The sequence below is a fragment of the Corynebacterium nasorum genome (assembly GCF_022345765.1).
GTDB classification, from domain to species: domain Bacteria; phylum Actinomycetota; class Actinomycetes; order Mycobacteriales; family Mycobacteriaceae; genus Corynebacterium; species Corynebacterium kefirresidentii.
In genome coordinates, this window is the sequence record NZ_JAKRDR010000002.1 from 112,376 (window position 1) to 169,687 (window position 57,312).

The 57,312-nt window shown below is 58.2% G+C and carries 53 protein-coding genes and 1 pseudogene (2 of these 54 only partly in view); 19 read left to right on the forward strand and 35 right to left on the reverse strand.

What is annotated here, in order from left to right; translation table 11 throughout:
* Positions 1-57, reverse strand: the 5' end (the start) of a protein-coding gene (locus MHK04_RS02460; RefSeq protein ID WP_200288399.1) for a hypothetical protein. It extends 408 nt beyond the left edge of the window; only the first 57 of its 465 coding nucleotides appear in the window; the start codon lies at positions 55-57; its stop codon lies off the left edge, out of view.
* A 34-nt stretch (positions 58-91) separates the two neighbouring features.
* Here MHK04_RS02460 and MHK04_RS02465 point away from each other — a divergent pair, with 34 nt between their 5' ends.
* The 5 genes from MHK04_RS02465 (at position 92) to MHK04_RS02485 (ending at position 8,398) form a co-directional block, all read left to right on the forward strand.
* Positions 92-367, forward strand: coding sequence for a hypothetical protein (locus MHK04_RS02465; protein WP_200288400.1), 276 nt, complete (start codon positions 92-94; stop codon positions 365-367).
* 126 nt (positions 368-493) lie between these two features.
* Positions 494-1,909, forward strand: a complete 1,416-nt coding sequence (dprE1, locus tag MHK04_RS02470; RefSeq protein ID WP_239207808.1) for a decaprenylphosphoryl-beta-D-ribose oxidase — start codon at positions 494-496, stop codon at positions 1,907-1,909.
* 37 nt (positions 1,910-1,946) lie between these two features.
* Complete coding sequence (dprE2, locus tag MHK04_RS02475) at positions 1,947-2,705, forward strand: decaprenylphospho-beta-D-erythro-pentofuranosid-2-ulose 2-reductase (RefSeq protein WP_239207807.1); 759 nt, start codon at positions 1,947-1,949, stop codon at positions 2,703-2,705.
* A 180-nt stretch (positions 2,706-2,885) separates the two neighbouring features.
* The gene (locus tag MHK04_RS02480; protein ID WP_239207806.1) at positions 2,886-4,862 is read left to right on the forward strand and encodes a galactan 5-O-arabinofuranosyltransferase; all 1,977 of its coding nucleotides are present in this window, start codon (positions 2,886-2,888) and stop codon (positions 4,860-4,862) included.
* 74 nt (positions 4,863-4,936) lie between these two features.
* Positions 4,937-8,398, forward strand: a complete 3,462-nt coding sequence (locus MHK04_RS02485; RefSeq protein ID WP_239207805.1) for an arabinosyltransferase domain-containing protein — start codon at positions 4,937-4,939, stop codon at positions 8,396-8,398.
* On the opposite strand, the gene MHK04_RS02490 is transcribed toward MHK04_RS02485, so the two are convergent.
* The 3 genes from MHK04_RS02490 to MHK04_RS02500 all read right to left on the reverse strand — a co-directional run bounded on the left by MHK04_RS02490 (position 8,337) and on the right by MHK04_RS02500 (position 12,653).
* Positions 8,337-9,722 (reverse strand): PepSY-associated TM helix domain-containing protein, encoded by a 1,386-nt coding sequence (locus MHK04_RS02490; protein WP_239207804.1) that lies wholly within the window; start codon positions 9,720-9,722, stop codon positions 8,337-8,339. The genes MHK04_RS02485 and MHK04_RS02490 overlap by 62 nt on opposite strands.
* Before the next feature lie 63 nt (positions 9,723-9,785).
* Entirely contained in the window at positions 9,786-10,679 is an 894-nt protein-coding gene (locus MHK04_RS02495; RefSeq protein ID WP_239207803.1) for an alpha/beta hydrolase, read from the reverse strand.
* Between the two features lie 39 nt (positions 10,680-10,718).
* Positions 10,719-12,653 carry a M13 family metallopeptidase gene (locus MHK04_RS02500; RefSeq protein ID WP_239207802.1) on the reverse strand — a complete coding sequence of 645 codons (1,935 nt, stop codon included), beginning with the start codon at positions 12,651-12,653 and terminating at the stop codon, positions 10,719-10,721.
* Positions 12,654-12,695: 42 nt separating this feature from the next.
* On the opposite strand from MHK04_RS02500, the gene MHK04_RS02505 reads away from it, so the two are divergent.
* Both MHK04_RS02505 and MHK04_RS02510 read left to right on the forward strand, forming a co-directional pair.
* Positions 12,696-13,277, forward strand: a complete 582-nt coding sequence (locus MHK04_RS02505) for a hypothetical protein (RefSeq protein WP_239207801.1) — start codon at positions 12,696-12,698, stop codon at positions 13,275-13,277.
* Positions 13,278-14,129, forward strand: coding sequence for a PrsW family intramembrane metalloprotease (locus tag MHK04_RS02510; RefSeq protein ID WP_239226981.1), 852 nt, complete (start codon positions 13,278-13,280; stop codon positions 14,127-14,129).
* A gap of 72 nt (positions 14,130-14,201) precedes the next feature.
* On the opposite strand, the gene MHK04_RS02515 is transcribed toward MHK04_RS02510, so the two are convergent.
* Positions 14,202-15,101, reverse strand: coding sequence for a LysR family transcriptional regulator (locus tag MHK04_RS02515; protein WP_239207799.1), 900 nt, complete (start codon positions 15,099-15,101; stop codon positions 14,202-14,204).
* A gap of 131 nt (positions 15,102-15,232) precedes the next feature.
* Between MHK04_RS02515 and MHK04_RS02520 the strand changes: the two genes are divergently transcribed.
* Positions 15,233-16,903 (forward strand): thiamine pyrophosphate-dependent enzyme, encoded by a 1,671-nt coding sequence (locus MHK04_RS02520; protein ID WP_239207798.1) that lies wholly within the window; start codon positions 15,233-15,235, stop codon positions 16,901-16,903.
* Here the strand turns inward: MHK04_RS02520 and MHK04_RS02525 are convergent.
* On the reverse strand, positions 16,896-18,155 hold the full coding sequence (locus MHK04_RS02525; protein WP_239207797.1) for an RsbRD N-terminal domain-containing protein: 1,260 nt from the start codon (positions 18,153-18,155) through the stop codon (positions 16,896-16,898). The two genes, MHK04_RS02520 and MHK04_RS02525, sit on opposite strands and share 8 nt — an antisense overlap.
* Before the next feature lie 167 nt (positions 18,156-18,322).
* On the opposite strand from MHK04_RS02525, the gene MHK04_RS02530 reads away from it, so the two are divergent.
* The 3 genes from MHK04_RS02530 (at position 18,323) to MHK04_RS02540 (ending at position 22,113) form a co-directional block, all read left to right on the forward strand.
* The gene (locus MHK04_RS02530; RefSeq protein ID WP_239207796.1) at positions 18,323-19,576 is read left to right on the forward strand and encodes a M20 family metallo-hydrolase; all 1,254 of its coding nucleotides are present in this window, start codon (positions 18,323-18,325) and stop codon (positions 19,574-19,576) included.
* Between the two features lie 72 nt (positions 19,577-19,648).
* Positions 19,649-20,974, forward strand: coding sequence for an SLC5/6 family protein (locus MHK04_RS02535; RefSeq protein WP_023020331.1), 1,326 nt, complete (start codon positions 19,649-19,651; stop codon positions 20,972-20,974).
* A gap of 98 nt (positions 20,975-21,072) precedes the next feature.
* The gene (locus tag MHK04_RS02540) at positions 21,073-22,113 is read left to right on the forward strand and encodes a histidinol-phosphate transaminase (RefSeq protein ID WP_023020330.1); all 1,041 of its coding nucleotides are present in this window, start codon (positions 21,073-21,075) and stop codon (positions 22,111-22,113) included.
* Between the two features lie 71 nt (positions 22,114-22,184).
* Here MHK04_RS02540 and gabT read toward each other — a convergent pair whose 3' ends face one another.
* Positions 22,185-23,513 carry a 4-aminobutyrate--2-oxoglutarate transaminase gene (gene gabT / locus MHK04_RS02545; RefSeq protein ID WP_023020329.1) on the reverse strand — a complete coding sequence of 443 codons (1,329 nt, stop codon included), beginning with the start codon at positions 23,511-23,513 and terminating at the stop codon, positions 22,185-22,187.
* A gap of 151 nt (positions 23,514-23,664) precedes the next feature.
* On the opposite strand from gabT, the gene MHK04_RS02550 reads away from it, so the two are divergent.
* A complete protein-coding gene (locus tag MHK04_RS02550; RefSeq protein ID WP_239207795.1) occupies positions 23,665-25,158 on the forward strand; it encodes a PucR family transcriptional regulator in 1,494 nt (497 codons plus the stop codon).
* Between the two features lie 108 nt (positions 25,159-25,266).
* On the opposite strand, the gene MHK04_RS02555 is transcribed toward MHK04_RS02550, so the two are convergent.
* The 12 genes and pseudogenes from MHK04_RS02555 to MHK04_RS02610 form a co-directional block, all read right to left on the reverse strand.
* A complete protein-coding gene (locus tag MHK04_RS02555) occupies positions 25,267-26,133 on the reverse strand; it encodes a hypothetical protein (protein WP_239207794.1) in 867 nt (288 codons plus the stop codon).
* 27 nt (positions 26,134-26,160) lie between these two features.
* Positions 26,161-26,478, reverse strand: coding sequence for a DMT family transporter (locus MHK04_RS02560; RefSeq protein WP_239207793.1), 318 nt, complete (start codon positions 26,476-26,478; stop codon positions 26,161-26,163).
* On the reverse strand, positions 26,475-26,834 hold the full coding sequence (locus MHK04_RS02565) for a DMT family transporter (RefSeq protein ID WP_239207792.1): 360 nt from the start codon (positions 26,832-26,834) through the stop codon (positions 26,475-26,477). Before MHK04_RS02565 ends, MHK04_RS02560 begins: the two co-directional genes overlap by 4 nt.
* Positions 26,831-27,136 (reverse strand): MGMT family protein, encoded by a 306-nt coding sequence (locus MHK04_RS02570; protein ID WP_239207791.1) that lies wholly within the window; start codon positions 27,134-27,136, stop codon positions 26,831-26,833. The genes MHK04_RS02565 and MHK04_RS02570 overlap by 4 nt, the downstream gene beginning before the upstream one ends.
* A 5-nt stretch (positions 27,137-27,141) precedes the next feature.
* A complete protein-coding gene (locus MHK04_RS02575) occupies positions 27,142-27,969 on the reverse strand; it encodes a VOC family protein (RefSeq protein WP_239207790.1) in 828 nt (275 codons plus the stop codon).
* Positions 27,970-28,254: an RNA-binding S4 domain-containing protein gene (locus MHK04_RS02580; protein ID WP_150851437.1), complete on the reverse strand. Its 285-nt coding sequence runs from the start codon at positions 28,252-28,254 to the stop codon at positions 27,970-27,972.
* Between the two features lie 35 nt (positions 28,255-28,289).
* On the reverse strand, positions 28,290-29,225 hold the full coding sequence (locus MHK04_RS02585) for a CE1 family esterase (RefSeq protein WP_239207789.1): 936 nt from the start codon (positions 29,223-29,225) through the stop codon (positions 28,290-28,292).
* Positions 29,218-29,547 (reverse strand): YbjQ family protein, encoded by a 330-nt coding sequence (locus MHK04_RS02590; RefSeq protein WP_023020321.1) that lies wholly within the window; start codon positions 29,545-29,547, stop codon positions 29,218-29,220. Before MHK04_RS02590 ends, MHK04_RS02585 begins: the two co-directional genes overlap by 8 nt.
* A gap of 9 nt (positions 29,548-29,556) precedes the next feature.
* The gene (locus MHK04_RS02595; RefSeq protein WP_239207788.1) at positions 29,557-30,231 is read right to left on the reverse strand and encodes a LysE family translocator; all 675 of its coding nucleotides are present in this window, start codon (positions 30,229-30,231) and stop codon (positions 29,557-29,559) included.
* A gap of 136 nt (positions 30,232-30,367) precedes the next feature.
* The gene (locus tag MHK04_RS02600) at positions 30,368-30,514 is read right to left on the reverse strand and encodes a hypothetical protein (RefSeq protein ID WP_023020319.1); all 147 of its coding nucleotides are present in this window, start codon (positions 30,512-30,514) and stop codon (positions 30,368-30,370) included.
* 20 nt (positions 30,515-30,534) lie between these two features.
* Positions 30,535-30,645 (reverse strand): annotated as a pseudogene (locus MHK04_RS12170) (LysE family translocator); the annotation flags it as partial.
* A 341-nt stretch (positions 30,646-30,986) separates the two neighbouring features.
* Positions 30,987-31,337: a VOC family protein gene (locus MHK04_RS02610; protein WP_034656146.1), complete on the reverse strand. Its 351-nt coding sequence runs from the start codon at positions 31,335-31,337 to the stop codon at positions 30,987-30,989.
* A 113-nt stretch (positions 31,338-31,450) separates the two neighbouring features.
* Between MHK04_RS02610 and MHK04_RS02615 the strand changes: the two genes are divergently transcribed.
* Positions 31,451-32,176 carry a TIGR02391 family protein gene (locus tag MHK04_RS02615; RefSeq protein WP_239207787.1) on the forward strand — a complete coding sequence of 242 codons (726 nt, stop codon included), beginning with the start codon at positions 31,451-31,453 and terminating at the stop codon, positions 32,174-32,176.
* A gap of 918 nt (positions 32,177-33,094) precedes the next feature.
* Here the strand turns inward: MHK04_RS02615 and MHK04_RS02620 are convergent.
* The 5 genes from MHK04_RS02620 to betA all read right to left on the reverse strand — a co-directional run bounded on the left by MHK04_RS02620 (position 33,095) and on the right by betA (position 37,997).
* Positions 33,095-34,987: a heavy metal translocating P-type ATPase gene (locus tag MHK04_RS02620; protein WP_239207786.1), complete on the reverse strand. Its 1,893-nt coding sequence runs from the start codon at positions 34,985-34,987 to the stop codon at positions 33,095-33,097.
* Positions 34,984-35,343: a Cd(II)/Pb(II)-sensing metalloregulatory transcriptional regulator CmtR gene (gene cmtR, locus MHK04_RS02625; protein ID WP_150851294.1), complete on the reverse strand. Its 360-nt coding sequence runs from the start codon at positions 35,341-35,343 to the stop codon at positions 34,984-34,986. The genes MHK04_RS02620 and cmtR overlap by 4 nt, the downstream gene beginning before the upstream one ends.
* An 82-nt stretch (positions 35,344-35,425) precedes the next feature.
* Positions 35,426-35,578 carry an alkane 1-monooxygenase gene (locus tag MHK04_RS02630; protein ID WP_200288407.1) on the reverse strand — a complete coding sequence of 51 codons (153 nt, stop codon included), beginning with the start codon at positions 35,576-35,578 and terminating at the stop codon, positions 35,426-35,428.
* Positions 35,579-35,922: 344 nt separating this feature from the next.
* Complete coding sequence (locus MHK04_RS02635; protein WP_200288408.1) at positions 35,923-36,042, reverse strand: chemotaxis protein; 120 nt, start codon at positions 36,040-36,042, stop codon at positions 35,923-35,925.
* A 179-nt stretch (positions 36,043-36,221) separates the two neighbouring features.
* Complete coding sequence (gene betA, locus MHK04_RS02640; protein ID WP_239207785.1) at positions 36,222-37,997, reverse strand: choline dehydrogenase; 1,776 nt, start codon at positions 37,995-37,997, stop codon at positions 36,222-36,224.
* A 333-nt stretch (positions 37,998-38,330) separates the two neighbouring features.
* Here betA and MHK04_RS02645 point away from each other — a divergent pair, with 333 nt between their 5' ends.
* Together MHK04_RS02645 and MHK04_RS02650 are read left to right on the forward strand one after the other, a co-directional pair.
* Entirely contained in the window at positions 38,331-40,580 is a 2,250-nt protein-coding gene (locus MHK04_RS02645) for a choline BCCT transporter BetT (RefSeq protein ID WP_239207784.1), read from the forward strand.
* Between the two features lie 45 nt (positions 40,581-40,625).
* On the forward strand, positions 40,626-42,203 hold the full coding sequence (locus MHK04_RS02650; RefSeq protein WP_239207783.1) for an aldehyde dehydrogenase family protein: 1,578 nt from the start codon (positions 40,626-40,628) through the stop codon (positions 42,201-42,203).
* A gap of 141 nt (positions 42,204-42,344) precedes the next feature.
* On the opposite strand, the gene MHK04_RS02655 is transcribed toward MHK04_RS02650, so the two are convergent.
* The 5 genes from MHK04_RS02655 to MHK04_RS02675 form a co-directional block, all read right to left on the reverse strand.
* Positions 42,345-42,890, reverse strand: coding sequence for an NADPH-dependent FMN reductase (locus MHK04_RS02655; protein ID WP_239207782.1), 546 nt, complete (start codon positions 42,888-42,890; stop codon positions 42,345-42,347).
* 38 nt (positions 42,891-42,928) lie between these two features.
* Positions 42,929-43,618, reverse strand: coding sequence for an alpha-ketoglutarate-dependent dioxygenase AlkB (locus tag MHK04_RS02660; protein WP_239207781.1), 690 nt, complete (start codon positions 43,616-43,618; stop codon positions 42,929-42,931).
* Positions 43,619-43,891: 273 nt separating this feature from the next.
* Positions 43,892-44,215, reverse strand: coding sequence for a hypothetical protein (locus MHK04_RS02665; RefSeq protein ID WP_239207780.1), 324 nt, complete (start codon positions 44,213-44,215; stop codon positions 43,892-43,894).
* A gap of 1,565 nt (positions 44,216-45,780) precedes the next feature.
* The gene (locus MHK04_RS02670; RefSeq protein WP_239207779.1) at positions 45,781-46,374 is read right to left on the reverse strand and encodes a Type 1 glutamine amidotransferase-like domain-containing protein; all 594 of its coding nucleotides are present in this window, start codon (positions 46,372-46,374) and stop codon (positions 45,781-45,783) included.
* Positions 46,375-46,708: 334 nt separating this feature from the next.
* A complete protein-coding gene (locus MHK04_RS02675) occupies positions 46,709-47,137 on the reverse strand; it encodes a hypothetical protein (RefSeq protein ID WP_239207778.1) in 429 nt (142 codons plus the stop codon).
* Between the two features lie 546 nt (positions 47,138-47,683).
* On the opposite strand from MHK04_RS02675, the gene MHK04_RS02680 reads away from it, so the two are divergent.
* Both MHK04_RS02680 and MHK04_RS02685 read left to right on the forward strand, forming a co-directional pair.
* Positions 47,684-48,349: a sugar O-acetyltransferase gene (locus tag MHK04_RS02680; RefSeq protein WP_411350900.1), complete on the forward strand. Its 666-nt coding sequence runs from the start codon at positions 47,684-47,686 to the stop codon at positions 48,347-48,349.
* Positions 48,350-50,617, forward strand: coding sequence for an ATP-dependent RNA helicase (locus MHK04_RS02685; protein ID WP_239207776.1), 2,268 nt, complete (start codon positions 48,350-48,352; stop codon positions 50,615-50,617). It begins immediately after the preceding gene.
* On the opposite strand, the gene MHK04_RS02690 is transcribed toward MHK04_RS02685, so the two are convergent.
* Positions 50,618-51,388, reverse strand: a complete 771-nt coding sequence (locus tag MHK04_RS02690) for a TSUP family transporter (protein ID WP_239207775.1) — start codon at positions 51,386-51,388, stop codon at positions 50,618-50,620.
* Positions 51,389-51,502: 114 nt separating this feature from the next.
* Here MHK04_RS02690 and MHK04_RS02695 point away from each other — a divergent pair, with 114 nt between their 5' ends.
* Positions 51,503-52,594, forward strand: a complete 1,092-nt coding sequence (locus MHK04_RS02695) for an AbrB family protein (protein WP_239207868.1) — start codon at positions 51,503-51,505, stop codon at positions 52,592-52,594.
* Here MHK04_RS02695 and MHK04_RS02700 read toward each other — a convergent pair.
* A complete protein-coding gene (locus tag MHK04_RS02700) occupies positions 52,591-54,261 on the reverse strand; it encodes a DUF885 domain-containing protein (protein ID WP_239207774.1) in 1,671 nt (556 codons plus the stop codon). The genes MHK04_RS02695 and MHK04_RS02700 overlap by 4 nt on opposite strands.
* A 69-nt stretch (positions 54,262-54,330) precedes the next feature.
* Positions 54,331-54,900, reverse strand: a complete 570-nt coding sequence (locus tag MHK04_RS02705; protein WP_034656137.1) for an LOG family protein — start codon at positions 54,898-54,900, stop codon at positions 54,331-54,333.
* A gap of 108 nt (positions 54,901-55,008) precedes the next feature.
* On the opposite strand from MHK04_RS02705, the gene MHK04_RS02710 reads away from it, so the two are divergent.
* The gene (locus tag MHK04_RS02710) at positions 55,009-56,142 is read left to right on the forward strand and encodes an ROK family transcriptional regulator (protein WP_239207773.1); all 1,134 of its coding nucleotides are present in this window, start codon (positions 55,009-55,011) and stop codon (positions 56,140-56,142) included.
* On the opposite strand, the gene MHK04_RS02715 is transcribed toward MHK04_RS02710, so the two are convergent.
* The 3 genes from MHK04_RS02715 to MHK04_RS02725 form a co-directional block, all read right to left on the reverse strand.
* On the reverse strand, positions 56,125-56,721 hold the full coding sequence (locus tag MHK04_RS02715; protein WP_239207772.1) for an HAD-IA family hydrolase: 597 nt from the start codon (positions 56,719-56,721) through the stop codon (positions 56,125-56,127). The genes MHK04_RS02710 and MHK04_RS02715 overlap by 18 nt on opposite strands.
* Before the next feature lie 13 nt (positions 56,722-56,734).
* The gene (locus MHK04_RS02720; RefSeq protein WP_239207771.1) at positions 56,735-57,088 is read right to left on the reverse strand and encodes a hypothetical protein; all 354 of its coding nucleotides are present in this window, start codon (positions 57,086-57,088) and stop codon (positions 56,735-56,737) included.
* Between the two features lie 82 nt (positions 57,089-57,170).
* On the reverse strand, positions 57,171-57,312 hold the 3' portion of the coding sequence (locus MHK04_RS02725; protein ID WP_023020290.1) for a ferritin. 359 nt of this gene lie beyond the right edge of the window; only the last 142 of its 501 coding nucleotides appear in the window; the start codon falls outside the window, past its right edge — the gene reads right to left on this strand; its stop codon occupies positions 57,171-57,173.

Consider the following 57,312-nt stretch of genomic DNA (forward strand, 5'->3'; position numbering starts at 1 on the left):
GTCATCGAGGGCGTAGTTGTCTTGGCGCTGATCTTGTGTCTCGTGGTTGTTGGTCATAGCGACCACTTTAAGCGGCGGTAAGCTAATGCGCATGTACTCGGATAAGACAGAGCACATGACGCCAGCGCAGCAGGCGGCTCAGGATGTGCGTGCGGAAGACGATAAGCGCAACGGCCACTTCGAGGCCACGGAACACACCGATGTGCCGTTGAGTCCTTTCATGACTCGCCTAATGGCAGAGGAATTGCCCATGCTGGATTCCTCCTCGCGCGCTCGTGTCTATGACCTTTTGCGGGAGTACGATGGCCCGACTATTGAATCTCAGGAAGAGCTGCCGGAGGAAATCCGCGCGCTTATGGATCTATAAACGGACACATTCGGGCAGTACAAGCGTCCGTTTTGTTCTGAATATCACTCGCGTCACTCCGTCTACCCTCGTGTGAGCTAGGTAGGCTAGGGAGGCGACACAAATCCGTCGAGCAAAGAGTAAGAGATGGAATTACATACCACTGAAAAGTCCCTGCACGGCTGGGGCCGCACCGCCCCGACGACCGCCCATGTTCTCGCCACCGAAGACGTGGACGTGGTCAAGAAGGCCGTGGCCCAGGTTGCAGAAGATAACTCGGATAAGCCCGCCCACCTGCGCCGTGGCGTCATTGCCCGCGGCATGGGCCGCTCCTACGGTGACCCCGCCCAAAATGGCGGCGGCTTGGTCATCGACATGCAAAAGCTCAATAAGATCCACTCCATCGACCCGGAGTCCGCTCTGGTGGACGTCGATGGTGGCGTCACCCTAGACCAGCTGATGAAGGCTGCCCTGCCTTATGGCCTGTGGGTTCCGGTTCTGCCGGGTACCCGCCAGGTCACCATCGGTGGCGCAATCGGCCCGGATATTCACGGCAAGAACCACCACTCCGCCGGCTCCTTTGGTAACCACGTGGTCTCCATGGAGCTGCTCGTGGCCGATGGCCGCGTGCTGCACCTGACCCCGGAAGGCTCCGAGGATGACCCCAGCGGCGACCTCTTCTGGGCCACCGTTGGCGGCATGGGCCTAACCGGCATCATCCTGCGCGCCACCATCCGCATGACCAAGACGGAAACCGCTTATTTCATCGCGGATACGGACCGCACCGATAACTTGGATGAAACCATCGCCTTCCACTCCGATGGTTCCGAGCACAACTACACTTATTCTTCCGCCTGGTTCGATGTCATTTCCCCAGAACCAAAGCTGGGTCGCTCCACCATTTCCCGCGGTTCGCTGGCCACCTTGGCACAGCTGGAAGAGCTAGCCCCGAAGCTGGCTAAGGATCCGTTGAAGTTCAATGCGCCGCAGCTGATGACGGTGCCGGATATCTTCCCGTCCTGGACCATGAATAAGCTTTCCCTCTCCGCTGTGGGCTTGGCATACTACACCATGGGTGCACCGGCCAAGAACCAGGTCAAGAACCTGACGCAGTTCTACCAGCCGTTGGATCTCATCGGCGAGTGGAACCGCGGCTACGGTTCCAAGGGCTTCTTGCAGTACCAGTTCGTGGTACCGACCGAGGCCGTGGAGCCGTTCAAGGAGATCATCCGCGATATGCAACGCTCCGGCCACTACTCGGCCCTCAACGTGTTCAAGCTCTTCGGTGAAGGCAACCGCGCGCCGCTGTCCTATCCAATGCCGGGTTGGAACGTCTGCGTGGACTTCCCCATCCGTCCGGGCCTGGGCAAGTTCCTGGATGACTTGGACCGCCGCGTGATGGAATTCGGCGGCCGCCTCTACTTGGCCAAGGAGTCCCGCACTTCCGCGGAGAACTTCCACAAGATGTACCCGGGCATGGAGGGCTGGCTGAAGACCCGCAATGAGATCGACCCGACCGGCGTCTTCGCCTCCGATATGTCCCGCCGCCTCGAGCTGCACTAATCACTGGAAATAACACCTTTAAGGAGATTTACTGACCATGCTTAATGCAGTAGGCCAAGCACAACACATCCTGCTTCTGGGCGGCACCTCTGAGATCGGCCTCGGCGTCGTCTCCGAATTCCTGCAGCGCAGCCCCGCCAAGGTCACCCTGGCTGCCCGACCGGAGTCCCCGCGCATCGCCCAGGCCAAGGCAGACCTGGAATCTCGTGGCGCTGACGTGGAGGTTTTGGACTTCGACGCCACTGACTTTGACTCCCACCCAGAGGTAATCAATAAAGCCTGGGCACGCGGCGATGTAGACGTGGCCATCGTTGCCTTCGGCACCCTGGGTGACCAGGAGGAGCTGTGGCAAAACCACGACAAGGCCGTCGCCTCCGCGCAGACCAACTACACCGCCCCGGTTTCCGTGGGCGTGCTTCTGGGCGAGAAGTTCAAGCACCAGGGCCACGGCACCATCGTCGCCATGTCCTCCATGGCTGGCATGCGCGTGCGCCGTTCCAACTTTGTCTACGGTGCTTCCAAGGCAGGCGTGGACGGCTTCTACATCAACCTGGGAGAGGCTCTGCGCGGCACCGGCGCCAACGTGCTGGTTGTCCGCCCAGGCCAGGTTCGCACCAAGATGTCCGCCGAGGCTGGCGACGCCCCGTTGACCGTCAACGTCTCCGATGTTGCCGAAGCCACCGTGAAGGCCGTGCTCGATGGCAAGCAGTCCATCTTCGTGCACCCGCTGTTTGAATACGTTTCTTTGGCATTCAAGTTCATCCCGCAGGCCATTTTCCGCAAGCTGCCGTTCTAAATCACCGCGGTTTCTGCACTGGCGCCTGCCAGCCGCCTCGCCCCCGCTTCTCCTTCTCGCTGCACGCCCGCGGCGGGGAGGGGCGGGGGCGGTGGTGTATAAGGGGGCGTCGGAAAGCAAGTGTTTTCCTGCCCGCGCCAAATCTGGGTTGTGGCGCTTGGGTATGCGAAACTAATGGGCATGACAAGCACAGCTATACCCACCCAGTCAACGCCCGTGAGCGAAAATCCGCGCACCGAGGCCTACCGCGCCGATGCGCTGACTCATCGCGCGACCCTGCTGGGTATTGTGTTGACCGCGCTAGCCAGTGGTGTGGTCACGCTGCTGGGCTGGTTTGCCTTCAAGACGGTATCTCTGCCTTCTTTTAATACCTCCATGGTCACCCGCGCGCTGAGCACGGTGGGCGTGGTGGTCACGCTGGCTCTAGCCGGCGGGCTGTGCGTGTGGTGGCTTTATGACCACTACAAGGATTCCTTTACTCGGCCGCGCTGGCGGGTCTGGCTGACCTACGCGGTCACCTATCTCTCCCCCGCGCTGCTGACCTTGGCTGCCGTGGGTCTGCCGCTGTCCGCCTCCCGTTTGTGGCTCGACGGCGTGCAGGTGGATCAGGCTTTCCGCACCCAGTTCCTCACCCGCTCAGTGGATGAGATGGGCTATGCGGATATGAACTATCAGGATATGCCGTCCTTTTACCCCATTGGCTGGTTCTGGCTGGGCGGCCGCTTGGGCGCGCTATTGGGCATTCCGGGATGGGAGGTCTACCAGCCCTGGGCGCTTATCTCCATCGCTGTAGCCGGCTGCATTTTGGTGCCCCTCTGGCAGCGCCTCACCAGCTCCCTACCGGTCGCCACCGCCATCGCCCTAGTCACCACCGCGATTACGCTCACCATCGCGGCCGAGGAGCCCTACTCCGCGGTCATCGCCATGGGCCTGCCCACCGTCGCAGTGCTCAGCGCCCGCGCCTTCCGTGGCTCTTGGCTCTCCACCCTGGGTGTGACACTCTACCTGGGCAATTCCGCCACGTTCTACACGCTTTTCACCGGTGCGGCCGCGCTCACCGTGGTCAGCCTCATCGCGCTCTTTACCGCGCTATATGAGCATACGTGGCGCCCCATCGTGCGCTTGGCGGTAATGGCGGCAGGCTCCATTGCCATTGCGCTCATCGCCTGGGGCCCCTATGTATGGGCGGTCATGCACTCGCCAGTACCGCTGCAGACCACCGCGCAGCACTACTTGCCGGAGGAAGGCACCCAGATTCCGGTGCCATTTTTGTCCTTTAGCATTGTGGGCTTCCTCTGCCTTATGGGACTTATCTACATGGTCATTCGTCTCAATGACCAAGAGGTGCGCGCGCTGGGCATCTCCCTCATTGGCAGCTATCTATGGATCGTTGTGTCTATGGTGGCAACGCTGGCCGGCACCACGCTGCTGAGCTTCCGCCTCGAAATCATCGTGGTACTCCTTTTTGCTACCGCCGGTGTCCTAGCCTTAGCCGAGGTTCGCCTCTTGGGCGTACACCGCCTCTACCCGGCGCGCTTCTCCCATACCACCAATAAGCAAATCACCGCGGTCTTGGGCATTATCCTTGCCCTGGCCGGCGTCTTCTATGCGCAGCAGATTCCGGAGGCCAACGAGGACGCCATCGACCACGCTTATAGCGATACCGATGGCTATGGCGAGCGCGCCGACCGCTTCACTAGCGATTCTGCTCATTACTACCTGGATATCCACAACTTCATCCAGGACCAGGGCTATACGCCGGATGACACGGTGGTGCTTACTGATGAAAAGATCTTCATGTCTTACTACCCTTATTGGGGTTTCAACGCCTTTACCAGCCACTATGCCAATCCACTGGGTGAGTTCAGCACCCGCAATGAGCAGATTGAAACCTGGGCCAACGATTCCTGGGACATGAAGCCGGATGAGTTCCGCAAGGCCCTGGATTCCGCTGCGTGGCGCAGCCCAGATGTCATGATCTTCCGCGGTGATTTAGAAAATAAGGACGATGGTTTCAAGCTACATTTGGCAGAAGATATCTACCCCAATCAGCCGAATATTCGCTATCGCGCGGTCTTCTTCAACGCCGATGTCTTTGACAAGGGCTGGAAGCTAAAGCAGACCGGCCCCTTCGTAACAGCCGTTCGCACCAAGTAAGTTCACCCACACTTCCCGCCCGCGGCAGGGTGTGCCCGCGGGCGGAGAGGGTTATCTGACGTAGACTAATCGCCGTGTCAGATAGCCTCACTACGAATTCCACCCAAGCGCGACCTGCTAGCTCCCGCTTCACCGCCGCCCCCGCGGGCCTGCGGTGGACCGCGATCATTGCCGGACTGATTGGTTTCCTGTGTTTTGTAGCCACCCCGCTACTGCCGGTGACCCAAACTCAGTCCTCTTATGACTGGCCGCAGCATGATTCCGTGCAGTCCATCAACGCGCCACTCATTTCCGTGGCGCCGGAGGATCTTCAGGCCACCATCCCTATCTCCGCAGTCGATGAGCTGCGTGAGGGACAGTCCATGGTCTACGGCACCGTCCCTCCGGAGTCCAAGAAAGCCTCCAACCGCGGCCTTTTTGTCCGCGCGAATGAGGAGGGCCTTTCCGTTGTCTCCTTGGATGAGGTTCTGCTTACCCTCAACTCCAAAGAGGTAGCCAAGCTCCCCAAGGACGCCAAGATTGAGATTTCCGCTACGGGCGATGGCACCAGCGTGCGCGTGGGGGATCATGAAAAGACCACCGAAGAGGATCTGCGCCCGCAGGTCACCGGTGTCTATACCGAAATAGACGATAAAGCGGACGTGCAGGCCCTGCTTGACGACGGCCTCAATGTGCACGTCGATATCAACTCCCGCTTCACCTCCTCCCCGACGGTGCTCAAGACCATCGCCATGTGGCTGGGCACCGCCATGGTGGTCGTATCCCTGTTCTGCCTATGGCGCATCGACCGCCTCGATGGCCGCCGCTTTGGCTTCATGCCTAAGACGTGGAAGAAGGTGCGCCCGCTCGATGGCGTGGTGGCCGCCGTCTTGGGATTTTGGTATATCTTCGGCGCCAATACCTCCGATGATGGCTTCATCTTCTCCATGAGCCGCGTCTTCGATCACGCGACCTACATGGCCAACTACTACCGCTGGTACGGCGTGCCAGAGGCGCCCTTCGGCGCCCCCTATTATGACCTGGTTGCCGTTCTCTCCCAGATTTCCACCGCCTCGGTCTTCGTGCGCTTGCCCGGCCTGATTTCTGGGCTCATCATCTGGTTTATCCTCTCCCGCGAGATACTCCCGCGCTTTGGCCAGCTTGTCGACGGCCGCCGGGTCGCTCACTGGACCGCGGCGCTTATGTTCTTGGCCTTCTGGCTGCCCTATAACAACGGCACCCGCCCCGAGCCCATCGTGGCGCTTGGCGTGATGTTTACTTGGGCCTCTTTTGAGCGTGCCATTTCCACCCACCGCCTGCTCCCGGCGGCCGTGGGCACCATCGCCGCAACCATCACCTTGGCCGCCGGCCCCACCGGCCTCTTTGCCGTGGGCGTTTTCCTGGTCAGCCTGCCGCACCTCTTCCGCGCCATGGCCGAGCGCGTACCGTCCATGGGCGGTGGCACCTTGGGCTGGCTCGCGCTCATTGCGCCATTCCTTAGCGCTGGCACCGCCATCATGGTTGCCGCCTTTGGTGACCAGACGCTATCGACCGTGCTGGAGTCCACCCGCGTGCGCTCCGAGGTTGGCCCCTCCCTGCCGTGGTACGCGGAGTACGCGCGCTACTCCACCCTCTTCCAGGAATCGGTGGATGGCTCGCTCACCCGCCGCTTCGCGGTCTTCACCATGCTCTTCTGCCTAGTGCTCATCGTGGCGGCCTTCATCAAAGACCGCCGTGTCGTCGGTGCTGCCGTTGGCCCGACCCAGCGCCTGCTCATTATTGTGGCGCTGTCCATGTTCTTCCTCATGTTCACCCCCACCAAGTGGACCCACCACTTTGGCATCTACGCCGGCGTGGCCGGTGTTATCGCCGCCCTCGGTGCCGTGGTGCTCTCCCAATTCGCACTGCGCTCGCCGCGCGCTCGCACCTTCGCTATCGCCGCGGTGGTCTTCTTATTGGCCATCTCTTTCGCCGGCTGGAACGCTTGGTGGTACGTTTCCTCCTTTGGCATCCCGTGGTGGGACCGTACGGTGCAATTCAAGGCCATCGAGGCCAATAAGGTGCTCCTTGCCATCGCGCTGGTCATCTTCGCCATCGGCATAGTGCAGTCCCTGCGCCATAGCTACCGCAAGTCCCAAGCAGAAGAGGCCGGCACCCTGGCGGAATTTGAGAAAAATGCCGCCGCTAAGGTTTCGCGCTCCGCCGGTATCATGTCCGCGCCCATCGCCTTGGCCTGTGCCATCGTGATAGCGCTATCGTGTGCTTCCTTTGCCAAGGCCACCGTCTCGCAGGCGGATTCCTACTCCGTGGGCAAGGGCAACGTGGCCTCCCTGCGCGGCAATACCTGCGCTCTGGCGGATCAGACCATGGTGGAGACCAACACCAATGATTCCTTCCTGACCCCGGTTGAAGGCGACTTGGGCGATTCCCTGGTGGACCAGGACGAGACCCACAAGGGCTTCGATCCAAACTTCATCCCTGAATCCATCGAGCCGGAAAACCAGAATTCCGCCTCCGTAGGTGCCATCGCGGATGGCTCCAGCGACTCCTCCTCCGATAGCGCGGAGACCGCTACCTCGGGTGCGGATACCGAATCCGGCGGTAACAGCGATTCCGCTGATTCCCAGGAGACAAAGAATAAGCAAGACAAAAAGGACAAGAAGTCCAAGGAAACCACCAATACCTCGGAGGGTGGAGTACGCGGCACTGAGGGTGTCAATGGCTCTACCATGCACCTGCCGTTCAACCTGGATTACACCAAGGTCCCGGTGCTCGGCTCCTATTCCGAGGAGCAAGACTCCACCTCTGAAGTGACCACCAAGTGGTACAACCTGCCAGAGGCCAAGGACAATACTCCCGTGCTCGCCGTATCTGCAGCCGGCAATATCTACCACCACGACGTCAACGGGGTAGAGCAGGAAGGCATGAAGCTTAGCCTCGAGTACGGCACCATCGATGACTCCGGAAAGGTCACCAATACTGGCGAGGAAGAACTCTCCGCCGTCGGTGCCACGCCAAAGTGGCGCAACCTGCGCCTGCCACTGGATAAGTTGCCAAAGGATGCCAACGTGGTGCGCCTGGTAGCAACGGATGACTCCACCGATGAGGATGACTGGCTGGCCTTTACTCCGCCGCGCGTCCCAGAGCTGGACACCATCAATAACCAGTTCTCCAAGGACACCCCGGCGCTATTGGACTGGGCCGTAGCCCTACAGTTCCCGTGCCAGCGCACCTTTGACCACTTTGCCGGCGTCACGGAAATCCCGAAGTATCGCATCCTGCCGGACTCCTCGGCACAGACCTCGCTGACGGACTTCCAGTCCTTCTCTGGTGGTGGTGCCATGTCCACCGCGGAGGCGGTCAACTACTCCTATGAGATCCCGAGCTACCTCAATAATGATTGGGCACGCGACTGGGGTGCCATCGAAAAGTACGAACTGCGTACCGATTCACAGGGCAATGCCCCAGTGCCAGCCGAGATTGATTATGAGGACATTACCCGTTCCGGACTGTGGAAAGACTCCGAGATGAAGATTCGCCCCGAGGGCGAGGAGTAACCTCCCCAGCGGCCGCGCCCTGATCCTGCTTCGGGGCGCGCAGGCGCCGCACGATCCAATCACCTACGAAAAAGAGCAATAGTGAAACGCCAAAGAGCGGCGCGATGATTGAGTAGGCCACCACCCCCGCCAGCACGGCGGGGGTAATTTTTAGCTCGGGCAGGCTGCGGCGCGGTTTCTTCCACCACATCCACAGGCCCGCAATGCTCACCACGAGCAGGCCGAGGGCGAGTACCGCCAATGCAATCTGGCTATAGATTCCAAAAAGCGTCCCCATGTGCAGCTGGATGAGCCACGAGGTTAGCTGTGCCGCAAGCGGCCAGTCGGCCGAATTGATGCGGTCGATGACCTCCCCGTTCGGAATAACCGCCACGGCGTCGCTGCGTAACTTGAAGGCCGCACGAGCCTCCCGCACGCCCCACGCATCGCCGGGTTTTTCCGGTGGGGTCATTTCCAGTACCCCGGTCAAACCCTGGCTACGGGCGGTCGATTCTGCAGTTTGGGCTCCGGCGAGTTCTGCGGCATCGTGGTTTCCCGTATGCCCAGCGTGCCCCGCGTGCCCCACGTGCTCGGCGTGGTTGGCATGCTCCCCCGCCCCAGTGCTAGCCCCCGCTTCTGCAACGGAGGTGGCCACGGACGGTTCCTTCCAATTAAGTTCCTCCCGCACCTTGCCAATACTTGTGCCCGCTACCAGCGACCATGTCAGGCCAGTAACCGTAAGAAAGAGGAAGCCCGGCAACAACCAGGCACCCACGCGGGCGTGCAGCGCCAGTACCTTAGAGGGCTGCTTCTTATTCCTTTGTTTACGCTTGAGCCACAGGTAGAGACCGAGGATGCTCAGCGCGCCGAGCCACGAGGCCGCAAGTTCGGCATAGAGACGGCCAGGCTCGCCCAACCATAGGGTGCGGTGGCCATTAGAGGCCCACGTACGGAAAGGCAGCGCCCGCGAGCCGCCATATTGTTGTAGTTCCCCAGTGATGTGCAGGTCCACCGGGTCTACAAAGACAGCGTGGGTATAGCTGGAATTGGGGGCGGTGGAGTCGTCGAAAAGCACGCGGGTGGTCTCCTGCGGGTCTTCGGAAGGCTCGACTCGAACCACGGTCCCATCCGGGTGCTGGCGCTGGGCGGCGGCAATCTGTTCATCAAGGCTGCGCGGGCTGCCTTGCGCGGTGGCTGTCACCTCATCGTGGTAAATCCACGGTTCAAAGGTGGGCGCCAAGGCATAGAGAAACCCGCTTAACGCTGCGACGATGAGAAAGGGCGCAATGATTACGCCGGCGAATTTATGCAGGCGCGATAGCGCGCCATGAGTGGATATGGTCATGCGGAACTAGTCGCGATCCTATTGAAACTAGTTCCCTTTTAGCATGGAACCTCCAGGCAATTGTTATTTTTCTAGCTCTCCTGCCAGGAACGCGGCCGCATCCCGCACGCGCTGACGGGCAACCGCCGGGGTAGACACGCGGTGGGTAGAGACATAATCGCGCGCCACGGCGCCGGGCACAGAAACACGCGCAGCAATCTCATCCTCGGTCGCGGTCTGCACGAAAGTCACCGGGCAGAGCTTAGAAAGGTCCGCCGGAATTGCATAGCCGGCACGGAGGTCATCCGGCAGATTTTCCAGGGCACCGAAATCGGGGAAGGTGAGCAGGAGGGCGTCGGCAGGCGCAAGCGCCGCCAGTGCCCCGCCGGAAGAATATCCCCAAGTGGTAACGCTGGAAGCACCCTGCTTGCGGGCATAGTCGATGGCGTACTGCACGGCAGTGACCATCTCCGCCACGGTGTGCGCAGGCGCGAGCGGATAATCCACATCAATGATGGTGGTGCCAGATAGCTGCGCGGCGGCTGCTACCTCAGGGCGCCATTGCATCTCTAGTGCCTGGCCAGCACCGCGCCACCAGCCGCCCGAGTGGAGCGACACCGCCCAGCGGCCGGTGGACTTTGTGGGCCGAAAAATGGTTCCCACCTCGGACTCTTCCACGCTGATACCCTCCGTGTACGCAGTGCCCGGTAGCGCATGGTCCACCGCAGTACCGAGCACCATCATTGCCGCGTGTGTAATCCGGTCCGGCAAAAGCGCGCAATATTGATCCGCCTCAGGAGAGCCGCTCCCGGCCCACGGTGGGCGGAAATCCGGGGTGTCATAGTGGGCATCGATATAGGCAATGAGCTGCTCGAGCTGCTCCTTGTCGTCCATCTGACGGTCCTGGCCGCCGATGTGCCACTCCTGGCCAGGCTCCAGCGGGCGGTGCGGATCCTGGTTAGCATCTGCGTTAGTCATGCCACCGAGCCTACGCGCACCGCCTACCGGCGGAAAGGTCTACCAAATGGTGACGCGATCCTCCGGCGCAATGTACATGGCAGAATCCTCTGCCACGTCAAAGGCCTCGTAGAACTCCGCAATATTGGCCGCAATGAGGTTGCAGCGGAACTCCGCCGGCGAGTGCGGGTCAATGGCTAGGTACTGGGTGGCCATCTCCGGACGGATGGCGGTACGCCATACGCGGGCCCAGGACAGGAAGAAGCGCTGCAGGCCATTGTAGGTATGCTCAGCCAGCTCTGGCTCGGCACCGTCTACCTCGAACTTTTCCTCCTTGCCCTGCAGGTCGATGCCCTTATCGGCGCAGTAGTTCTTAAAAGCCACCACGGCGATACCCAAACCACCCAGGTCACCGATATTCTCGCCCAGGGTAAAGCTGCCGTTCACCCCAGTAGATTCGATGCCGGCCTCCTTGAGCACCGTCGGTACCTGACCATTGAACTGCTCTACCAACTTAGCGGTGAGCTTTTCAAAGGCGGCGCGGTCCTCATCGGACCACCAGGAGTTCAGGTTGCCCTGACCATCAAACTGCGAGCCTTGGTCATCAAAGCCGTGGCCAATTTCGTGGCCAATGACGGCACCAATAGCGCCGAAGTTTTCTGCGGCATCGGCCTCCGGGTTATAAAACGGCGGGCGCAGGATTGCCGCCGGGAAGGTGATGTCATTGACCACTGGGTTATAAAAGGCGTTGACCGTCTGCGGGGTAGTCACCCACTCATCGCGATCGGCCGGCTTGCCAATCTTGGCCAGCTCGAAGTCGTGAGAAAAGGCAGAGCCGGCACGCGCATTAGCCAACAGGTCCGCGCCCTTGCCGGAGACCTCAAGGCCGGAATAATCGCGCCAGGAATCCGGGAAGCCAATCTTGGCCTTGAACTGGGAAAGTTTCTCCAAGGCACGCTCGCGGGTGGTCGGGGTCATCCACTCCAGCTGAGAGATGCGCTCGCGGTAGGCAGCAATGAGGTAGGCCACCAGCTCATCCATCTCGCGCTTGGAGGAGTCCGGGAAGTGCTTATCCACGAATACCTGACCAATCTCTTCTCCCACGAGGGACTCAGCCAGGCCTACCGCGCGCTTCCACCGGTCGCGCTGCTGGGTGGCGCCGGAGAGCTTGGTGCCGTAGAACTCAAAGTTCTTCGCGCCTACTTCCTCCGGCAGCATGGCCGCGCGGGAGCGCAGGATGTGCCAGGTGGCCCACAGCTGCCAATCGGCCATGCGCTCGGAGGTAAAGAGGCTCTCGAAGTGCTCGAGGTAGGACGGCATCATATTGACTACGCGGTGCTCCGGCAGGTTGCCGCCGGAGAGCACGGCCCGCGCCATAGCGGGCAGCTCGCCAAACTCACACGGGTTATAGGTCTTGACCGCATCGCGGGTGGAGACCACATCCCAATGGCCAGCGGCAAGTTCCTTTTCCAAGCCCACGATGCGCTGGGCGGCTACCTCGGCGCCTAGGCCAAAGAGGCGGGCTGGGTCGAGGAACTCCAGCATCTCTGCCACATGCTTTTCATAGGCGGCCAGCGTTTCGGCGTGGGCTTCCTCGCGGTAATAAGCCTCATCCGGCAGGCCCAGGCCGGATTGAATGACATAGGCAATGGCGTCCTCGGAACCAGAGTCCTTAGATACCCAAAAGGTCACCGGGGAGCCGACACCGGTGCGCTCGAGTTCACCCAGGCGTTGCGCTAATTCCTCTGGGTCGGCCGCGCTCAGGCGGTCCAGATCCGCATCCAATGGAGCCATGCCGGCCGCATTAACCCCTTCGGTATCCATAAAGGAGGCATAGAGCTTGCCCGGTCGGCCATTGTCCTTTTGCACGATATCGTGGACGAGTTCTTCGGCCTCGTCGCGCAGCGCGTGGAAGGTGCCGTCCACGCCGCGATCATCGGGAATGACGTGGCTTTCCAGCCAGGGTCCATTGACTAGTTGATAAAGATCTTTCATGCTTGCCACTCTAGGGCAAAGCGACAAGATAAGGTGTGGTCCATGAATTTTTATCGCTTTCCTCCAGCGCAGCCGCGGCGCCTTTTCTGCGCAGTCATTGCGTTCGTGGCGGTGGTTCTTGCCCTGCCCATGATCGTGCAGGCGGCGCTGGGGGATTCTTCCGCAGACGTCGAGCAGGTCACCCTAGCCGAGCCCAGCCAGGACTGGGAGATTGACGTTCCCGATCTTTATTGCGAGCGCGACTATGAATCCCTCGCCAGCATCGGCTGGAACTGCGGCGATGTCAGCGTACAAGCCACCCTTACCGAAGATGCCAAAGACGATGCCACCACCTTGCGCCGCATGGTCCGCGCCCTAGCCATGGCGCCCTTGCCGGCCGATGCCCCTACCTTCGACGGCACTAACGGGGCACTCCTGCTTGCCGACGCCCCCTCCTCCACCGCCGCCCTCTCCCTCGACGGCACCGGCGAGGACGAAAACAAGGATTGGGTGGTCACCGTGACCGGCAAGGGTGAGCAGGCCCGCGCCACCGCCTCCCGCATTTGGCATGCCTTCGGCCAAAAGGATCTACCCGCCGATGCCGATTCAGAATTCGCTGATTTCTCCGGGGAGTTGATGTTCTAGATGTCTAAGCTCTTTCGCACCACGCTGTGGATCTTATCCGCCATTGGACTCATCGCCTTCTTTTTCCAGACGCTAAGCACATTTTTGATTTCTCCCCTGATGGGCCTGCTCAGCCTGCTCATCGCCGCCATACTCGTGGCGCTGGTCATCTACCTGCTGCAACGCAGCCCCATGTGGGCCCGCCCGGCGCGCCTATGGGCCACGCTGGCTTTCCTTTGGGGCGGCGGAGTAGCCGTTGCCTTGGCGCTTATCAGCGCTGGGCCGGTCATGCAGCTCGCCATTGGCTCCGGCTGGGTCGACGCCATGATGTCGTGGAGCGGTGCCTATCCGGAAGAAATTTCTAAGGCCACCGGCGTAATCTTCGTGCTCATGTCCTTCCGCCAGCTCAACCGCCCGTGGCACGGCTGGATGGTGGGCGCAGTGGTGGGCCTTGGCTTCGAGGCCTGCGAAAATCTCCTCTACGGCGCCATGGGCGCCACCATGCATCCTGATAGCGATATCCAGGGGCTTTTTGAAATGTGGGGCCTGCGCCTTATCGCCGGTCCTGGCCTACACGTATTGCTCACCGCGCTGGCCAGCTGGGGCATCGGCTGGGCACTCTATGCCGCCGCCAAACCCTGGTGGTGGCGCATCGGAGTCTTCCTCGGCGCCCTAGCCGCCTCCTTTACACTGCACTTCTGCTGGAATTACCTGCACGATTCCGAGGTGGCCTCGATCATCCAAGCCGTTGTCGTGGCGCTTATTCTTTACCCGCTGAGCATCTGGCTGGTGCTGCGCGGTAATAAGCTTGCCAAAACCGACGAGAGCTACAGCCACAGCACCGCCGAAGACGCCCTCGCCTTCATCCGTTAGCACTTGCACAAAATTATTGAGGTACCCAAGTTTCGTTTTAATAAGCGGGAAAACTTGGCGTACGTCACTCGACTATTTCGCCATCGCTGCAGCCAAGAAGCTTCGTAATTCTTGTCCCAGGTTTTCTAAGTCCGTGCAAGCAAAATGGCCAGGGTTCCACACCAAATACAGCGGTACCCCTTGCAGACTTTCATTCCCTGCGGTGATTCCTAGCGGTACCAAATCAGATTCCGCAATTTCAGTACATATAGCCAACGCTCTTCCCGCTTTAGCCAGAGCCAATAAGGTTGCGGTGTCATCGCATTCAATTACTTCTCCGAGCGAGGCACCGACAGTGCCGAGGAAAGCATCAAAGAGCGTCCGAGACACGCTTCGGTGAGTAGGTAGCGCCAATCTATATTGGATTAGCTGCGAAATATCAACACTACTTTGATGTGCGAGCTCACAATTTGGAGCTACCCAAACCCGAATAGGTGCATACCCCAATGTGTGGAAACTTAGGCCTTCCCGCGGCGGTAGCGGCGATACCACTGCGTCAGCGCTACCTTCCAAAGCCTTAAAAGCCGCATAGTGTTCTATCGGTTGAGTAGTAAGGACTGGAGTTCCTACTCTTGCGGTGGCAATCAGCGGAGCCAAAAGGGTGGAAATAGTAGTTTGCGTTGCTGCTATAGTTAGCTGCTTCACGGAACCGTGCCGCAGACTATCCGCGGCTTGCTCAGCTCTGCGGTTTTCGGCATAGAGACGGCGGCATGAAGAAACAAGAGAGCGTCCCGCCTCATTGAGCCGCAGTGCGGAACTGGAGGAGCCGCCAGCACTAGTTCCCCGCTCCAACAGCTCTAAACCAACTTCTTTCTCAAAGCGTCGCAATTGACGGCTAAGTGCCGGTTGAGTGATGCCAAGTCGGTCCGCTGCCGCCGTTACTGTGGGTGAATCCGCCAGGGTAAGGAAATATTTGACGCGTTGAATATCCACCCGACCATTTTAACCACTGATTATGTCTAATGGTAATGAAACTATGACATGTTAGGCATTAGACAGGCATGGCATCACAAATGGATAATACGCAGGGTGATTTACTCCACATTTTTCGAGGAGTGACCGTTATGTCTCATCGCCACGTTGGTACCGCTATTGCTGAATCGCTTGAAGCCCATGGCACTGCCCGAGCCTTCCTCGTCCCCGGTGAAAGCTTTCTTCCGGTATTGGACGGACTGTATAACTCGCCGGTACAGGCCATTGTGTCCCGCCAAGAAGGGGGCGCGTCTTATATGGCAGAGGCATATGGCAAAGCTACCGGCGAACCCGGTGTAGCTATGGTTACCCGCGGCCCCGGAGCTTCCAATGCCTTCGTGGGAGTCCACACCGGCTGGCAAGACGGTACCCCAATGGTAATCTTCATCGGGCTCATTCCCTTTTCCGACCGCGACCGCGAGTCTTTTCAGGAGTTTGATCCCAAGGCTTGGTTTGGCACGCAAGCTAAACAGGTCTTCGTACTCGATGATCCAAAGCGTGCGTCCCGGGTCGTGGCAGAAGCCTTTTTCCAGGCCAAACAAGGTCGCCCTGGACCGGTCATCGTCGGATTACCTGAAGACGTCCTCTACCAGGACTTTGACGGTGAAATCGAGGCGCCCATTCCAGTGACTGAGGGAGCCGTTTCCGGTGCAGATATCTCCTATATTTCAGAGAAGCTAACTGCTGCCCAGAAACCTTTAATGTTCGTTGGGGGCGGCCGATGGACTCCAGAATGCGCGCGAACTATTGAGAAATTCGCCGAAGAAAATCAGATTCCTGTTGTTCATGATTTCCGCGCCAGCGACCGCATTTCCTTTTCTTCACCGGCAAATGCCGGCTGGTTAGGATACGGACGTAATGAGCGTGCAGCGCAACTCCTAAAGCAAGCCGATGTGCTGATTGAAGTAGGAGCCGTCCTTACCGATGTCCCCTCCGATGGCTATACCTTGCGCCAAGATCCACACTCGGAAAATATCGTAGTCAATATCGACACTGGTCTACGCGGGCATTCCGGCACCGTCAGCCGCCACGTCTTATCCTCCCCTGTAGCATTTGCTTCAGCGGTTAAGGATATTGATGCCGGAGAGATATCGGCAGAACAAACAGAGTGGTTTGCTGCTGCCCATCGCGCTCACCAAGAGTTTGCCACGCTTCCAGACGAGGCGGGATGGCGAGAAAATTCCGCCGATTCTGCCCACATGGAAGCCGTAATTAAAGCACTCCAAGAACAACTCCCGCACGATGCTATTTTCACTTTTGGTGCAGGAAACCATTGCATTTGGGCACAACAGTATTTAGCGACCGAGCATTTTCCTTCACAGCTAGCTGCGCGCAATGGCTCTATGGGATATTCCGTACCAGGCGCCGTATCGGCCAAGTTGCAGTTTCCTGAACGCACTGTAGTTGCCATTGCCGGTGACGGAGAATACCTAATGAACGGTCAAGAACTTGCCACTGCTTTGCAGTTTGCAGCGCCATTTTTGACAGTGATTATGTCCAACGGTGAATTCGGCACTATCCGCGACCACCAGAAGAACCACTTCCCCGATCGCGTGTCAGGAACGCAGCTAGCAAATCCGGACTTTGCTGCCGTTGCCCGCGGTTATGGCGCCTATGGAGAGTCCGTGAATACTGATGCGGATGTCCCCGGCGCCATCGAACGCGCTTTAGAAGCAGTAAAGAACGGCACCCCAGCCGTGGTCAATGTGTACACAGATCAAGATCTTTCACTTCCCCCAGCAAAACGAGACCAATCTACGTAGCGGCAGACTTTAACCGATAAAGCACCATTTCTATGTAGGGGACGTCGCTAGGCACCATAGGTGATAATCCTGTAATTGAGTGAAAGCTCCTCAGCCGGTTAATCACTGTGTTGCGATGGCAATTTAACGCACGAGCAGTGGTCTTGACGGAGCCATCAACAAAATAGGATTTGACGGTTTTAACCAGCTTAATACGTTCCTTTTCTGGCAGCTTCTGAATGCAACTTACTCGTTCATCGATGAGACCAGGAAGCAAGCGGTACCCATAGCTGCTTAGCGCAATAGGGAAAGCTTCTTTAGCCGTCAATAGTCCAGCACCACCAATGGTGTCAGTGTTTTCCATATCCATAGCCATTTCGATGAGCCCGGCAATACAGGCACGCACCGCACCAAGCCCGCGCTGGGCTGGAAGAACAATACTAGCCACAGCTTTTGCGGAATCCTCGCAAGGGTGTGCCCCACCTTTACAGGCTTCCTTGGCCGTGGTTTCTGAGCTCTCCTCAGCGTCAGCAGCCCCATTCGTATCTACGACTGTGGGATAAAATGCGCAAAAAGACTGGCGCATATAGATCCCCCAAGCCGCACCAGCCGTCAAGTAAGGCGCTAAAGCCTGTTCCAATTTGGCGGCATGTGCGGGACCAGCAACAAGAACGTCATATAGCGCATTCTGGTCTAGACCTACATGTTGAGCTATAGCTTCAAGATCGGTATCGCTTAACTTTGAGGCACCAAAAAGTCTTTCCAAGTGACGCTGCGCGCTAACGCGTGCATCATTACGCATCGCCGCATGCTGCTGCATAAAAGCTACTCTTACTTGGGAAGAGATCTCGTCCACCGCAGCTTGCACTCGTTCGGCGTGGGAAATAAGCGCACTTTGCGTCTGCGGTGTAGACCTTGCCGCCAACCCGCGCCACAGAACGATGAAATCAAGGCGCATAATTTCAACAACCGCGTTGATTGAAATCCCCTGAAGAGCGCGTAACCGTCCGAGCTCTTGTAAGCGTCGATCAAGGGCAGCTTGTTCACCTGCAGGAAGAGCTTGCGCCCCCTGAGGGGTGTCCCATAGCCTGGCAATCAAAGCGGTAAAGACAGCGTGCGAGGTTTGCCGTAAGTCTTCTTCATCAACCGCAGCATCCCCATAAGGACTGCGGGCAGAGAACTCCAGTATGAACTCATCAACGAATGAATCCACGTCTCCTTCAATACTGCGGACGAGGGCATTCCATTCAGAATCTTCCTCACCTGAAGCCATAGATACTCCCTCCCAGCGAAGCTAGCTACTCATCCATCTTCATTGTGCATTTGCACAACTATGAAGACTTTATTCCATCACTTTCCCAAAGCCTCTAATAAAACGTTACCCACATCGCTAAACTACTTTTGTGTGATGCATGCTACATAGAATCAAGGAGGGAATTCATGCCTGCCTCGGAAACACAAGACACCCCTTCATTTATCGATGACTTTCACACCATGTCATCATTCGGTGCCACCCCCGGAGGCGGAATCGACCGACAAGCAGCCACTGACGATGACGCTGCGGTACGCCGCTGGTTCCACTCTTGGCTTGAAAATCAGGGATTCCGTGTCGAATACGATGAAATTGGCAATCAATACGGCCTACTAGAGTTCGTTAATGATGCCGACTTTGTTTTAACCGGATCGCACATGGATTCTCAGCCTCTTGCAGGGCGTTTTGACGGTTCATACGGTGTACTTGCCTCTGCACACGCCGCACTCGAAATCAAACGCCGCGTAGAAAGTGGCGAGTTAATTCCAACCCAAAACCTTGCAGTCGTTAACTGGTTTAACGAAGAGGGTTCTCGCTTTACCCCCTCTATGATGGGCAGCTCCGTCTACACAGGAAAGATGGACCTAGATATCGCCTACGCGTCAACCGCGCTAGACGGAACCACCGTCCGCTCCGAGCTGGAAAGGCACGAGTTCGTCGGCACTTTTACCCCGCCGCAAGCAGTCTCATATGCCGAGATACATGTAGAGCAAGGTCGTGGAATGGATAACTCTGGAGCAACGCTTGGCCTTGTGGCTGAGACTTGGGGAGCTAAGAAATTCCAAGTCACCGTCCAAGGCGAACAAGGCCATACCGGTTCTACCTTGCTAGCAGACCGTAAAGATGCGCTATTTGGAGCTTCGATCCTAATTTCGGAACTCCGCCGCTATGCCGAAGCCCGCGCAGGGCACCCATTGCAGGCTTCCGTCTCCACGATGAAGGTCTTGCCAAATTCCCCAGTTACTATCGCTCGCGAAGTGCAAATGAATCTAGATCTTCGCTCACCCGATTGGGATACGCTTAATGAGGGGTACGCGGCTGTACGCAGCATCATTTCCAAGGCAGAAGAAGAAGCCAAAGTGAAAATTGAGCTCAAGCCCACCCACGAGTGGAAACTTTCGCCGTATCAATCTGAAGGCATCGAATTGGCCCGGTCCGTCGCTGCTGAACTCGGAATGAAGCACGAAAAAGTGCAAACAGTAGCTGGCCACGATTCAACCAACATGAAAGACGTCTGCCCAACCGTGATGCTTTTCGTTCCAAGCGTAGAAGGCATTTCTCACAACGAAAAAGAGTTCACCAAAGATAAAGACATGGAAGACGGTGTGCGCATGATGACCGCCATATTAGCTGAGCTCTGCGAAGGTGTACTACGCACCTAATCGCGCTTGCTTCCGCCAATCACCAGACTAAAACCGCACCATATTCGCTCTATTCAATGACTAAGGACTACTATGAGCACCCCAATTCATGAGCTTCCAGGTACGGAAAGTTCTGACTCCTCACCTAACCAAGAACATCATTCCCCGCAGGCACAAAAGACGAAGCCGGCCGGCTCCACCCTTTCCTGGATAATTACACTTTTTGGCACCGCCGTTGGTGCCGGCATCCTCTTTTTACCGCTTAACGCCGGATCCTTCGGTTTTTGGCCATTGGTTTTTGCCACGGTATTCATCTTCCCGTTGGTATATTTTTCCCACCGCACCTATGCCCGCATAGTCAGCGGCGCCCCACCCGAGCAACACGGCAAAGATGTCTTAGAACTGGTGCGATACTACTTAGGCCGCAATAGTGGCCTTTTCATCGCTGTACTGTATTGGCTGGCCATCGTGCCGACAGTTTTTATTTACGGCACCAGTATCACCAATGTGGTCGATAGCTTCATCGTCAACCAACTCGGCGGTCCTAGCATCAACCGTTGGATTTTGTCGATAGTCTGCGTGGGCGTAATGACCGGACTTTTTGCCATCGGCCGCCGGCCCATGTTGTGGCTGGCACAAATGCTGGTCTATCCGCTCATCATCGCCCTAGCAGCGACTTCAATCTATCTCATTCCCCAATGGGATATCGATAGCTTTATCCACTTTGAATACGAAGGCGGCGCCTGGGGCATCCTCAAAGGCATCCTGCTCATTCTGCCCGTGCTCGTCTTCTCCTTTTCCCACATGGCCGCACTCTCCCAATTCTCCGTAGACATGCAGCCTACCTACGGTAAAAAGACCGAGAAACACGTTTCTCGTACGGAGTTCTACACCGCCGCCTTGCTTGTTGTCTTTACCATGTTCTTCGTCTGGTCTTGCGTTTTCGCGCTCGGCGCGGACGGCATGAAAGAAGCAACCGAACAAAACATCCCCGTGCTGTCCTATTTTGCTAATTCAACGGGTACACCGTTCATGGCCTATATGGCACCAATCCTGACGATGTGCGCGATCATCTCCTCATATTTCGGTCATATGTTGGGCTCTGAAGAAGGTACGGAATACCTGCTGCGCATTGCAGTTCCTCGTTTGGCAAATAAGCTATCCCGCCGCGCACTGCTCAACACCATCTACGCCATCGTATTCGTCGTAACCACTCTCGTCGCCATATTTAACCCCTCCATTATCAACATGATTTCCATCGTCGGCGGAATCTTCGTTGCTTTCTTGGTTTATTTGCTGCCGGTCTACATGTTCAAAAAAGTCGATGCTTATTTCCAATTCAAGAACGACATTTGGAACTACTTCGTCTTCGGCATGGGACTTCTCATCATTGCTGTGACCATATGGAATCTCATTTAGGAGCCTTCCTTTGTGGTGATTGCCGGTCCGCACCCCCTGTCTACTTCACCATCGTTCTGCCCACTAATCGATTCCAACGTTAAGGAGATGCACTACTCATGCTGCGCGACGATTTGCACAAGTTCCCTGACTATAAGCCAGGAAAATCTGCACCTAATAAGCTCAAGCTTTCCGCGAATGAGATTCCCAATCCACCGTTGCCTTCCGTCTTAGGTGCCATGACACGAGCTGCTTCATGTGCAAACCGATACCAAGTTAATGGTTCTCCAGAGCTGCGTGCAGAGTTGTCGTCCTACTTGGAATTGCCAGAAGAAAATATTGCCGTAGCTCCTGGTGCTTCTGCCATTGTGCAGCAAGCAGTTATGGCGACCTGCCATACGGGTGACGAGGTTATTTTCCCGTGGCGATCCTTTGAAGCTTATCCACTCTACGTCCGTATGGCCGGTGCCGAACCCATTATGACCTCGCTTACGGAAGATGAGCGTCTTGATCTCGACGCCGTCATCGGCGCTATAACGCCAAAGACACGACTAATTATTTTGTGCAACCCAAACAACCCTACTGGCACCACCATCAGCCAGCAGGAATTTGACCACTTTATGGCCAAGGTACCGAAAAATATCGTCGTTCTTCTGGACGAGGCTTATTGGGAATACAACGATGATCCGGATACCCCTAATGGCGCCCAAGAAGTCCGCAATTACCCAAACCTCATTAGTGCCCGAACGTTTTCGAAAGCTTTTGGCTTAGCCGGCGCACGTGTTGGTTATGGCATGGGGTCACCGGAACTAATTAATGCTCTCAATCTCCTCGCCCTACCTCTCACCGTTAGCTACATAGGTGAACTGGGCGCCATCGCAGCCCTCCACGCCCAAGACGAGCTGCAGGAACGAGTGGACGAAACTAAGCGTCAGCGCACCCGAGTGGCCCAAGCCCTAGGGGTCCCAGAATCACGGGCAAACTTTGTCTGGATACCGCGTGGAGATGCTGAAGAAGTAGAGCACAAAATTTACGAAGAAGGTGTTGTAATTCGCCGCTACCTCGATGAAGGCGTACGCGTTTCTATTACCACCGAGGAGGAAACCACAGCATTCCTAAACGCTTGGGAGCGCGCTGGTATTCAGCCCTGGGAAGGCTGACCGACCGAGTCCGCGGACCCAAGATTTGGTTCCCACCGCGCCCCAGTCACCGCAAAAGAAAACGCGATGGATTACTTGAACTGGTTAAATTTCTCTATGAGAGCCTGTAATCCCTCGCGCCATAGGTGCTCTGGAATCGCTAGCGAAGGTAGTAGGCGGATGACGTTATGGTCGAGACCGCAGGTCAAAATGAGGATCCCCTCCTCTTTCATCGCTGCTGCTATTTTATGCACCAGCTCATCATCCGGATCGCCGTTCTCAGTGACAAATTCAAGTGCCAGCATCGCACCGCGGCCCCGAAAATCAAGCACACGTTCATCCCGTGTAAGTTCTGCCAGCTCTTCCCGTGCGACTTCTTCCAAGCGAGTCGCACGAGCGCCGAAGTCTTTATCCTCAAATTCTTTAAATGTGGCTAAAGCTGCAGCGCAAGCCACGGGGTTTCCGGTATAAGTTCCGCCAAGACCTCCCGGCTGCGGGGCATCCATAATCTCGGCGCGGCCAGTAACAGCAGAAAGCGGCATTCCAGAGGCGATACCCTTTGCAGTCGTTATCATATCGGGGACGATGCCCTCGTGTTCGCTAGCAAACCATGTACCGGTACGCATCATTCCAGCTTGGATTTCATCCGCAATAAAAATAACTCCATTTTCATTGCACCACTTCACCACTGATGGAAGGTAGCCCTCCGCCGGAACGACAAAGCCACCTTCCCCTTGAATAGGCTCGATGACCACACAGGCTAAGTTGGCGGCGCCAATTTCTTGCTCCAGTGTGGCGATAGTGCGCTTCGCTGCTTCTTCACCGCTGAGCCCATCACGAACTGGATAAGACATGGGGGCACGGAAGATATCCGGAGCGAAGGGCCCGAACCCAGACTTATAAGGATCCTGCTTGGCGGTCATTGCCATAGTGAGGTTAGTACGACCATGAAAAGCGCGGTCCATCACTGCAACGCTAGTTTTCCCAGTGTAGTTACGAGCAATCTTGACCGCATTTTCCACTGCTTCTGCGCCCGAGTTGAATAAGACGGTTCGCTTTTCATGGTCACCAGGAGTCACCTCATTAAGTTTTTCCGCCACCTCAACATAAGAGGGGTACGGCGAAATGGGAAAAGACGTATGAGTAAAGTGGGCAACCGCGTCTTGGACTGCCTTTACGACGGCCGGGTTAGAGGCACCGGCTGAGGTCACTGCAATACCAGAGGCCAGGTCAATAAATTGATTTCCGTCAATGTCCACTAGAATTCCGCCGTCAGCATCCACAACGTAACCTGGCAGACCTGGATTAAGTCCAGCAGGAAGTGCTGCCTTACGCCGCGCGTCCCACTCGGCGCTCTTCACCCCAGGGAGATTTCCCACTATTTTGCGGGCTTGCTCCAAACAGTACTCAAGGTCCTGCATATTGTGTCCTTTCTCAATGGTGCTTGCTCAATCTACCCAAACACATTGTGACCTCCCCCACATGCCGTTTTCTACATACACTATGGCGAATATTTTTTAATGTTCTATACAGAACGTATAGACGCACTAATGCCGATAAGGACACTCCCCCATGGGCACCATTACATTTAAGTGGCTTTTCCATCAAAGTAAACTAAAACTCCGCTCGATCCACTCCCCGCAAGAATTTTTCACCACGGTCCAAGCCAGTGAGCTAAAAGATCCCACTGAGTTCACCAAGACTGGCGCAGTCGTATTCACCTTAGGCCTTGCTTTTAAAAATCTGCCTGAGGATTTTTCAGGCTACGCGCGCACACTAGCATCGGCTGGCGTACACGGTATCGGGTTTGGGACCGGACTTTTCTTCTCCACAGTCCCTCCGGAATTAATACAGGCATGCATCGACTACGAGCTCACACTCTTCGAAGTTCCCCGTGCCATTCCTTTTATCTCAATAATCAACGCCGTAAACGCGGAATTGACCCGCCAAGACCAAGAACGACAACACGCTTTTCAGCGTCAGCAAGAACGCTTGAATCATGCCGCCACGCAAGGAATTAGCAAACTCATCACCCAAGCTGGAAAAGAACTCCACGCCGCAGTTGCCCTTACAAACGCCCAGGGGGTTGAAATCACCAATGCCCAATACGACGGAATCGATGCTCTACAAGCAGCGCAGAGCGCTGTTAGTTCCGTCTCCGATTTACCACCCTCCGCGCGATCTTTAAGTTCCAAGAATGAGCGGAATGTATCGACGATCGTTACTACTTTTCAGAATAATTGCCAGCATCAATACGGGCTCGCAGTCTGTGCCACCGAGAAAATAGGAACTTTTCAACGCGCTCTCATCCGCCATGTTGTAGGCCTGTCAACCCTGCTTTTGCAGCCGGCTCATTCCCACATCCAGCACACGTTGGGTCAGCTGACCCTAGCAGTCCAGTTGCAATTGGCAGTACCGAAACAGTTGGAAACTGCCTTTGGCATGCTGTCCGCATCCAATAACATCAATGTCTACTTGGTATGTACCGACTCCCCGGCACAACTGCGCCGAGTACTAGCATCGCTCAAATCCCCAACAGCGCAAGGGGGAACCCACCATTTCCACCTAAATGTCGACGACTCAGCCGTCCTCATTGTCACTCCCCCTACAGACACTATTCTGCAGGATAAAGAGAGCTTTCCCCGACTGCCTTCCACAGCTCGAGTTTCATTTCTTCCGCAATTACCGTGGCGTGAGCTCAATTCGGATCTTTTAGTGCAGATGACTACACACGCCCACAGTCTGGACCGCGGGACTAGCCATCGTTATTCCTCACCTGCACCGGATTGGTTATATAACCCGAGCGTACAAGAAGCCTTGAAAAATCGGCGTCGCACTACCACTGATAAATTGGCCGAGTATGACAGCACCCACAACTCGGATCTGCTTCCTACACTGAAAGCTTTCTTGCTCGCTGGGTCTCAGATCGCCTCCGCTGCAGAACGCCTCGCTGTCCACCGCCATACGGTGCGCGCCCGTATCGAAAAAATTCAAGCGCTCTGCGGAATTGACCTCACAAATCCGGTTATTCGGGCAGAACTCCTCCTTCTCACGGTCAGTAACTAGCGTCCGCGGACCAGTATTTTGTAGACGGTGCTACTGACGCGTTGGAGGAAGATGCCCTGCGCCATCCAACCCCAGCACGCTTTGTAGTTCTGTCGAGCTCTGCAAGTCCTAGTTGCACACACGCATCGGCGTTACCTGCGCCAATGCCTGGTTCGCGCTCGCGCAGGCTTGACGCTCGTAGCTCGCTGCCGTGCGGGTGGCATCGCGAACGGCCTGACGCGCGGGGCCTTGTAGATTCAAATCGCGTTCGATGCGCGCGCCAATAGCTTGGCTAGAACCGCCCGCTGCGGGTAGTGCGCCTGGGTCATTATGTACGGCCCGGGTGACATCTGCGGTATGAGTGCCCGCGTCACCGTAGGTATTGGCGGCTACGGTAAATCCAGGGGCGGTGGATACCGAGGCATGGATGCGGCGATTATCGGACCAGCCAAACTTGGTACCGATAACGCCCGGAATTCGTGAGGTACCAAAATCTTGGCGGTAGCCATCGGCAGCCACAGGGGCGGCGTTAGCCATGCCGGTCATGATGGGTGCGGCAATGGGATCGTGCTGAATACGCGAGGTAAAACGCGCTACATCTTCAGTGGAGGTCGTGGTCGTTCCCCAATACCCGGTGTAGTGCGTTTCGCGCAGTCCAAACTCGTGGATGGTGCTGGGGATGGCTTGCGGGTAGCGGCGATCCAAGTCGGTAGCCACGTTGTCATCGCTGACGCGGATCATGTGCTCCACGCGGGCTTTGTCGGCCGGCGCACCGTATTTTAGGACCCAATAGCCCAAGTAGAGCTTGCTCAAAGACAGTGCGGGGCGAGACTCATGGGCATTAGCGGTGGACACAGTCGCGCCAGAATCATGCTGGACGGTGATCTGGGTGCGCGCGGGCACGGCGTGCGGATCGAGGGTGACAGCCTGGGCGGCAGGGGCGATTGCGAGGGAGAGTGCGGTAACCAGGGAACCTACCGCCAGCTTTTTCATCATGAAAATATAATAGCGCCCCTGCAGGTGCTACGCACCAGCTTCTACCAGCAGCACTCCTCCGGCGATCAGAACCACGCCGAGGGATTTTAACCAGGTGAATGGCTCCTTGAAGAGGAGATATGAGGCGACGGCGGTAAGCGCGACGCCAGTGGCAGCCCAGATGCCATAAGCCACGCCCAAGTCCATGCCGGCTTTGAGCACGAGCGCCAAGAAACCATAGGCGCTGACATAACACAGGGCGACGAGCACAACCCAGAAGCGACGGCCGGTCACCGCGGACATGCGCAGGCACAGCGTGCCGGTGACCTCAATGGCGGTGGCGAGGAAAAGCAGAAACCAGATCATTCCGGTGCCACCTCCACCGTGCGGTCTTCATCCTCGTCTGGTTTAGCGCCCATTTCCACGCAGAATACGCCGGCCATAATGAGCGCGATGCCAGCGAGTTTTACTGCTCCGAGCGGCTCGCCAAAGAGCGCGGCGGAAAGCAGCGCGGTGGAAATTACTCCGCCGGATGCCCAGAGGCCGTAGGCTACACCCACGTTGACGCCTTCTTGCATGACGCGGTGCAGGAGCACGAAGGCAAGAATGAAGCAGAGGGCTGCTACACCGTAGATCCAGAAATTGTCCACGGCGTATTTCAGCGCGATGGTACCCACGACTTCGCTAGCAATCGCGAGAAAAAGGATGACCCAGGCCCTCACTCCATCAACTCCTGTAATTCGCGGGCGTCGATTCCGTGCTCGTGCATTTTAACGCGGCCGCCAGCGTGGGCGATTGCCTCCCGGTCCCAGTAGTCCTCTGCACGGACGGGATCATGAGAGGTGCCATCGGCGCGGACCACCCGCCACCAGGCAGTACCGGCACCGTGGCGCTTTAACACGGTACCGACGTTGCGCGCGCCGCAGCCAGCGACCTTTGCCACCTCACCATAGGAGGTGACGTTGCCGGGTGGAATAACGGCCACGACCGCCAATACGCGCTTGACCAATGGCGACTCACTCATCGCGATTACTGCGGGTCGAGCCCCAGCACGTCATCCGCTTCGGTTGGCTCCTCTTCAGGGGCGTCTTCGACCTCGGTGAGGGTGATGGTCGCACCGGTGGAATCGGCCAAGAGGCACATGCGTCCAAAGGGCGAATCCCATGGTTCGCGGATGACCTCGCCGCTTAGTTCCACGGCCTTCTTCGCAGCGGCGTCGATATCGCGCACGCCCAAGTAGGTCTGCCAGAAGCTCGGCACCTGGGGCGGGAACTGGCCCTCGGCGTTCCACAGGCCAGCAAACGGCGCACCGTCTTCTTCCGCCGTGGCATAGATAAAGTTCTCATCCTCGGACTGCATGGCGCGAATTTCCCAATTGAAAAGCTCTCCATAAAAGTCCATTGCGCGCTGGAAACCCGAGGTTGCGGTGAGCTCGTGCCATACCGGGGTGCCGGGTTCGCCGGCGGCGACGAAGTGCTCTGGGCCGGCGGGCTGGATGAGGCCGAACATGCCACCGGCGGCGTCGGCAAGCAAAGTCATGTGCCCTAGCTGCACTTGCTGCGGATCCACCAGGATGCGCCCGCCTAGGCTCTCGACGCGCTGGCAATCACCAACGATGTCCTTGGAGAGGAAGTAGGTCACCCAAGAATCCGGCATGGGTGCCTCTTCCGGTTGCGGGATAAGCCCGGCGATGGGCAGGCCCTGTAAGCGCGCCATCTGATAGGGCTTTTCCTCCGCGGACTCGGCAGAAATCTCCCACCCCAGGACTTCCTCGTAGAAGCGCGCGGACTTGCGCGGATCCGAGGTGGTCAGGTCAATCCAGTAGGGCATGCCCACTTCAGCTTCGAATGCTGGCATCTACATATTCCTCCACTTTTCCGGATCAAAGTCATCGTCGGCCGTGGCCTCGTCAAAGTAATCATCGTCATCGTCCGGCTCGCCCACCCGTGCGCAGGCATCCTCGATGCACACTTCGTCACCCGGGTGGAGCGTGGCGCCCCGGCGCGTTTCGGGCTCGCCATTGACCGTAACCACGCCTTCCGCGATGAGTTCCTTGGCCTCGCCGCCGGTAGCCACCAAGCTGGCCAGCTTGATGAACTGCCCCAATTTGATGGAATCGCCGTTGATAGGAATGTCTAGCATGCCGCCCAGCTTACCCAGCCCGCGCGCTGCGCTGACTACGGGTGGGCAATATGGAAGAAATCCAGCACCGTATCGGTGGTCCATTCTGCCTTGACTAGGCCGGAATGGTCCGTGGCCCCACCGTTCCACGTGTGCGTGCCGCCGTGGATGGTGTACTGCTCGGTGCGCGCATCACATACCCGCCAGGTAAAGTGCTCCACTGCTTCTTTCCGACGCCTCTTTGGAAACGGATTGCACCCATTTTCTTTCGCAATCCCGCGCAGCGATTGTTTGACCGAGTGGTAGTGCGCTCCGTGTTGGCGCCCACCGCCATATTTCATCAGCGCGTCCTTAGTGCCGTGGATATCCAGGTAATCGGTGGGCTCGCTGGCGCAGTCTTTTTCCACGCGGTCATATTTTGCCGCCGAGACCGTGGCCACCGCATCGAATAGGCCCGGCCGCTTGCACGTCACCGCGCGGGCGAATCCGCCGCCATTGGAAAAGCCCACGCCATAGGTGGTGTCCGTGGCGGGATAGTGGCGGCGGACGAAATCGATCGTGTCATCCACGTACTTGAGGTCATCTTCCAAACTGGTTACCGCATAGGGTGCCGGTGCCCACGCCTTGCCCGCGCCTTGAACAAAGACGGTAATGGCATCGCCCTGGGATAGGTCGGTGCCTTTAAACATATTTCCGGCGTCCATCTCATAGCCGTGCATCGCCATGACCACGGGCAGGCGGTGGTGCTTATCCGCATTAAACGGCACATGCACCACAAAACTGCGATGATTTTGTAGGTTAATGATCTGGTAGCGGCCATTGGCCGTTGTGCCCTGGTCCGGCAGCGTGGTGATATAGCCATCGGCCGCACCTTGCGATTCATTTGGCACGCTGCCCGGCTGCGGCGGTTCTTCCTCGCACCCCGCCATGAGTCCGGCGGCCGCGCATAACCCAGCGCACAGGGCCAGTGTTTTCTTGCCTACCTTAATCACGAGCGCGCAGCTTCACCGCCGTGCCGGTAGCCGTAACCATCAGCATGTCATTCGACGTTCCCATGGGCGAATAATCAAAGGCGATGCCCACCACACCATCGGCCCCGAGCTCCTGCCCGCGCCGCCACAAGTCATCGAGTGCCGCTTCGCGTGCTTTGATGGCCTCGCTTTCGTACCCGGCGGAGCGCCCACCGGTGATATTGCGGATGGATGCCCCGAAATCCTTCAGCATATTAATTCCGATGACGGTTTCCCCGGCGATAATGCGGATATAGTCCGTAATCTCATAGCCATCAACGGTATTGGTAGTGGTAAAAATCATGGCCCCAGATTACATGGCTATAAGACCACGCACTCCCTCGAAAAGGATGATGACACCCAGCAAGAGGAAGACCACACCGCTGACAATATCCACCCAGGCGGAGTTCTTAGCCATCCACTTTGAGACCGCGCGGGTACTCAAAGCCACGCCCACAAACAGCACAAGGCTTTCCAGAATCAATACGGCCCCCACCATGAGATTGGCGCCGATGCCCATGCCGGGATCAATGAAATTGGCAAAGATGGCGCCAAAGAAGATGACCACCTTGGGGTTCGAAAGATCGCAGATAAATCCCATGCGATAGGCAGTGCCCGCCTTGATGATGCCGTCCGGTGTAAACCCGCGCGGCTGCGGGGCGCGGGTTTCGGTGCCCACGACGGTTGCGGGCGCGCGACGCTCCTTTATGCCACCGGTAATGGCGGTATAGGCCATCCACAGCAGGTAACAGCCACCGAGAACCTGCAGCACCACGAGGATCCCAGGGTGCGCAGAAATCAGCGCGGACAACCCTGCCAAGGAGGCCACGGTCCAAATGGTAAGGCCGGTGGTACTACCCAGCACCGCCCATACGGCTGCGCGCGTAGAACGCGCACCTAAGCGAATGATTTGCACTACGTCTGGGCCCGGCGAGGCCATCGCCGCGAACCACACGCCCATCAGGGTCACGAGGGCGCTAATAGCCACCTAACACCTCCATACTCGCATGCCATTGGATCAACGCATGCCACTATAAGGACGCTCTCACCTGCAGCGAAACAGGTAAGTTCTGTGATTTAGGTAGCTCCTATATCAACTCTTTTATAGAAATCCGCCACCTGCACTAACCGAAGAGCTCGATGACGCCCTCCACCGCCATAACGAGTCCCAGCACCGCAAAGATAAGACCCGAAACGATATCGATGGCCGCGGAATGATGCGCAATCCAGCGCGATGCCGCGCGCACAATGAGAGCAAAGGTAGAAACCATGTCACAGACATCGCCAAGAGGATTACCGCCACTGCAACGGTCCACGTGAGCGACATATCGGGGCGAATAAACTGCGCGAAAACCGCGCCGAAGAACACGAGCGCTTTCGGATTGGATAGGTTCGTGACCACCCCGAGCTTATAGGCGAGCCAGCCAGTCAAGTCATTAATGCTGCCGGCCGCGATGGCCTATTCCGTGTAAGTCTCGGTGCCCGCCACCACGGTAGGTACGCGGCGGACTTAAAACCGGAACGAATCGAAGACACGCTCATATGGACAAAAGCCCGCCAATGAGTTGCAGCGCACCCAACACACTAGGCCGTGCAGTGATCACCGCGGAGCGCCAGCCAAGGATGCCGTCACCCAAAACTCTGTGCCGCTGCACACCCCAACGCGCACATCAACCCGGCGCCGGTCGACCGCGGGGCCACGCGGATGACTTGAACCAAGTCGAGTTCAAGTTCAACGTGTAGCTAGGCCCCGGGGTTACCCACGCAGAACTCGTTGCCTTCCGGGTCCTGCATGACGGTCCACACCAATCCCGGCGCTTCGTGGGTGGTGAGTTCGGTGGCGCCTAGGTCTTTGAGGCGTTCTATTAAAGTTTCGCGCTCCGCCCCGCCAACGTCGACGTGCATGCGGTTTTTCCCAGGTGTCGGTTCCTCAACGCGCTGAAATCCCAGCGCCGGGGTGGAATCAACCATCACGAAATCGCCGTAATCCGCGGCGATTTCGCAGCCGGTTGCGGCGGACCAAAACTTGGCGAGCTTTGAGGGATCGTGGCAGTCGAAGGTGATCTGGCGGATCGTGAAGTTGGGATCGCTCATGGTTTCCATGATGGGCGCGCGTCAGCGCGCCTGCAACAATGCGGGGTGTTTCTGGTGGGGGTATCAGACCAGTTCTCTCCGGCCATGTCAGCCCCATACGTCATAATGGAGGCATGGCCGAGCTGGACCCCGAGTGGGCGATCAATGAGATAGACGCGTTCCTGCAAGTCACAGCGAAGGTAGTCCCCGACATGGGCCCGGGCATCGCCTACCTTGGAACCGTTATGAGTGGATCGCCGACTGAGGCTGCGGCACGCGCCCATGTCGTTGAAATGATCCTTGACCGAGTGCTTCCCGGGTGGAGACAAGGACGCCCGGTCCAGGACAAGGAGTATAGCTGGCTGAGGGGTCAAGCGGCCCGGGCCAAGACAGCGCTTGAACGTCGGTCTGAACTCGCTGAAAAGCTCGGAGAGAACACGCCAGACTTAGATGCAGCCAATCTGCATCCGTTGGCGTGGGAAAATGGCAAGGGTTACTGGAATCACGGACACTACCATCAAGCCGTGATGCAGGCTGCCATCCGCGTCAATGCAGAGACCCAAGCGAAACTGAACCGCCTAGACGTATCTGAAACAGCACTTTTCAACGAGGCGTTTTCACTCCATGATCCGAAGCGTAATGCGCCGCGCCTTCGGCTTATGGAAAATGATGGCAGTAAGACGTTTGAGAACCTGCATCGGGGCGCCCGCGCCTTTGCAGAGGGCTTGTACGCGGCTATCCGCAATCCCGGGATGCATGTTCCACACGACGGTGGTGAGGAGCAAGTCGCGTTGGAGCAGCCCGCGGCTTTCAGTCTATTGGCTCGCTGGGTTGATAAGGCTACCGTCCTGGAGGGGTGACAACATCGGTTTACGGGATAGCAGTTCGCTTGAGCGAAGGATGTGGGGAGCACGAACGCCTGTAATGGAGGTGCCGGGTGCTCAGTCAGCAAGGCCGTCCAGGACCATCGCCGTAGTTTTGTGCAAGGTTAACGCCAGCGACTGGGCTGGGTCCAAGAATGAATCTCGCACACGTTAAGCTGCGCCGACACTCTGTGGAGTTCAAATTAAACGTGTAACGCGGGGCGTTGATGGCGCTTCGCGTTATTGGGGGGGTAGGTTGAAGCGCGGTCTGTTCGTTCGCCGACGCGGCCGCCGCCAGATGCTCGGCGGCGATTCCGGCCCGAACCTCGGGGACATCCCCCCATCTTCGATAGCTTTAGTGAGCACGACCACGACCATCTGATCTGGTGCGCTGGTTTTCGTTCGGCTCTCGGTCTATTCCGCCACCTCATGCGCGGCCGCGAAACCGCGGTGAAGAATCTGCATCTAGTCGGTTACGGCAACTGGAACGGCGAGGGCTCGGCAATGCTGATGAGGGTGGGGTCCTTTATCAAACACACTGCCCAGGTAGTCACGGGCTGTGTCGATGAGACTCGGCAGCACTCCGAATGGATGTCCGCGGTATCAAGGCCGCTGAACTATTCAAGTTGCGGGACGAAAAGAGTCTCGCAGTGACGCTTGGTCCCTGAGCAAGTTCGATCCTTCCACGATCTGCGCTGGAGACGCCGAGCGCTCGGGGGCCCTTGACCGGCTGGGGCACGTGCCGGGTGGTGGCTCGCCCACAGCCCCCATGCCCACACGCACCGAGAAGGGACAGGTCACCGAGTACGATCCCGATTCCACGGAGACGGACCGTGAACTCGAATGACGTGCCTGGCCCAAGGTGTGTCCGCTCGGCGTGTGGTTTAACCCTTATGAGACTTGCCGGTCACAGCCTCAGCGCTTCGCTTGCGCAGCCCGCAGGCCGTTCAAGATCACGATCACTTCGGCGACCTCGTGAACCAGCACGACGGCAGCCAGGCCCAGCACGCCGCTGATCGCCAGTGGCATCAACACGATGATGATGGCCAGAGACAGCACGATGTTCTGGTTGATGATCCTGCTTCCTCGGCGGGCGTGCTGCAGCGCCTTCGGGATTAGCCGGAGGTCGTGGCCGGTGAAGGCGACGTCAGCGGACTCGATCGCGGCGTCAGAGCCAGTCGCTCCCATCGCTATGCCCACCGTCGCACCCGCCAGTGCCGGCGCGTCGTTGATGCCGTCGCCGATCATCGCCGTCGGCGTCTTGGAGGAGAATTCGGCGACGATGCTTGCCTTGTCCTCAGGGCGCAGCTCGGCGCGCACGTCGTCGATTCCGGCGATTCCAGCCAGCGCCCGGGCGGTGCGAGTGTTGTCGCCAGTGAGCATGCTTACTTCCACGTCGTTGGCGTGCAGGGCCTGCACGGCTTCGGGCACCTCGGGCCGCAACTCGTCGCGGACCCCGATCGCCCCGGCGAGAGCGTCATCGACGGTGACCAGGACGCAGGTCTGGCCCTCGGACTCCATGCGCTCAACATCCGCTTTCAGTGGCCCGGCGTCGATCCATCGGGGGCTGCCCACCAGCACCCGTCGGCCTTCGACGGTGCCGCCGATGCCATGCCCAGCTTCCTCGCTGATGTCCGAGGCGGTGGGCGCTTCGGGCCCCGCTGCCGCGATCGCCGCAGCGAGGGGGTGTGTCGATTGCTGCTCAACTGCTGCCGCGAAGGAAAGCACCTGCGTCCGATCGAATCCGTCTGCCGGGACCACTCCCGTAACCTCAGGCTGGTTGCGGGTAAGGGTTCCGGTTTTGTCCACTGCCAGGTGACGGATACTGCCGAGTCGCTCGAACGCCGCGCCGGACTTGATGACCACTCCGAACTGGCTGGCCGCGCCGATCGCGGCCACGACCGTCAGCGGCACGGAGATTGCCAGCGCGCACGGCGACGCTGCGACCAGGACTACCAGCGCACGGGTGATCCACGTCTCAGGGTCGCCCAGCAGCGAGCCGATAACGCCGACCAGCACCGCCAGGATCATCACCCCGGGCACTAGGGGTTGGGCAATCCGGTCGGCGATCCGGGCGCGGTCGCCCTTTTCCGCCTGCGCTTGCTCGACTAGGTCCACGAGTGTGGTCAGCGAGTTGTCCGTCCCAGCTGCGGTCGTCTCGACCTCCAGCACCCCGGCGGAGTTGATCGCTCCCGCAGGCACTTCGTCGCCGGGCGCAACCTCCTCCGGAATGGATTCTCCGGTGATCGCTGAGGTGTCAAGGCTGGAGCGCCCGGACCGAATGATGCCGTCCGTGGCGATCCGCTCCCCGGGGTGCACGAGCATTAGCTCGCCAACCTCGAGGTCCTTCGCTGCGACCTCGGCCGCTGTGCCGTCGCGCAGCACCGTCGCGGTCTGCGGTACCAGCTTCAACAGTGCCCGCAGTCCGCCTTGAGCTCGGTCCATCGCCTTGTCTTCCAGTGCCTCGGCGATCGAGTACAGGAATGCTAGCGCCGCGGCTTCTCCGACGAATCCGAGGATCACCGCGCCGACCGCGCTGATCGTCATTAGCAAGCCAATGCCGAGCTTGCGCTTCGTGACAAGGTTCCGGATCGCTCCAGGCGCGAACGTGTAAGCGCCCAACAGCAGGCCAACCCAATACAGTACCGTCGCGGGCGTCTCCAAGTCGGACCAGTCCAGCGCCAGTCCTGTTATGAGGGCTACCCCGGAGAAGATCGGCAGCAGTAGCTCAGGGTCCTTCCACCATGGCCGATCGAGCTCGTCAATCTCCGTGACGGGTTCGTGTTCGCATCCACATGCTGAACTCATGCGTCCGTTCCTTTCTCGCCGCAGTCGGGCACCGAGCACTCAGTGTCGATGCAGGGGGCATTCTCGTCGACGGCCAGCGTCGCGTGGACCAGCGCTTCGAGCGCTGCCGCGAGGTGGGGATCGGCGATTTCGTAGCGGGTCTTGCGGCCCTCCGGCTCAGCGACGACAATGCCACAATCGCGCAGGCAGGACAGGTGGTTCGAGACGTTCGAGCGGGTCAGATCCAAGCTTTGCGCGAGCACGGCCGGGTAGCTCGGACCGTCTAGTAGGGTTAGCAGGATTCGGGAGCGCGTCGGATCAGCCATGGCCCGGCCGAGCCGGTTCATGACGTCGAGGCGCGAAGCAATAGTCAGCATGCGCTGAATTATACAGTATGCGATGAACTATTTAAAATGGGCTGAACTAACAGTCACGCGAAAGTCCTGCCACCTGCAAGAATTAGTCGATGGGATAGCCGATGACTGGTCCTTCGCGGTTCGGCTGCCAACCCAACGCGGGGGCGACGTGGGCGGCGAAGTTCTCCAGAATCTTCACGTGGATGTCCACACCCACCCCTGTGGGGATGGTGATGAACAGGGTGTCGGCGGACATGACGGCGGCGTAGGTGCGGCCAGCGACACCGACACCAGGTTCTCCATCAAGGGCTAGACACTCACGGACATTACGTACGGGTCAAACCACACGTAGCGAAGCTTTCTAATATCCAAATGACTATCTCTTTTCGCTAGTATCCGGGAATGATACTTCCTTGAAGTCGGCAGTGTTGTCTACCCCGCATACGAAGTACTGGAACTGCTGCTTGGAAACCACTTTGGTCTACGAAGCCATAGCCCTTCAAGCTACATCGCAGGAAAATTCCATTTCACGGTCGGTATAGGCCTTTTGCAGTTGGTTAATTCGAAATTCGTCCACCATCTCCTTAGCCACCCGCACGATTAACGCGGTGTTTCGCCATCTTCGCGCGACGAGAGCAGCTCCTTTAGGTGCTTATCTATGTCGTCGAGTTTTTTAATAACGGCCAAGGCAGCAATGACCATCGCGATAAGAATTAGCATCCACAGGCTCCTTTTCTCTGACGCTTCGATTCACTGGGGCAATCGCTTGCCAGGGTATTAAACCATGGCTCTTACCTAGACGTTAGGGAGACGGTGGGAACAAGGGGACGTCGGCAAGCAAAAGCGCCGCGCCCCAAGAATGGGAAACGCGGCGCTAGAGCAATCCGGCGGCAGGCTGCTTAGTGGTCAGCGCCCTGGATGGAGTGCTTGTGATCGCGGACTGCTTCGCCCTCAGCGTAGAGCGGCATATCCTGCTTGGCCTTGTACCACTCGGCGTAGTTTGGCTCCAGCGGGGTGCGGCCGGCGATGAGGTCGGCGGCCTTCTCGCCCACCATCATGGTTGGGGAGTAGATATTGCCGTTGGTCACGGATGGGAAGACGGAGGCATCCGCAATGTAGAGGCCTTCGACGCCCCACACGCCCATGGTGTCCGGGTTAACCACGGCCATAGGATCGGACTCCGCGCCCATCTTGGCGGTGCAGGATGGGTGCAGCGCGGTCTCGCCATCGTTGCGGACCCACTCCAAGATCTCCTCGTCGGTCTGGACATCCGGGCCCGGGCTGAACTCGCGGGCGCCTACCTCTTCCATGGCCTTGGTATCCAGCAGGGAGCGGGCAACGCGTACGGCCTCAACCCACTCGCGGCGGTCCTGGTCGGTCTTCAGGTAGTTGAAGAGGATGGACGGCTTGTCGTGGATATCGGCGCTCTTGATGTGAACGTGGCCCTTGGTATCGGAGAACATCGGGCCGACGTGCCACTGGAAGCCGTGCTTGACGTCCGCCTTCTGGCCGTCATAACGCACGGCCATCGGCAGGAAGTGGAACATGAGGTTCGGGTAGTCCTCATTCTCATTGGAGCGCACGAAGCCGCCGCCTTCAAAGTGAGAGGTAGCAACTGGGCCCTTGTGGGTCAGCAGCCACTGCAGACCCATGAACGGCCAGCGCCACTTATCCAGGTAAGGCTGGGAAGAAGCGGTGGACTTGGTGGTCTCATACTGGATGTAGACCTCGAGGTGGTCCTGCAGGTTTTCGCCCACACCTGGCAGGTGCTTGACGACGTCGATGCCGTGCTTCTCCAGAATCTCGCGGTCACCAATGCCGGAGATTTCCAGCAGCTGCGGGGTGTTAATGGCACCGGCGGACAGCACGATCTTCTCGGCGTAGACGCGGTGAACGCCGCCCTGCCACTCGTACTCGACGCCGACGGCCTTCTGGCCCTCGAAGAGGATCTTGGTGGTGAAAGCGCGGGTGCGGATCTCGAGGTTCTCGCGATCCATGTTGGGGTACAGGTAGGCGCGGGCAGCGGACCAACGCTTGCCGTTCTTAATATTGCGATCGAACGGAGCGAAGCCTTCCTGGCGGTAACCATTGACATCATTGGTCAGGTTGTAGCCGGCTTCCTGCACAGACTTGAACAGGGCCTGGAAGAGCTCGGAGGTAGCCGGACCGCGGGAGAGGTATAGCGGGCCATCGTGGCCACGACGCGGGTCATTCGGCTCAGCCGCAGCGGCGGTTTCCATGCGGTTGAAGTACGGCAGGCAGTGGGCGAAGTCCCAGTTCTCCATGCCCGGGTTCTGGCCCCACTTCTCATAGTCCATCGGGTTACCGCGCTGGTAGATCATGCCGTTGATGGAGGAAGATCCGCCAAGGACCTTGCCGCGAGCATGGTAGACACGGCGGCCGTTCATCTCTGGCTCTGGATCGGACTCATACATCCAGTCATAGTTCTTTGCGCCGATTGGGAAAGAGAAGCCGGATGGCATGTGAATGAACAGATCCCACAGGGAATCTGGGCGGCCAGCCTCAAGGACCAGCACGCGGGTGTTCTTGTCTTCGGTCAGGCGTGCGGCGATGACGGAGCCTGCGGAGCCACCGCCAACGACGACTACGTCGCTTACTTCATCGGTGACCTTTTTAGCGGAACGCTTCTTGGTCAGCTTGTCCATAAAACCCATAAATCCCCTTCTTTCTGTGAAATATTTCACACGTCAAGATTGCCCCACCGGAAGTGAAAATATTGTAATTTATACAAAAGTCTGTAATTATTCACATCGCCTTATGTGCGGGCACTGCCTCCAGAGTACACATCCCGCTAGAAGTTTGCCCATCTTAATGTATATTTACCTTGTCCGGATGGATTTCTCTGGAGATGAAATCCGCAGTCTTTGCGCATAGTTCGCCCGAATATGATTCATTTCACTCACCTATCTCTCCCTGCGATCTTGTGAGCATTTTGGGGCACTCGTGCGAAAGATTCGGCCCAAAACAACCAGCAATAGGAGAAGTAGATGGCTAACTTTGATCCTCACAATCCTGAGGAGTCTCTCACTTCACATAAAGACCCCCAAGAAGGGGGTAAAAACACCTCTCTCGCAATCCCCTCTGGAGAGCCCAAGAAGCGCAGCCCGCGCTACCAAGTCCGCGCCCTCGTCGGCAGCTACAAGGCCGAAACCGGCGATGCCGTAGGCGCGGATCAGGTCCCTGCTCCCAAGACAAACTGGCCGGTATTTATCATCTCTGGCGTCCTCATTATTGCCATGGCGCTCTATGCCGGGCTCGGCCGCGATTCCGCGGCAGAAACCCTCGCCAGTGTGACCGGCTGGATCGGCCACAACCTTGGCTGGTTCTACGTTCTCACCGCCACCATCGCCGTGGTCTTCGTGCTCTATATTGCCTTTTCCAATGCCGGCAATATCCGCCTCGGACCGGACCACTCGCGGCCGAAATTCAATACCTTCTCCTGGGCGTCTATGCTCTTTGCCGCCGGCATCGGCGTGGACCTCATGTTCTTCGCCGTGGCCGAGCCGGTCACCATGTACATGCAGCCACCGGTCGGTGACGGCGAAACCATGGAGGCCGCCAAGGAAGCCGTGGTCTATGCCATGTTCCACTATGGCCTCACCGGCTGGGCGCTTTATGCACTTATGGGCATGGCCTTTGGTTACTTTGCCTACCGCCTGAACATGCCGCTGGCTATCCGCTCCGCGCTCTACCCGCTCATCGGCAAGCGCGTGCACGGCCCTATCGGCTCCGCAGTGGACATCGCCGCCATGCTGGGCACCGTCTTCGGTGTGACCGCTTCCCTGGGCATCGGCGTGGTGCAGCTGTCCTATGGCTTCCACCTCATCTTCGGCATCGAGCAGGGCCTTGGCCTGCAGTCCGCCCTCATCATTATTGCGGTGGCCATTGCCACGCTGTCGGCTGTATCCGGCGTCGATAAGGGCATTCGCTTCCTCTCCGAGCTCAACGTCTATTTGGCCATCGCACTGATGGTCTACGTCGTGGTCTTTGGCAAGACCGCCTACCTCTTCGATGCCATCGTGACCAATATCGGTGACTACGTCGCAAAGTTCCCATCTTGGACCATGGAGACCTTCGCCTTTGCCGAAGACCAAGCCAACGTAGATACCTGGATGCAGTCCTGGACCCTCTTCTTCTGGGCATGGTGGATCGCCTGGGCGACCTTCGTCGGCCTCTTCCTGGCCCGCATCTCCCGCGGCCGCACCCTGCGCCAGTTCATCTTCGGCACCCTGACCTTCCCGTTCCTATTCATCCTGATGTGGATGTCCTTCTTTGGTAACACTGCCTTGGACATGGTCCGCTCCGGTGATTACCCCGAATTCGCCGAGAACGCTATTAACGTGCCAGAACAAGGCTTCTACGACATGCTGCACGAGTTCCCAGGCTCTGGCATCGTCATCTTCTTGACCACCTTTATTGGCCTACTGCTCTATATCACCTCGGCCGACTCCGGCGCGCTGGTGATGTCCAACTTCACCTCTCGCATCACCGATAACCGCCAGGATGGCGCACGCTGGCTGCGCATCTTCTGGTCCGTGACCGTAGGCGCGCTGACCCTGGCACTGCTACAGATCGATGGCATCGCCACCGTGCAGTCCGCCACCGTCGTAATGGGCCTGCCCTTCGCCTTCGTGGTCTACCTCATTATGTTCTCCCTGTGGAAGTCACTGCGCCTTGAAAACGTGCAGCGCGAGGCCCGCACTACCGCTATGCACGGCGTGATTTCCTCCCGCACTGAGCGCGATCCTTCGGATTCCAACCTGTGGAAGAACCGCCTCGACCGCGCCAATACCTTCCCTTCCAAGAAGGAGATGGATACTTACCTGCGCGATACAGCCACCTACGCCTTGGAGCAGGTTGCTACCCACATGCGTACCCGCGGCTACGACGCCATCTTGCTCACCAGCGAGCTTCCCGACGTCGAATTGCCCCAGCTCGACCTAGAAGTAAAGCTGCACAATGAGCGCATGTTCCGCTACCAGCTCTTCCCGGTCGCGGCCGAGCGCCCCGATTTCAGCGCGGGCGAGGGCGACGAGTACTACCGCCTCGAGGTCTACGATATGACCGGTTCGCTGGGCTATGACGTCTACGGCTATTCCGAGAACCAGATCATCAATAACGTGCTGGATCTTTATGAGCGCCACTTGGCCTTCCTCTACATGCAGCAGACCCAGCCGGGAGACTCCGATGTCTCCGATGGCGCCGAGCCCGAGCGCACCTGGCGCGAAGATAGCTAAGCTGGCCACTACAACTACCTCTATGAGAGAAAGGTTGCTTTTCACTTGAGCACCCAGAACACTTTGTTCGACCCCACCCAGACCGAGCTGCTGAAGGGCGTGCATGCCGATGGCGCCCCGAAGTCCCTGTTCATCAACGGTAAGTGGGAAGCCGCCCAGAGCGGCGAAACCCGCACCATCATCTGCCCGGCCGATGGTTCCACCGTCGGTCTAGTCTCCGAGGCATCCGACGAGGACACCGAACGCGCCATCAAGGTTGCCCGTGAAACCTTCGATAACGGCGAATGGGCCAATACCCCGTCCGCCGAGCGCGGCAAGCTGGTTATCCGCGTGGCCGATTTCATCCGTGAGCACAAGGAGCTTTTCGCGCAGGCCGAGTCCGCCGATACCGGCAAGCGCTACGAGGAATCTCTGGGCGATATGGATGACATCGCCAACGCCTTCGAGTACTTCGGCACCCTGGCCCAGCACCAAGCCGGTCGCGTAGTCGACCCGCAGGATCCCAACCTGCGCTCCCGCATCGACGCCGAGCCCGTCGGCGTCTGCGGCCTGATTACCCCGTGGAACTACCCACTGCTGCAGGTCTCCTGGAAGGTCGGTCCGGCCCTGGCCGCCGGCAATACCTTCGTCCTCAAGCAGGCAGAGCTCACCCCGCACACCGCGATGCTGCTCATGGCCGCCCTCAAGGAGTGTGGTCTGCCGGACGGCGTGGGCAACCTCATCACCGGTGCGGGCGCTAACTGCGGCAACCCGCTCTCCCAGCACCCGGACGTGGACATGGTCTCCTTCACCGGTGGCCTGGTCACCGGCAAGATCATCGCCAAGAATGCCGCGGAGACCGTCAAGCGCACCGCACTCGAGCTCGGTGGCAAGAACCCGAACGTCATCTTCGCCGATGCTGATTTCGATGTCGCCGTGGACAACGCCCTCAATGGCGCCTTCTTCCACTCCGGCCAGGTCTGCTCCGCAGGCTCCCGCATCGTCGTAGAAGAGTCCCTGCACGATAAGTTCGTCGACGCCTTGGTAGAGCGCGCCAATAAGATCAAGATCGGCGGCCCGACCGATGACAAGGCCGAGACCGGCCCGCTCATCTCCGCCGAGCACCGCGAGAAGGTTGCCGCCTACGTGGACAAGGCTCGCGAGCAGGGCGCCAAGATCCTCACCGGCGGCCGCGCCGCCACCAGCGAGGACACCAATGGCCAGCACGGCACCGGCACCACCGACTTGGGCGCTGGTGTGTACTACCTGCCGACCATCATTGATGGAGCTACCCGCGAGATGGACTGTGTCCATGACGAGGCCTTCGGCCCTACCGTGACCATCGAGACCTTCACCACCGAGGAGGAGGCCATCGCCATCGCGAATGACACCGAATACGGTCTGGCAGGCGCCGTCTACACTTCCGACGCCGGCCGCGCCGAGCGCGTAGCCCGCGCCCTGCGCCATGGCACCATCTGGATCAACGACTTCCACCCATACCTGCCGCAGGCAGAGTGGGGCGGCTTCAAGCAGTCCGGCAATGGCCGCGAGCTTGGCCCCACCGGCTTGGCCGAGTACCAGGAGCACAAGCACGTGTACCAGAACCTCTCCCCTGCCGCTTGGGATCAGTTTGGCCTGCAGTAACTAAGCCGGCCACAGAGCATTCAGCCCCCGCTGCTCGGAAAGAGCGCGGGGGCTGAATTTCTGTATGAGGCCGACGCACGGCCACGTTATCGGTCTCCTTCACCTACTGCAGGGCCAGAACGTGGCCGCTGTGCGAACTGATTATGCGGAAACGGCATCTTCCAGCTCGGCCAACAAGGAATTGGTGCGTTCTACCTTGGCATCCACGGGGCGGAAGTCGCCGTCGGTCCAGTCAGTAAAGAAGCCGAAATCGAGCTGATTGCGCAGCTGCGGCATGGAGAAGTTGACCACGATGGTGCGCCATGCTTCCACGCCGCGGATTGCGCCCGCTGGACCGTAACCGGTGAACGCAACCGGCTTACCGGTCCACTCCCCAGCCAAGCAGTCGAAGGCATTCTTGAATGGACCCGGCACGGAGCGGTTGTACTCCGGGGTAACAAATACGAAACCATCGCAGGCATCCACTGCATCAGACCACGCCTGCACCTTTTCATCCGCATACTGCTTATTGGCGGTGGCAGGAATGACGTCAGTGGTCAGCAGTGGAACATCAAACTCCTTGAGGTCCAGCAGGGTGTACTCCACCCCATCCTGGCGCCCCTGGGCAAGATCATAAATCCACTCACCTACTACCTTGCCGGCCGAGTTATCGCGGGTAGTGCCGATGATGATGCCGATACGAGACATAAGAGAACCTTCTTTCCTTCAAGCTTTATGTAACATCCCTAGCTTACCGCCCGTGCAGATACTTGTCTGATAGTGATGTTGATACGTCCTTCACTCAGCCCGCACCCCTCCGGCAACGTTCCATCATTAACGCGCACCACGCCGTGGTAGGCAAAGCGCTTTGGCCCACCAAAGACCACCAAATCCCCAGAACACAGCATGATATCATCCCACGGCCGCGTGCGCGATTCGGTATGGCCCATGCGGAAAAGCGCCTCATCCCCAATGGATAGCGAAATCACCGGGGCGGGTGACTCCTCCGAATCATCCACGTGCATGCCCATGGCCGAGCCCGGCGGATAGTAATTCACCAATGCCATCTCCGGCACAAACGTATCCACCCACGGCTCTAGCTCAGGTGCTACCTCAGCCGCGGCGCGCAGCGCTCCCGGAGCGATCCGCCGCAGGCTCCCCGGCACCGGCGGAACCCGCGTGCCGTCCATATTGTCCACATACCGATAGCTGGGATAATGCCAATACCTGCCCAAATGCAGCTGAAAAACGCTCATTTGCCCGCCGGATTTCAACCGCGGCCGTACCATCGCCATCGGCGTATTCGCATACTCACGCGCAATGCCACGCATCTCATCTACCAAGGCCCTCTGCTTATCGACGCCCACCCATCCCGGCACATGCCCCACCCCCGAAGCCACACGCACGCTCGGTCGCGGCAGCGAATCAAAAAGCATGACCTCACCCTAATCCCCGCGTTCAAACAATCCGATCATGACCTATTATCTTCGCCAAGGATCAGAATCTGTTCAAGACCAATAGGCCCAAGTCTTAGGCGCCTCACGCGGAATTTCACCGGCTGGTTTATCTGGTTCCTAGAAGGCTTATTGAAGTGCCCCAGACCACCACCCCACACGGCCCCTAGGAACACAACAGTCTCGACACCGTGCTGGCTCGCTTTCCCAACGACAACAACAGATAAGTTCCAGTCTCGTACAAGAGCAATGTTTCTAGCTACAGACATCTTCTGTAGCGCGCAACCAGAAATCCATCATCGCTACTATGGTATCTGCTGACGAAAAGATGGTCTTCGCTACATCGGAGGGACTCCAGTTATCGGGGAGATCTATAAAACGACCTGCGACTTTCCCGATAGTCACTGAAGGAGATTCTTTGACGGCCTCAAGAATAGTTACGACGTCTTCGTAAGTAGCATCGAATGCATCTTTTTCATTGGCTGCAGTTGCATCGGCTATGCAAATCCAGTCATCAACTTCTCTCATGTCTTTCAAGAGATTATCAACTATCTTTTCAGGATTTGTTTCCATATTCATAAACATACTGTTAATTTGATAACTCTTGTCGCGGTTTATCCATCATCCCCTTCGCAACCATTGGCTAAGGCTTTGTAAGGGACTGTGCCTTTCAGCTTGAAGTGGCCTGGGTTTAGTTCCTACCTCAACTAATGAAGGATTGGATACTGCTATGCCTAGGAAGTATTCCGCCGAGTTTAAGGAGAAAGCGGTCCATCAGAACCTCGAAATGGCCCCTCTTGGTATTAGCAATTGCGTTGACTCCTTCAGAGGCGGAGGCATCTACGGATCCCGTCTCAGCAGAACAATCCGATAAGAGTGGTGGTTTACACACGAGTTGAGGATCCACAGGGCGATAACAGTGCTCCCACTGCTCAACCGTACGCTGCAACTCCAGATTATGGACCGTGCGCACTCGAACCCTCAGAAGTTCATGTACGAACTAAGACCGGCGACGGCGATGCAGGCATCATCGGATTTAAGCCCGTGACAAAGTGCAGTCATCTACTACCCTCCATCAAACACGAGCGTAAACTTAAGTACCGGAACTGGCGATATGGAAAGACGCACAGTTAAAGTCGGGTGTTCCTACACGTTCTTATAATCGCGGACAATCTAAACTCGAACAGAAAAATGTTGAGTTTCAGTGCAAAGGTTTAGTGGATACAAACTTTATTGGTACAACTACGGGAACTATCGTAGACGACAGTAAGACCTACACTGCGACTGTTAATACCAAACCGTTTAGAGAGGCATGCAAAGCCTAAAAAACAAAATCTCATATGGCAGTAGTCGGGCTAAGATCTTCGTACTCTTCGCACGTACAGAAGCTACCTATGACGAAGAGTTCGTCGGAATAGCTTTAACCCGAGAACAGGAGCGCGCCATGGGTAAGCATGTTGATTCTTCAGATATAACTTGTTGGACTGAAAGAGTTCCCCTTCAAGGCTGGAGAGGGGAACTAAATAAATGTCGTTTCCCGAAACTCGTGTATCTCGTTTTCAGGGAAGGATACGCGCAACATTCCTCCGGTCGTTACCAGGAACTAAGCCCAGATATACTTGCCGCATTTACTACCCGCGAAGCAGCTCAAACTTATGTCGCTTCTCGGAAGGAAAAGGCGCCTACATTCTTGCCGAGTAAGTTTCATATATGGGAAGTTGAATTCGGTCATTTGACCGAAAAATTTCGTAGCCAAGGTCCAGAAATCCCCGTGTACTGAGCCATCCGTTTACCCTTTAGCGCGAAAAGTCTCTGCATATTGTCCAAGTAAAACATAGTGGTGCATCTGCCGACGGCAGAAATGCTTGGGTAACATCTACCGCTGGAGTCGCTTGGATAGGGCGCGTAGTGGAGAATGCCTGTAATCCGCTGGCAGAACGATTCTTACCTCTTGGTAATACGCAATCAAACACATGCTAAAGCGCATGCCTTGCCATATGGCCAAACCGATATCAGGATATATGGCTCGTCACCTGGTAGAAGTTGCGAGTGTACCCTATTATCATTCTGGAAAGGCTGGTAATAGTAGAAAGGCTGGTAATAGTACAAGTGGCTAGGGGATAGCCTCATATAAAGGTAGCAACCTAGATTAGCACTGAACCTCGCTCATCAACTACAAGCGCTTGACCGTCTCTCAGCAAAAGAAGATTCCACTCTCGCCCATACTCTTGCACAGTCCGACTAATAATGTCTATGGAATACGGACCGGTCGTTCCTTGGGAGTGAGGAACCACCACATATTCAGTGAGATTAAGACCGGTGTAGTTCGCGAGTCCCGGAGCGGTTGAAGGATCATCCATCACCGTTGCTGGCTCGATTGAAGGTCCAGCAATAATCGCCCCAGCAGAGCTTCCCGCATACAACTTTCCATTACGCACGGCGTCAGCAAGAAGCTGATCTGCCCCGGTAGATTTCAGCGCGTGAAGCAAGCGGAATGTTTCACCACTCGCAACATAAACGCAATCAGCTTGCTCAAGCTCATGGCGAAAAACACTCAGCGGTGTCTCTGAAATAGTAAGAGACACCAGCGTATCCGCCACTTCACTAATCTCTTTTAACTCTTCCTGGGCAAATGGAGCCTGTCGCATTTCCACCGCCGCGTCATCTATATAGAGAATTCTTCCAGTCAAATACATGGCGAGATCAGGATGCAGGTAAGAGAAAAGAAGTAACCTCATACAACTCAGCCTACGGCTTAGCGTTTTGTAGATCGAGGATACTTGGCTGCGGCCGATGACTATTGCGACAATCAACGCGAGAGGAGGTGCGTGGGAAAACAACGACGGTGGGGATGATATGGCGTAGAAGTCCCTAAAACGCGCGATACATGCGTCTACTCGCCTGTCAAAACTTTGGCCATTGGTGCTTCGTGAAGCGATTTAGTACCAGAAATGAAGCCACCGGATATGTGCACCAGTGATTAGGCTAATCGTCGGGACTACACGTTGACGCCTTAATCAAGCGGTGACGGCATTTATCATATGGATATTCCGTTGAATTTCTGGATCACAATCAAGCACAAATAGATCCCAGAGGGAACCCTCTGCCATCGCTCGACAAATTAACGGCATTTACATGACTGGTAAATTCCCTAGGTACTGTCTCTTCACCTAATGCCAAATCGGCCCATAGCCGAGAGACACCAGCCCCTTCCATGGCGGGTTCGTCAACGTCTTTAGCCACACATGAAAGGCTATACAAACCCCATTCAGATTCATCAAATGGGTAAGTGCCAAAGTCTCGCATATCCCTACGGAAATCTTGCATCATGACTTCGCGAATTACTTCGTCTCCCCCATGTGTAATTTCGTCAGTTACATAGAGTATCTCTGTGATCTCTCGAGCCTTATCCACCCTTTTTAAATACTGTTTATGGAATTGTTCAAGGTCAGACTCTCGAGCAAGGAAGTAAGTTGTAAAAAGAAGAGTTTCGCCCAACATATTAAATCGGATCACCCTCTACAGTGAACGCTCCAGATTTAGGACTATATTCAGTTGCAAACGCAGCTGTGGAAGCACAAACAGTGAGGAGAGTTACCACCACAGTGGAGAGAATGGAAGTGCGCAATTTACTACCTCCAATCTTCCCGCCATCGCTGTTGGCAGGAGGTCGAGAAGGTACCTCCACTATAGCGGGGAAGTGTACTCCATCGTTTAGTAATGGTGTCCTCTACTTTGGGCGATTTCTTTTAAGTGCTGGGCGCAGGGACAACAATTCTGGAAACGCTAGTTTTGGATCTCTCCTTGGCGAAGCCGATCGAAGACGCTACCGGCATAATCCTCGTCGAGGATGAAACCGTTGTCGGTTTCTTTGAGAACAACCTCGTTGATTCGATGATCCCACCGCATAATTAAAAATGCGAGCGTATAGCCGAGTCCGTGTTTCTGACCAGAAATAGTGAATGAGTTCCCCGGGAGTTCTGGGAAGGTTAATGTTTGTCCTCCTCGGCCTCTGGCATGCTCGGCGGGAATCACTCACCCTCTACAATGACACCCATGAACGAACAGGTGCGGCAGGACTTGGAACGCTACGGCTCATGGGAGCGGATGACCAGTGGGGAGTGGTTCTTGCCGAGCATGCCGGAGGCGAAGGAAGAGCACCAGCGCACTTTCCGCTTGCTTAAGCAGCTCAACGAACTACAGAATACGGACCAAGAGCGTGCCAAAGGCATCCTGCGCGAGATACTGCCGGAAGAATCAGCGGTGCCGAGCCTGCACGTGCCGTTCAACTTGGAGTACGGCTGCAACCTAGTATGCGGCGAGCGCGTCTTCATTAACTTCGGCGCTACGATCTTGGCTCAGGCCCAGGTAACGCTCGGCAATGGTGTCATGGTGGGTCCCAATTGCTCCCTGATTACGGTGGGGCATCCGGTAAACGATCATGAGATGCGCGCCGGCGGCTGGGAGATAGCCAAGCCCATCACCATTGGTGATAATACGTGGCTCGGTGCTCATGTCACCGTGCTGCCGGGCATCACGATTGGAAAGAACTGCGTCTTAGGCGCGGGCACGCTTATTACCACCGATATCCCGGATAATTCGCTGGTCCTGGGATCACCCGGCCGCGTGGTGCGCAAACTGGAAGACAATGAGGAAGCCTGGGAGCGCCAGGATCTCAAAGGCCCTGTCGAGGGTTTTGGAGCCGCCAACTAAATGTTTGATCTCGCTCGCATCGGCGCGGGACTTCCCGTAGCCGAGACCATCGATTCGCTACCTAGCACCGGAAACGTCGTCATCCAGGCCCCGCCCGGCACGGGTAAGACCACACTCGTGCCTCCGGCGCTGGCCAATCATGCGGCAGGACGTGGCAAGGTCATCGTCACCGCCCCGCGACGTGTGGCCGTGCGCGCGGCCGCGCAGCGCTTGAGCACACTTAACGGCACGCCGGACAAGGTCGGCTTCGCCATCCGGGGCGAGTCCAGCAAGGGCAGCGAGGTCGAGTTCGTCACGCCGGGCGTGCTGCTGCGCCGCCTGCTGAAGGATCCGGAACTCGAGGGCGTGGCCACCGTTGCCATCGATGAGGTCCACGAGCGTCAGCTCGATACGGATTTGGTGCTAGGCATGTGCCTGGAGCTAGCCGAATTGCGTGAGGATTTTCGCGTCATCGCCATGTCTGCAACCGTGGATGCGCAGCGTTTTTCCCAGCTTATGGATGCGCCCGTCCACGTGACCGAGGCAGTCACCCATCCGCTCGACATCCAGTACGCCCCCATGCCGGGCAGGGCGGCGGGAACGAGGGAGTTTTACGGGGACGTCGCCAAGCAAGCAGCCCGCCAGCAGGAATCAACGCTGGTCTTTGTGCCCGGTGTGCGCGAGGTCAACCTCGTGTGCGATGCCTTAGCAGGCCATAATGTCTTCCCCCTGCATGGCAAGCAAACCACCGCGGAGCAAGACGCCGCGCTATATACCGAGGAACAGCGCATCGTCGTGGCTACCTCTATCGCGGAGTCCTCGCTGACCGTGCCGGGCGTGCGCGTGGTGATAGATGCTGGGCTCTCCCGCGTTCCTCGGCGCGATGCGCAGCGTGGCATGTCCGGGTTGGTGACGGTGTCTACCTCAAAATCAAGTGCCGATCAGCGCGCTGGTCGTGCCGGCCGTGAGGCGCCCGGCACCGTAATTCGCTGCTACTCGCAGGATGATTACCAGCACTTTTCCCCGCATACCACCCCGGAGATCCTGTCCGCGGATCTGACCCAGGCCGCGTTGTTTTTGGACTGTTGGGGCGCGGGCCCGGACTTCCCGTTGCTCGATCCGCCGCCGGCCCAGGCTCTTGCGGCCGCACAGGCGACGCTTCAGCGCATTGGTGCCACGCAGGAACTCGCCCTCCTGCCCACCGATCCGCGCCTTGGCGCTTCTTTGCTCCGCCACGGCAGCCAAGCCGCACCCACCATTGCCTCGCTTGCCGACGCCCCCTTACCCCCCAATCTCACCCGTCACCGCCCACCTCAAAAAGAGGTCAAGCGGCTCGCCCGCCTCGTCGAGGATCTCGGCCCCGCCGATCCCGGGGAGGTCGTCGCCACCGCCTTTCCCGAACAGGTGGCCAAGCGCATGGGCGAGGATTACCTGCTGGCCAGCGGCACCCGCGCGCGCCTGCTCGATAACTCGGGCTTAGCCGGTGCCCCGTGGCTCGCCATCGCAGAGGTCTCCCTGTCCAACGCGGGCAATGCCATCATCCGCTCGGCCGCGCGCATCGAGGAATCGGCAGCCCTGGCGGCCATCGGCGTCACCGAGGAAACCCGCGCCTTCCTGCGCGATGGCCGTGTGCGCGGCGTCAAGGTCAAGGCCGCGGGCGCCATCACCCTTTCTGAAACCCCAATCAAGGTCACCGGCCCCGCGGCCGAGGAAGCCCTTGCCGCCGGCATCCGCGAGGAAGGTTTGGGGCTTTTCACCTTCAGCGAGAAAGCCCAAAGCTTAAAAGACCGTTTGCGCCACCTGCACGCCCACTATGGCGAGCCCTGGCCCGATGTCGATTCCGCGGATCCCGCCGAGTGGCTCGGCCCGGAACTCCACCGCATTGCGGAGGGCACCCCCGCCGCCAAGCTCGACATGTACCCCGCGCTACAACGCCTCCTGCCCTGGCCGGAAGCCACCCATCTGGACGCTCTCGCCCCCGAGCGCCTCCCAGTCCCCTCCGGCCGGGACGCACGAATCGACTGGTCCGGCGATCGCCCCGTGGTCCACATCAAGCTGCAGGAATGCTTCGGCCTAGCTGAGTCCCCCGAATACTGCGGCCACCGCGTGCAATTCCACCTGCTCTCCCCCGCCGGCCGCCCGCTCGCGGTGACCGATGATCTCGCCAGCTTCTGGTCCGGCCCTTATGCCGGCGTGCGCGCCGATATGCGCGGGCGCTACCCCAAGCACCCGTGGCCGGAGGACCCGTGGAACGCGGTTGCTACCGCGCGCACTAAAAACCGGATGTAGCTATCCCCATTGCTGCCAGCCCAGGTAGCAGCTCATGACCACGACCAAGGTAAGTAGCGCGTAGCGGATGAACTTGGCACCGCCACCGAGCACCGTGCGAGCGCCCAGCAATGCGCCGGCGATATTGGCTACGCCGAGCACGATGCCGAGCGTCCACCACACGTGCCCGCCAAAAATGAACACGATGAGCGCGCCGAAATTGGTAGCGGTATTGACCACCTTGGCCATGGCCGCAGAGGTCAAGAAGTTCTGCGCAAAAATAGAGGTAAAGGCCATGATCAAAAACATGCCGGTACCCGGACCGAAGATGCCATCATAAAAAGAAATGATGCCGGAGAGTAACAGGACCACGACGGTCCGCCAACCGCCACGGGTACCGGCCGAATCGCTACTGCCAAAATCTGGTTTGAAGGCAACAAAGATGCCCACGGCCACCATGAGCACGATAATGATGGGGCGCATGACGTCCTTATCGAGGCTCGAGGCCACGCTGGCCCCCAACCCGGAGCAGACTAGCGCGATGAGGAGGAAGCGCGACATTTCTGCCTTGTCCAGCTTCACCTTGCGCGCAAGGGTCACAGCAGCGGATCCGGTGCCAGTCACCGCAGCAAGCTTGCTAGTGCCCAAAGCGGCGGCCGGAGCAAGGCCCGGCAGGACCGCCAGCAGCATCGGGATCAGGATCAATCCGCCACCGCCGATGACCGCATCGACCCACCCCGCGGCCGCGGTACCAAAGAAGAGAATTACCCACTGCACCACATCGATTTCCATGCCCCCGATCATAAATCTTGAATGATGTAAGGTGATAACCCGCCTACCGGCCTCCCCATAGTGGAGTAAAAAGAAGGCATTATACTTTTGTCGCAGCAGAACGAGGAGGCTCGCATGGCCGCACAGCAGGAAGGCGCCGGGCTAAGTGCCCATACCGTGGCTCGGTGGGCCCTTGTCGTTCCGGCATCGGTCGTATTGGGCTGGCTGTTTAGCATGTGGCACGTACCTGCGGCCTGGATCTTGGCAGCGATCCTCTCCTCCGGCGCCATCGCGCTCTTTACTGGGGAAGATCTACACGTAAACCGCAGTTTTTATAGCATGTCGCGTGGTTTTATCGGCATGATGGCTGCCATTCCGCTGACCGTGGTGCCGGTGGGCCAATTGCTTGGCTTCCTGCCTGCCGCCCTGACGATCTCCTTTGTCACCTTGATGGTGGGAGTTATCGGCGGCCAGCTCTTACACCGCGCGCAGCCACACGATGTCTCCTCTGAAACCGGCATTTTATCCATGCTGCCGGGCGGTGCGTCGCTGATGCCCGCGCTTGCCGACGAACTCGGTGCCGACTTCCGCTACGTCGCCCTCACCCAATACCTGCGCCTCTTAGTAGTCTCGGTATCGCTACCGGCCGTGGTCGCCTTATTGGACACGCCTGCCGGCGAAGGAGCGGATCTTTCGGTCGACGGCGAAACTACCTGGTGGATAGTTGCCCTAGTGATTGCCATTGCCTGCATAGGAGAAAAGGTAGGCAAGTTCCTCCATCTCCCCGCCGCCGCGGTGCTCGGCCCTTTGCTGCTGACAGTGCTGGTCTCCTTTGTCCTGCCGGAGGGCCACACGCTCGAGCCGCTCTATGCCTTTAAGGTGATGGCGTTTTTGTCCATCGGTTGGGTCTGCGGCGGCGGGCTTTCGCTGCCCGCGCTCAAGGCCTTTGCCAAGCAATTGCCCGCCACGGTTCTTTTCATCGTGGTCATTATCGGCATCTGCGCGGCCACCGCCTGGCCGCTGACCATGTGGCTGCACATCACCTACTTCGAGGCCTACCTGGCCACGAGCCCCGGCGCGCTGGAGACCGTGCTCGCGCTCTCGGCGGAGGGCGGGGCCGGGCCCGCGGTCATCGCAGTCCAGCTCACCCGGCTCATCGCGGTGCTGGTCGTAGCGGGCTACTTGCCACAGCTGCTGCGGCTGGCGAAGCGGCTGCTGCGCCGCTAGTTGTCCAAGACGGCCTCGCGCAGGACGGACATCGGCACGGAGCCTAGGGCGAGGGCCTCGGAATGGAACTCGCGCGCGCTCATGCCCTGCTTCTCAGCCTCGGCGCGGGTTTCCTGCCACAGGCGCTGGCCCAGGGCATAGGACGGCGCTTGGCCGGGCCAGCCCAGGTAGCGGTTGACCTCAAAATTGAGGTTCGCATCATCCATAGCGGTGTTCTCACGCATGAAGGTCTTCACGTGCGCCTTGTCCCATGTGCCGGAGGTCGAGCAATCCGGCAGCTGCTTGCCCAAGTGCAATCCGATGTCCACGACCACGCGGGCAGCGCGCAGGCGCTGGGCATCCAACATGCCCATGCGGAAGCCCGGATCATCCATGTAGCCCAGCTCGGCCATGAGCTGCTCGGCGTAGAGCGCCCAGCCCTCGCCGTGGCCGGAGTTCCACGTCACCGCGCGGCGCCACAGGTTGAGATCCTCCTGCACCAGCGCGGAGCCTAACTGCAGGTGGTGGCCGGGCACACCCTCGTGGTGAACGGTGGTCAGCTCCTGCCAGGTATGGAAGGTGTCTTGGCCTTCTGGCACGGACCACCACATGCGGCCCGGGCGGGAGAAGTCATCGCTCGGCGGGGTATAGAAGATGCCGCCGGTGCCGGCCGGATCGATGCAGCACTCGATCTCTTCTACTTCTTCCGGAATATCAAATTCTTTGCCGTTGAGCTCTGTAATGACGCCATCGGCGGTAGATTGCATCCACTCCACCAAGGCATCGGTGCCGCGCAGGGTATAGCGCTCCTCGTGGTTGAGCTTGCGCATCGCCGCGCGTACCGAGCAATCGGAACCGTAGAGCTCGTGAGCTATCTTTTCCTGCTCCGCGCGCAGGGTGCGCACCTGATCAAGGCCCCATTCATAGGCCTCATCGAGGTTGACGGCATCGCCCACAAAAAGCTTGGAAAAACGCTCGTAGCGCTCGCGGCCCACTGCGTCCTTGTTAGGCGCCTGGGGCTGCAGGTCATTGGAGAGCCAATCGGAGAACTCGCCAAAGGCTTCCTTGGCCTGCTGCACCTCGGCGGAGTCGGCGTCGAGGCCGAGGGACTCGAGCATGGAATCGGCGTCGGCAAGCCGCTCGCACTGCACAATAACCTCAGAGATCTGGCGGTGCGGTGCCACCATGCCATGGGAGGCCGCCTCTTCCAGGGAGCTGCGGTAGCCGGCCAAAGAGTTCTTCACCTGGGATAGGCGGGAGCGAATGGCATCGCGGTCCTCCTCCGTATCCTGCGGCATTAGCAGCAGGGTATCGCGGATGGTCTGCACCGGTGAGGCGATATTATTCAGGCAGCGCACATCCTCGCTGTGGTGGTGCAGATCTAGATCGAGACAAAGGCGATCACGCAGGACGGCCGCGGTGACGTAGTCCACCTCATCAAAGTCATCCTCATCATCGGATTCATCGGTGGTGTCATCTAGGGCATCCAAGTCTGCGACCATCTCACGGGTGCGATCCGCGATGGCGGTGAAGTATTCCGGGGAGAAATCCTGCAATTCGCCCTCGAAGCCATCAATTCCCCACGCGGTGGCATCGGTGGGGGAAAGCTCGGCTAGGTCGTGAACGAAGTTATCGCACGAAGCGTCCAGTAGAGAGGGCTGGCGCTTAGCGGTCTGCTCAGAACTCATAACGAGGAAGTCTATCCCTAAGTATCAGCTATAGGCCACCCGGGGAGGATGAAGTTGCGAACTTGTTAGCTAATCGTTGTCCCACTTTGTACCGGGATAGCTCCAGTGGCTGAACTCATCCAGGATGTCCTGCGGTTTCTCTTTCATTACCAGCGCGTCTACAAAGCGCGGCAGAATGAAACCGGATTCAGCCATGGCGGCGTACATGGCGTAGAAGGGGCGCCAAAAGTCCGCGGTATTAACTAGGCCTACCGGGCCGCGGATGTGGCCCAGCTGCTGCAAGGTGAGTACCTCAGTAAGTTCTTCAAGGGTGCCGACTCCGCCGGGGAGGCAAATATAGGCATCGGCAAGCTGCTCCATGCGGGTCTTGCGCTCAGCCATGGAGCCCACGACCTCTAGGGTGGTCAGGCCGGGGTGGGAAATCTCTAGATCCACCAGTGACTGCGGCATCACGCCGGTGACGGTGCCGCCGGCGGCTAAGCAGGCTTGCGCCACCTCGCGCATCAAGCCGATATTGCCGCCGCCATACACCAAGTTCAGGCCGCGTCGGGCCAGTTCGGTGCCCAATTCCTGTGCCGCCTGAGTATAGGCCGGGGAGTTTCCTGTTGCTGAACCACAATAAACCGCTACTGACTGCATGCTCTCCAGCATAGATATCTGCGCCCCCACCACCACCTTTAGACTATTCGGTACATGAAACTTTTATCAGGTTAGACAAAGCAGTCTGGGATGCTTATACTCCTTTTTATGATCAAATCTGGCCCAGTGTTCACGCGGCCCCGCACGCCGGCCGCAAAGTGCCTCCATTTGGTGCGCCTGAACCCGATCATCACCCGGAGCGAGTTGGTGGAAGCCACCGGACTTTCCCAGCCCACCATCACGCGCGCTACCACTTCCCTACTCAACGCGGGCCTCATCCAGGAACGCACCGACCTCACCCAGTCCCGTGGGCGCGGTCGGCCAACTGTGCCGCTTGAGGCGGCCGATAATGACTGGGCGCTCGGCGGCATCTCCGTGGGCACCAAGCAGACCTACATCGGCCTCTATGACATCAAGGGCCGCACCTTAAGCGAAGAAGAGTTGGCCACGCCGGTAGCAAACCTCAGCGAGGATGACTTCCTCGAGCACATCATGGCCGGCATCAATCGCCTGATGACCAACCTGAACCACCGCTTGGTCTCCCTCGGCGTGACCACCTCCGGCACCGTGGATGACAACGGCTTGGTCACCGCAGAAAACCTCAACTGGCACGGCGTGGACATCGCCGAACGCCTGCGCTTCCAGTTCGGCGTACCCGTAGTAGTCTCCTCCGCGATCCCCGCTATTTTGGGTTCCGAAACCCAAGCGGCCGAGATTGGCACCAGCGAGCGAGTTCTGGTGCTCTTTGCGGATGATTCCATCGGCTCGGCACTCTCCATCGAGGACGAGGTCAGCCCCATTATTCCCGTACCGCAAACGCACTCTGAGCTCCTTGGCCACGGCGCTTCCGAGCGCCTGCTGGCCACCCGGCACATCCTCGAGGCAATACGGCAGGAGGGAGTGAAGGCTGCCTCGCTTACCGAGGCCGCCCAAATCGCCGAATCCAATCCCACCGTCCGCACCATTCTGGACGAGCGCGCCCGCCAATTGGGCACCATCACCGCGGAACTGGTCAAAGCCCACTCCCCGGCCACCGTGGTCATCGCCGGCGGCGCGTTTACCGACGACCCGAAGGCCCCCAAGCAATTCGCCGCCACCGTCCGCGCCTCCGCAGGCGATGAGTTGCAGCTGCGCATGATCCCCAGCCATAAGGAGATTGTCCGCGCGGTAGCCCGCACCGTGGCCACCGACCAGCTCCTGCGCCAACCGCTGGAGCTAGGCCGCTCACTCCAGTGTGCTTAGCACCTCACATACCGAGTCGATGCCGCGAAAGAGGTGGGCATTGAGTCCGCAGTAGCTAGCACCCTCCACGTAGTCGATGCGGTCATCAAAAAAATAGGTATCTTTCGGCTGCGCGGACAGCGCATCCACGGCTACGCGATAGGCCTCTGGGTGCGGCTTTGCCAGCCCAATATCGCAGCTGAAGGTCACCGCCGCACAGTCCTCCAGCCAGGTATGCTTCTCGCGCACCTGCCCCGCCAGCGTGGTGGGAATATTGGACAAAATGCCTACACTATAGCCTTCCCCGATAAGCCCCTTGACCAAAGCGACCATCCCCTGGTCGGCCTCCAGCAAACCGCGGTTTTCACACGCTACCGCCTCCGCGACGGGTATCTCCCCCAACCCTGCGCGGGCCGCTACCTCATTCCAAAAGTGGCTATCACTAAAGATGCCGACATCATAGTCCGGGCGATAAAACCCGTAGGCCTCCCACATCGCCTCGGCATCGGATGGCGCGAGGAGGCGCTCCAAGGCTGCATGACTTTCTGGGGTGGCCGGGCGCATGAGCACGCCATACATATCAAAAAGGAGTCTGGGCATAACGAGAGCCAGTTTATGCGCGTTTCGGCGCCTGGGTCAGCACGGCTACGATTCCCACACCGGCACCGGCCACAAAAACGGGCAACATCGCGGAGGCTTGTTCCATAGACAAGGCGAAAATGCCGCCGATCGCACCGATGAGCAGCATGCCACCAAGGCTATACAGCGAGCGAGTAACCAAGCCGCGCTTGCCCGCGGCACCGTACACCAGCAGCGCGAGCCCGGCGAATGGACCGAGCATGAGCGCCGCAGTGGTCAGGAATACCCCCAAGGCCACGTGGGTGGACATAATCGCCGCTCCCACGATGAGAAAAAGCGCCAGGATCAAAAGCGTCATGGCACAGAAAGCCTTGCGTTGTGTTGACATAGAAGCAATCCTCCCACGGCACTGCAGTGCCGTGGGAGGATTGCTCTAAATCTTGATGGGTTTGTTATTCACCCAGGCGCGCTTAGGCAGCGCCGCCTTCGGTACGACCAGCCAAGCGCTCATCGATGCGTAGCAGGCCAGAGCCGTCATTTCCTACCAGCTTGATCTGATCCAGAATCTCAGAAACGGTAGCTTCTTCTTCCACCTGCTCGCTCAGGAACCAG

Coding starts and splice junctions, on each gene's coding strand:
- MHK04_RS02465 (WP_200288400.1), top strand. CDS start 92: ATGTACTCGGATAAGACAGAGCACATGACGCCAGCGCAGCAGGCGGCT.
- dprE1 (WP_239207808.1), top strand. CDS start 494: ATGGAATTACATACCACTGAAAAGTCCCTGCACGGCTGGGGCCGCACC.
- dprE2 (WP_239207807.1), top strand. CDS start 1,947: ATGCTTAATGCAGTAGGCCAAGCACAACACATCCTGCTTCTGGGCGGC.
- MHK04_RS02480 (WP_239207806.1), top strand. CDS start 2,886: ATGACAAGCACAGCTATACCCACCCAGTCAACGCCCGTGAGCGAAAAT.
- MHK04_RS02490 (WP_239207804.1), bottom strand. CDS start 9,722: ATGACCATATCCACTCATGGCGCGCTATCGCGCCTGCATAAATTCGCC.
- MHK04_RS02495 (WP_239207803.1), bottom strand. CDS start 10,679: ATGACTAACGCAGATGCTAACCAGGATCCGCACCGCCCGCTGGAGCCT.
- MHK04_RS02500 (WP_239207802.1), bottom strand. CDS start 12,653: ATGAAAGATCTTTATCAACTAGTCAATGGACCCTGGCTGGAAAGCCAC.
- MHK04_RS02505 (WP_239207801.1), top strand. CDS start 12,696: ATGAATTTTTATCGCTTTCCTCCAGCGCAGCCGCGGCGCCTTTTCTGC.
- MHK04_RS02510 (WP_239226981.1), top strand. CDS start 13,278: ATGTCTAAGCTCTTTCGCACCACGCTGTGGATCTTATCCGCCATTGGA.
- MHK04_RS02520 (WP_239207798.1), top strand. CDS start 15,233: ATGTCTCATCGCCACGTTGGTACCGCTATTGCTGAATCGCTTGAAGCC.
- MHK04_RS02525 (WP_239207797.1), bottom strand. CDS start 18,155: ATGGCTTCAGGTGAGGAAGATTCTGAATGGAATGCCCTCGTCCGCAGT.
- MHK04_RS02530 (WP_239207796.1), top strand. CDS start 18,323: ATGCCTGCCTCGGAAACACAAGACACCCCTTCATTTATCGATGACTTT.
- MHK04_RS02535 (WP_023020331.1), top strand. CDS start 19,649: ATGAGCACCCCAATTCATGAGCTTCCAGGTACGGAAAGTTCTGACTCC.
- MHK04_RS02540 (WP_023020330.1), top strand. CDS start 21,073: ATGCTGCGCGACGATTTGCACAAGTTCCCTGACTATAAGCCAGGAAAA.
- gabT (WP_023020329.1), bottom strand. CDS start 23,513: ATGCAGGACCTTGAGTACTGTTTGGAGCAAGCCCGCAAAATAGTGGGA.
- MHK04_RS02550 (WP_239207795.1), top strand. CDS start 23,665: ATGGGCACCATTACATTTAAGTGGCTTTTCCATCAAAGTAAACTAAAA.
- MHK04_RS02555 (WP_239207794.1), bottom strand. CDS start 26,133: ATGATGAAAAAGCTGGCGGTAGGTTCCCTGGTTACCGCACTCTCCCTC.
- MHK04_RS02560 (WP_239207793.1), bottom strand. CDS start 26,478: ATGATCTGGTTTCTGCTTTTCCTCGCCACCGCCATTGAGGTCACCGGC.
- MHK04_RS02570 (WP_239207791.1), bottom strand. CDS start 27,136: ATGAGTGAGTCGCCATTGGTCAAGCGCGTATTGGCGGTCGTGGCCGTT.
- MHK04_RS02575 (WP_239207790.1), bottom strand. CDS start 27,969: ATGCCAGCATTCGAAGCTGAAGTGGGCATGCCCTACTGGATTGACCTG.
- MHK04_RS02580 (WP_150851437.1), bottom strand. CDS start 28,254: ATGCTAGACATTCCTATCAACGGCGATTCCATCAAATTGGGGCAGTTC.
- MHK04_RS02590 (WP_023020321.1), bottom strand. CDS start 29,547: ATGATTTTTACCACTACCAATACCGTTGATGGCTATGAGATTACGGAC.
- MHK04_RS02600 (WP_023020319.1), bottom strand. CDS start 30,514: ATGGTTTCTACCTTTGCTCTCATTGTGCGCGCGGCATCGCGCTGGATT.
- MHK04_RS02610 (WP_034656146.1), bottom strand. CDS start 31,337: ATGAGCGATCCCAACTTCACGATCCGCCAGATCACCTTCGACTGCCAC.
- MHK04_RS02615 (WP_239207787.1), top strand. CDS start 31,451: ATGGCCGAGCTGGACCCCGAGTGGGCGATCAATGAGATAGACGCGTTC.
- MHK04_RS02620 (WP_239207786.1), bottom strand. CDS start 34,987: ATGAGTTCAGCATGTGGATGCGAACACGAACCCGTCACGGAGATTGAC.
- cmtR (WP_150851294.1), bottom strand. CDS start 35,343: ATGCTGACTATTGCTTCGCGCCTCGACGTCATGAACCGGCTCGGCCGG.
- MHK04_RS02630 (WP_200288407.1), bottom strand. CDS start 35,578: ATGTCCGCCGACACCCTGTTCATCACCATCCCCACAGGGGTGGGTGTG.
- MHK04_RS02635 (WP_200288408.1), bottom strand. CDS start 36,042: ATGCTAATTCTTATCGCGATGGTCATTGCTGCCTTGGCCGTTATTAAA.
- betA (WP_239207785.1), bottom strand. CDS start 37,997: ATGGGTTTTATGGACAAGCTGACCAAGAAGCGTTCCGCTAAAAAGGTC.
- MHK04_RS02645 (WP_239207784.1), top strand. CDS start 38,331: ATGGCTAACTTTGATCCTCACAATCCTGAGGAGTCTCTCACTTCACAT.
- MHK04_RS02655 (WP_239207782.1), bottom strand. CDS start 42,890: ATGTCTCGTATCGGCATCATCATCGGCACTACCCGCGATAACTCGGCC.
- MHK04_RS02660 (WP_239207781.1), bottom strand. CDS start 43,618: ATGCTTTTTGATTCGCTGCCGCGACCGAGCGTGCGTGTGGCTTCGGGG.
- MHK04_RS02665 (WP_239207780.1), bottom strand. CDS start 44,215: ATGAATATGGAAACAAATCCTGAAAAGATAGTTGATAATCTCTTGAAA.
- MHK04_RS02670 (WP_239207779.1), bottom strand. CDS start 46,374: ATGAGGTTACTTCTTTTCTCTTACCTGCATCCTGATCTCGCCATGTAT.
- MHK04_RS02675 (WP_239207778.1), bottom strand. CDS start 47,137: ATGTTGGGCGAAACTCTTCTTTTTACAACTTACTTCCTTGCTCGAGAG.
- MHK04_RS02680 (WP_411350900.1), top strand. CDS start 47,684: ATGACACCCATGAACGAACAGGTGCGGCAGGACTTGGAACGCTACGGC.
- MHK04_RS02685 (WP_239207776.1), top strand. CDS start 48,350: ATGTTTGATCTCGCTCGCATCGGCGCGGGACTTCCCGTAGCCGAGACC.
- MHK04_RS02690 (WP_239207775.1), bottom strand. CDS start 51,388: ATGGAAATCGATGTGGTGCAGTGGGTAATTCTCTTCTTTGGTACCGCG.
- MHK04_RS02695 (WP_239207868.1), top strand. CDS start 51,503: ATGGCCGCACAGCAGGAAGGCGCCGGGCTAAGTGCCCATACCGTGGCT.
- MHK04_RS02700 (WP_239207774.1), bottom strand. CDS start 54,261: ATGAGTTCTGAGCAGACCGCTAAGCGCCAGCCCTCTCTACTGGACGCT.
- MHK04_RS02705 (WP_034656137.1), bottom strand. CDS start 54,900: ATGCAGTCAGTAGCGGTTTATTGTGGTTCAGCAACAGGAAACTCCCCG.
- MHK04_RS02710 (WP_239207773.1), top strand. CDS start 55,009: ATGATCAAATCTGGCCCAGTGTTCACGCGGCCCCGCACGCCGGCCGCA.
- MHK04_RS02715 (WP_239207772.1), bottom strand. CDS start 56,721: ATGCCCAGACTCCTTTTTGATATGTATGGCGTGCTCATGCGCCCGGCC.
- MHK04_RS02720 (WP_239207771.1), bottom strand. CDS start 57,088: ATGTCAACACAACGCAAGGCTTTCTGTGCCATGACGCTTTTGATCCTG.